Below are 57671 nucleotides of genomic sequence, written 5' to 3'. Positions count from 1 at the left end.
TTGGGTGCCACGGGCTCGTCGTTCAGGCGCACGGCCCCTCCGTCGATGAGGCGGCGCGCCTCGCCGGCCGACTTCGCCAGGCCGCAGGCCACGAGCACGGGCGGCAGGTACACGAGGCCCTCGTCGTTGAGGGCGATCTCGACGACCACCTCGGGGGCGTCGGGGCGCTTGTGCTCCTTGAAGAGGGCGTCGAAGGCCGCCGCGGCCCTCTCGCCCGCGCCCTCGCCGTGGTAGAGGTCCACGATGTTGGCGGCGAGCTCGCGCTTGAGGCGGTAGGGGTCCGCCGTGCCGTCGGCGAGGCCCCGCTCGATGGCGTCCACCTCGTCCACGGGGAGCGTGGAGGCGAGGCGGTAGTAGGTGGCGATGAGGTCGTCGGGGATGGACATGACCTTGCCGTACATGTCGTCCGCGTCGTCGGTGAGGCCCACGTAGTTGCCGTAGCTCTTGGACATCTTCTTCACGCCGTCGGTGCCGGTGAGAAGCGGCATGGTGAGGGCCACCTGGGGCTCCATGCCCATCTTCTCCATGAGGTCGCGGCCGGCCAGCAGGTTGAAGATCTGGTCGTTGCCGCCCATCTCCACGTCGGCCTCCACCACCACGGAGTCGTAGGCCTGGAGCACCGGGTAGAGGAACTCGTGGAGGGCGATGGGCTGCTGGTTCCTGTAGCGGTTGGAGAAGTCCTCGCGCTCCAGGATGCGGGCCACGGTGAACCTGCCCATGAGGCCCAGCAGCTGCGAGAGGTCCAGGGGCTTCAGCCACTCGCCGTTGAAGACCACCCGGGTCCTCTCGGGGTCGAGCACCTTCATGGCCTGCTCAACGTAGGTGGCGGCGTTGGCCTCCACCTGCTCCTCGGTGAGGGGCGGCCGGGTGGAGTCGCGGCCCGAGGGGTCGCCGATGAGGGCCGTGCCGCTGCCGATGAGCAGGACGACGTTGTGCCCCAGGTCCTGGAACTGGCGCATCTTGCGCAGGGGCACCGCATGGCCGAGGTGCAGGTCGGGGCTGGTGGGGTCCACGCCCAGCTTGATGGTGAGGGGGCGGCCGCTCTCGAGTTTCTTCTTGAGCCCGTCCAGGGGCACGATCTGCATCGTGCCGCTCTCGATGACCTTCAACTGCTCCTCGGCGCTGAGCATGGCGATCCTCTCGTTCGGGCCCGGGGACCCGGGCGTCGTGTGGTGCCTAGCCATGCTACCCCAAAGAGGGGGCCGCGCCCGGTGCACCCGGGCGCGGCCCCCTCACCAACACGGTCGTCCCGCAGGTCAGCCGGTGATCGACCTCATGGCCGACAGCAGGTCGCGGCCGTAGAGGCGGTTGCTGGCCCAGACGAGCCCGCCGTGGCCGTCCGCGCCGTAGTCCTCCAGGTAGGGGGCGATGCCGCGGGTCACAAGGGCGAACCTCGGGTCGACGCAGGGCTTGTTGAGCGCCGCCTTGGAGGAGTAGGCCTTGAGGTGCTGGGCCTGGGCGAGGAGGCCCTGCTGCACCGTGGCGAACGTGGCGGCGTTGCCGTTGGCGTTGCCGTCGAGCGCGCCGAGGCCGCCGAAGTTGCACTGGCTCGCGTTCACGATGCCGCCGAACTTGAGCCAGCCGGTCTCGTTGCCCACCTGCGCGGCGAGGACCTCGGGCCGCACGCCCTCGGACGTGGCGGCGTCCCACGCGGCCTGGGCGAAGGCCTCGGGCGTGGTGGCGCCGTACTTGGCGTCGGTGCGGTAGGCCTGCGGGTAGTTGGCCTGGATCTTGGCCGCGAACGCCTTGACGAAGGCGTCCTTGGACATGGATGACGAGCCCATGACCGGCGTGTTGGTCGTACGGGTGTAGACCTCCTTGCCGCTGCCGTCGAAGTAGTGGACCTTGGAGCCCGACGCCGTGGAGCTCGAGGGGCGCCAGGAGGCGTCGTACCAGGCATTCAGCGGGCCTTCGGAGACCAGGGCGCCGTCGGAGGCGAAGTTGCAGACCTTTCCGTCCACGGCGTGCACGCCGGTCACGGCCGCTCCGCTCGAGCGGTCGAGGAAGTAGCGCTTGCCGCCGTCGGTGAGCCAGCCCTTGCCCATGGAGCCCACGGGGCCGCTGGAGGCCGAGGTGCGCAGCCAGTAGCGCCTGCCGCCGTCGGTCACCCAGCCGGTGCGCATGGCGCCGGTGGAGCGGTCGAAGAAGTAGCGCTCCCCCTGGATGTCCTTCCAGCCCGTGACCCGCTTGCCGTTCTCGTAGTAGCAGCGCACGCCGCCCTCGGTCTGCCAGCCGGCCTTGACGCCCATGGAGAGGAGCGCGCCGTCGGAACCGAAGGTGCAGACCTTGCCGTCGACCGTGTGGGTGCCGGTGAGCGCCGCGCCGGTGGTGCCGTCGAGGTAGTAGCGCTTGCCGCCGTAGGTGAGCCAGCCACGGCCCATGGAGCCCACGGGGCCGTAGGTGGAGTCGGTGCGGAGCCAGTAGCGCTTGCCGCCGTAGGTGAGCCAGCCGGTGCCCTTGGAGCCCACGGGGCCGTAGGTCGACTCGGTGCGCAGCCAGTAGCGCTGGCCGCCGTCGTCGGCCCAGCCGGTGCGCATGGCGCCGGTGGAGCGGTCGAGGAGGTAGGACTGGCCGCCGTACGTGAGCCAGCCCTTGCCCATGGAGCCCACGGGGCCGTTGGCGGAGCTGGTGCGGAGCCAGTAGCGCTGGCCGCCGTCGTCGGCCCAGCCGGTGCGCATGGCGCCGGTGGAGCGGTCGAGGAGGTATCGCTGGCCGCCGCTGTCGAGCCACCCCTTGCCCATGGAGCCCACGGGGCCGTTGGCGGAGCTTGTGCGGAGCCAGTAGCGCTTGCCGCCGTCGTCGAGCCAGCCGGTGCGCATGGCGCCGCTCGAGCGGTCGAGGAAGTAGCGCTGGCCGCCGTCGTCGAGCCAGCCCCTGCCCATGGAGCCCACCGGACCGTTGGCGGAGCTTGTACGGAACCAGTAGCGCTGGGAGCCCACGGTCACCCAGCCGGTCCTGCGGGCGCCGGTGGACGGGTCGAGGTAGTAGCGCTGGCCGCCCTCGTCGAGCCAGCCGGTGACCTTCTTGCCCGACCTGTAGTAGTACCAGGAGCCGCCCTCGCTGTGCCAGCCGTTCTTGGTGGTCGAGGGGACCTTGCTGGCGGCCGGCTTGGAGTAGGTGTTGGGCCAGTGGCGCGCGATGGCCTCGGCGTCGGCGTAGCCCAGCTGCTTGAGGAAGGCCTCGCTCTTGAGCTTGGTGGCGTCCTCGAGGTTGTCGATGAAGGCGTGCTCGATGATGAGGCCCGTGGTGCCGTTGAGGCGCGGGTAGTAGTTGATGCCCATGGAGTCGGCCACGGAGCCGTCGGGGTAGGTCTTCCCCGCCCAGTTGTTGGTCTTGATCAGGCGGTTCTGGAGGTTGAACGGCGCGGCGCTCAGCTTGGACAGGAGGTCCCGGCCGAACGCGGAGCTCTCCGTGTTGGTGAAGCGGTTCCAGGTGGAGGTGTTGGTCACCAGCACCTCGGCGCCGCGGCCGCCGCCGCTGTTGAAGTGGAACGACACGAGCACGCGGGCGTTCTTGGCCTCGGCGCGCTGGTTGCGCTCCATGCGGCTCAGGGTCTCGTAGTTCTGCTTCGTCAGGAAGCTGGGGATGCCCAGCTGGGTCAGGCGCTCCTGGCAGTAGTTGGCCACCTTCCAGTTGAGCACCTCCTCGCGGAGGCCGAACCCGCTGGCACCGCTCTCGGTGCCGCCGTGGCCGGGGTCGAGCGCCACGGGGCCGCAGGCGGCATATGCGGGGGCCGCGAAGGCCAGCGAGACCGCAAGGGCGGCGCATGCCGCCAGCGGTACCCGGCGGTGGACGGCCCCCCGCCCCCTCTTAACCTCTCTCATCCAAACCCCTTCCGGTATGCATCGATTCATTCAGGTGGGAGTATAACTGTTTTCAGACCTACTGAAAATCAACTGATAGCGTAAGGGAACGTTTCTTACGCATCATGTCCGGGAACCCTTACCCTTCCTAAAATGCCGTGGAGACGCGCGCGGGCGGCCACGGCCCCGCCTCCCTTATCTGATAATGGCTACCGACCAAACCCCGAAGGAGGTCGCTTCATGGGAATCAGGACGCGACGTGCCCACCGGCACTCACGCACCCACATCGTGGGGTTCGGCGCAGCCGGACTCCTCGGCTTCATAGCCCTCGTCGTCATCGCCCTCGCCTTCTCCGTGGGCTCCATCGTCGATGGGTGGCTCCAGGACCTGCCCGACTTCGACTCACCGGACGCGTACCTCGTGTCGGAGCCCACCACCGTCTACGACGCCGACGGCAACGTCATCGCCGAGTTCATGGCCGAGAACCGCCGCAACGTCACCCTCGACGAGATCTCGCCCTACGTGCTCACGGGCACGGTGGACACGGAGGACATCCGCTTCTACCAGCACAACGGCGTGGACCCCCAGGGCATCGCCCGCGCCGCGCTCGTGACGCTCTTCGGCGGCTCCGAGGGCGCCTCCACCATCGACCAGCAGCTGGTGAGGAACACCGTCCTGTCGGACGAGCAGTTCGACCGCACCATCAAGCGAAAGGTGCGCGAGGCCTACATCGCCATCGAGATGGAGAAGAAGTACTCCAAGGACCAGATCCTCAACATGTACCTGAACACCATCTATTACGGGAACGGCGCATACGGCATCGAGGCGGCGGCCAAGACCTACTTCAACACCTCGGCCAAGGACCTCACCCTGGCCCAGGCGGCGCTCCTCGTGGGCATCCCCAACTCCCCCACCATGTACGACCCCACCCAGAACCCCGAGGCCTCCGTACAGCGTCGCAACCTCGTGCTCAACCGCATGCTCAGCGCCGGCGACATCTCCCAGGAGGAGTACGACGAGGCCCTCAACACGCCCCTCGAGCTCAACCCCGGGTCCAACACCATGTCGAACACCGGCGTCTACCCCTATTGGACGCAGTACATCAAGGAGGTGCTGTCGGAGGACTTCTCCAGCGACACCGTCATGAAGGGCGGCCTCAAGGTCTACACGACCCTCGACCCCGACGCCCAAGAGGAGGCCCAGAAGGCCGTCGCCGACCGCCTCGCCTCCATCGGCCAGGAGGGCCTCGAGAGCGCCCTCGTGGCCGTGGACCCCTCCACGGGCTACATCAAGGCCATGGTGGGCGGCAGCGACTTCTCCAAGAACCAGGTGAACCTGGCCACCCAGGGCATGCGCCAGCCCGGCTCGTCGTTCAAGGCCTTCACCCTCGTGGCGGCCATCCGCGACGGCATGGACCCCGACGTCTACCTCAATTGCAACTCGCCGCTCAAGGTGTCGTCCAACTGGACCGTCAAGAACTACGGCGGCATCTCCTACGGCACCATCACCCTGCGCAAGGCCACGGAGCTCTCGTCCAACACCGGCTACGTCCAGGTGGCCCAGGCCGTGGGCGGCGAGAGCATCGTCAAGACGGCCAAGGACATGGGCATCACCGAGGACCTCCCCGCCTACGACTCCATCACCCTGGGCACCATCCCCATCCCCGTCATCCAGATGGCCGAGGCCTACTCGACCCTGGCCTCCGGCGGCGTGCACCGCGACGCCGTGGCCATCACCAAGATCGAGGACCGCAACGGCAACCAGGTCTACGAGCACAAGGACACGCCCACCCAGGCCCTCGACCCCGCCGTGGCGGCGGCGGCCACCGACGTCCTCGAGGGCGTGGTCACCTCCGGGAACGGCACGGCCAAGGTGGTGTCGTCCTACGGCATCGACCAGCCCATCGCCGGCAAGACGGGCACCACCGAGTACGCCGACAACCTGTGGTTCTGCGGCTACACGCCCCAGATCGCCGTGGCGGTGTGGACGGGCTACCCCGACTCCTCCAAGACCGTCGTCATCGACGGCTCGGACGGCCACCCGTCCAACAGCTCGTGCCCCATCTTCGGCCAGTTCGTGAAGGCCTACCTGGGCGACACCCCCAGGGCCGAGTTCCCCGACGCCGACGCCAGGCCCACCTACAAGGCCAACAGCACCTGGTCGTTTGCCAAGAACACCGGGTCCTCCTCCAACGGCGGCTCCGGGTCGTCGTCCCGCACCGCCCAGGCGCCCCCTGAGGAGACCACGGTGACCGAGGAGACCACGACCACCACGACCGAGCAGCCCACGGCGCCCACCGACAACGGCCAGGGCCAGGGCGGCGCCACGACGCCCACGACGCCCTCCCCGGGCGGCACCACCGGCGGCGACGCGACGGGCGGCACCGGCACCGGCGGAACCGGCGGCACCGGCGGGACCGGCACCGGCGGGACCGGCACGGGCGGCGGCGACGCGGGCGGCGGTGCGGGCGGCACCGGCACCGGCGGCACGGGCGGCGGCGACGCGGGCGGCGGCACGGCCCCCACGGGCTGACGCCGCGACCGGCCCGGCGCGACCGGCCCGGCACCCCCCCACGAGGGACACAGAGGGAACCGAACGAGGGGCCCGGCGACCGGGAAGGTCGCCGGGCCCCTCTTCTTGGGGAACCTCTGAGAGGAGCGCCGCCCCCGTCAGGAGGGCGGTCCATCCGAAGGGCGATCGCCGCCGCACGGGGCGCGGTCCCCTAGCGCCCCTCCCCCGCCATGGCCTCCTTGAGGAGGGCGAGCTGCTCGGCCACCGCCTCGGGCGCGGTGCCCCCGAACGTGGTGCGCCGCGAGACCACGGCGTCGATGGCCACGGCGTCGGGGGCGTCGTCGCCAAAGAGCGGCGACCAGCTGCGGAGCTCCTCGGCCGTGAGGTCCTGGAGCGTCACGCCGGCCTTGACGCAGTCGGCCACCACGCGGCCCACCACGCCGTGGGCCTCCCGGAACGGCATGCCCTTGCCCACGAGGTAGTCGGCGAGGTCCGTGGCGGCCATGAAGCCCTCGTGGGCCGCCTCGGCCATGCGGTCGGACCTGACCACCATGGTGCGCACCATGCCCGTGACGGCGTGGAGCGAGCCCAGCACGGTGTCGAAGGCGTCGAACATCGGCTCCTTGTCCTCTTGGAGGTCCTTGTCGTAGGTGAGCGGGATGCCTTTGAGGACCGTGAGGATGGAGACCAGGTCGCCGTACACGCGGCCGGTCTTGCCGCGCACGAGCTCGCAGAAGTCGGGGTTCTTCTTCTGCGGCATGATGGACGACCCCGTGGAGTGGGCGTCGTCCATCTCCACGAAGCCGAACTCCGCCGTGGACCAGACGATGAGCTCCTCGCAGAGGCGCGAGAGGTGCATCTGGCACATGGAGCAAGCGTAGACGAGGTCGCACACGAAGTCGCGGTCGGCCACGGCGTCCATGGAGTTGGGGATGACCGAGGAGAAGCCCATGGCGTCCGCCGTCATGGCGCGGTCCAGCGGGTAGGTGGTGCCGGCCAGGGCCGCCGAGCCGAGCGGCGAGGCGTCCGCGGCGTCGAGGGCCGCGTCGAAGCGGCGGCAGTCGCGCAGGAGCATCCACGCGTAGGCCAGCAGGTGGTGGGAGAGGAGGACCGGCTGGGCGGGCTGGAGGTGCGTGTAGCCGGGCATCACGACGCCGGACTCCCCCTCCGCCCGCTCCGCGAGGGCGGCCACGAGGTCGAGGGCTGCGTCGTGCAGCGAGGCCGCGAAGCCCTTGGCCGCGAGGCGGCCGTCGGTGACGGTCTGGTCGTTGCGCGACCGCCCGGTGTGGAGCCGCCCGCCCGCCGGGCCGATGCGCTCGGTGAGCACGCGCTCGATGGCCATGTGCACGTCCTCGTCCACCGTGGGGTCGAAGACGAACGTTCCGGCCTCGATCTCGTCGGCGATCCGGGCGAGCCCGGCGCGGATGGCGTCCACGTCGGCCCCGTCGAGCACGCCCTGGCGGCCGAGCATCGTGGCGTGGGCGACGGACCCGGCGATGTCCTCCCGCCACAGGCGCCGGTCGAAGGGCAGCGACGCCCCGAAGAGCTCGAGCTCGCCCGAGGGCGTGGCGTCGAAGCGGCCTGACCAGAGGGGCTTCGGGGCTTGGTTCTGCTGGCTTTCCATGAATCGTCTACCTCGGTTTTTCGTCTACTTGTACAGGGTGACCTTGGCGGCGGCGCCGGAGGGCTCCACGCTCACCACGAGGGGCTTGGGGTCGCAGGCGGCCGCGGGGGCGTCGCAGGACGCGTCCTGGCCAAGGGTGCGCTGGGCCCACACCTTGTTGGGCAGGCCGTAGAGGTCCATGAAGCCCTTGGCGGCGGAGCGGTCGTAGGTGTCGCCCTCGTCGTAGGTGGCGAGGCCGAAGTCGTACATGGAGCTGTCGCTCTTGACACCGGTGACGGTGCAGGAGCCCTTGTAGAAGCGCAGGCGCACGTCGCCGGTGACGGTCTGCTGGGTGGACTCGAAGAAGGAGTCGAGGGCGTCCTTGAGGGGGCTGAACCAGAGGCCGCCGTAGACCTGCTTGGCCCACTCGTGCTCGAGCTGCAGCTTGACGGCCAGGACGTCGCCGGGCAGGCAGAGCGACTCGAGGTGCTTGTGGGCGGTGATGAGGGCGAGGGCGGCGGGCTGCTCGTAGCACTCGCGGCTCTTGATGCCGATGACGCGGTCCTCGATCATGTCGATGCGCCCGAATCCGTTGCCGCCGGCGATGTTGTTGAGCTTGCCGATGAGGGCGAGCATGGCCATGGGCTCGCCGTTGAGGGCCACGGGCCTGCCTGACTCGAAGGAGACCACGACGTCGCAGGGCTGGTCGGGGGCCTCGATGGGGTCGACGGTCATGACCCAGGCGTCGCAGGGCGGCTCGTTCCAGGGGTTCTCGAGCACGCCGCACTCGATGGCGCGGCCCCACACGTTCTCGTCGATGGAGTAGGGCGAGGACTTGGTCACCTCGATGAAGATGCCGTGGTCGGCGCAGTACTCGATCTCCTGGGAGCGGGTGAGGAGGTCCCAGTCGCGCACGGGCCCGAGGATCTCGAGGTCGGGGTCCAGGGCCTTGCACTCCAGCTCGAAGCGCACCTGGTCGTTGCCCTTACCGGTGCAGCCGTGGGCGATGGCCACGGCGCCCTCCTTGTGGGCGATGTCCACGAGATGCTTGCAGATGACGGGGCGGGACAGGGCGGAGAGGAGCGGGTAGCGGTTCTCGTACATGCCGTTGGCCTTGATGGCGCAGGCGCAGACGTCCTCGCAGAACTCCTCGCGCATGTCGATGGCGTAGGAGGCGGTGGCGCCGAGGGAGACGGCCTTCTGGGCGATGTCGTCGATGTCCGAGGAGCCCGGCTGGCCGAGGGCGGCGATGGCGGTGACGACCTCGTAGCCCTGGTCTTGGAGCCAGGGGATGAGGCAGGAGGTGTCGAGACCGCCGGAATAGGCGAGGACGACCTTGCCCTTGGGGGCGGCGGTGGCGGTGGTGGCGGCGGTGTTGGCGGTAGCGGTCATGGCTCTACTCCTTGACGATGGGTGCCGTCGACGGCGGTCCCCCGCGAGGAGGGGCCGTCCCAGGCTGTTCCGTTGTATGAGCTGGTCTTTGCTTGAAGACAGACGCACGCACCGCCTCGGCGGGGCATGCGCGGCCAGGCGGGCGCCGGACGGCGTCGCCTGGGGTCTGGGGCGCGGACACCCGGAGGCTCGAGGCCTACCGGATGGCCGCCATCATCGGAAGTTGCGGAGCTTGTTGATGTGGCCCTCGAACGCCTCCGCGCTCTCCGGCGAGGTGGCGACCACCAGGATGGTGTCGTTGCCGGCGAGGGTTCCCACGGCCTCCGGGAGGTCCGCGGCGTCGATGGCCGCGGCGATGCCCGACGCGGTGCCGGGCTGTGCCTTGACGAGCACGAGGTTGCCGGAGTGGTTGACGTCGGTCACGAGCTCGGAGACCATGCGCTGGAGGTGGAGGTCCTCGGCGAGGACGTACACGCCCTCGGGCAGCTTGCGCAGGCCCATGTCGGCGATGTCGCGGGAGACCGTGGCCTGGGTGCAGGCATAGCCGGCGTCCTCAAGCTCCTGGACAAGGACGCGCTGGGTGCGAATGCTCTTGCCGCGCACGATCTCGCGGATGGCATCCTGCCTGTTGTTGCGTCCCTTGACCAAAAAAAATCACCTTTGCCTTGGTTTCCTCGGTGCGCCATTCATCGTGGCGCATGAACCGGGGTCGCTCGGTCGAGCTCGTCGGCTTGCAGGCAGTTTGCCCCTGTCTGGACCTTTTGAGGGCAGTATTTCCCCTCAATTATTGTCTTCGTAACAAAACATGTCCGGTGGACGGTATCAAAGTGTCGGCAGACGGCCGGGTAGGCGCCATCGGGCTGTTTGCGGCATCCCCGAATAGGCGCCCTCACCGGCCGAGGGTCTATGATTGGTTACCCGAGGGACAAGATTCGTAAATGATACGGGAGGCCCCGTGAACGAGAGTCCGCAGATGGGAAACGGGCGTCCACCCCTGGGCAACGGGTCCGGGCGCCGCTCAGGCCACGGCAGCCGGTCCTCCTCCCGGAGACGGGCCCACGCCCAGCCGCCGCAGCTGCACGGCCGCGGCTACCAGACCCCGGCCCAGCGCCGCCGCAACGCGGGCGGCTACCAGCTCCAGCGCCACCCCATCAACTTCGCCGGACGCCGCGGGCGCCTGGGCGCGCTCGACCCGCGCCTCATCGTCGTCGTGGCCGTCGTCCTCGTGGCGGTGGTGCTCATCGTCTCCTCGGTGGTCTCGTGCGTGTCGTCGGCGCCCTCGCGGGACCAGGGCCCCGCGGTGTCCCAGGACCTGCCCGACGACCTCCAGAACTCGCTCAAGCAGGCCCTCTCCCGCGACTCCCAGCTGGCCGAGATCGCGGAGCGCGGCTCCGAGTACCCTGAGCCCCTTATCCGGCTCGCCCTGGCCGAGCCCGGCGCCGTGGGCTTCGTCTACGGCTGGACGTCCTCCGACCACGACACCGCCCAGCCCTACGACGACGCCGTGGCCCAGGGCGAGGTTCCCGCGCTCTACGGCTGGGACTCCCGCTGGGGCTACCTCGACTACGGCGGCTCCCCGCTCGCCGTGACCGGCTCGGGGCCCATCGCCTGTGCCATGGCCCGCATCGCGCTGCTCGGGAACGCCGACCAGACCCCCGCGACCATCGCCCAGGCGGCCGCAGACGCCGGCAAGGCCTCCGGCGACTCGGGCACCGACGCCTCGTTCTTCACCGAGAAGGGCGGCGACCTCGGGCTCGCCGTGGCGGCGCTCGACCTCGCCGGCACCGCGACCCCCGGGCAGAGCGCGGGCCAGGACTCCCCCGAGGGCGACGGCACCGCCGCGCCGGACGCCGCGGCCATGGGCGACGCCCTGGCGAAGGCCCTCGGCGACGGAACCTACGTGCTGGCCCAGACCGGCGGCGGCGCCCTCGGCACGACGCCGCACTGGGTGCTCGTGACCCCGGGGGACGGCGGCGCCGTCACGGTGCACGACCCCACGTCGAGCGGGAACTCCTCTCACCAGTGGGACCCCGCCACCGTGGCGTCCGACGTCGCGACGGCCCTGACGGTGCGGGCCGCCAAGGCATAGCACCTCGCCTCCCCCCAGCCCCCTCTGCGCCTGAAAACGACTGAGGGCGACCCGGCGTGTACCGGGTCGCCCTCAGTCGTTTTCAGGTGCGCTTGATGCGGGTGAAAGAGGGGGTCCTAGGCGAGGAGGCTCTCCTTGGCGGCGACGGCCAGCTTGTCCTGGACGGCCTCGGCGTCCTCGCGGGTGGCGCCGGTGGTGAACAGGTAGGCCTTGATCTTGGGCTCGGTGCCGGAGGGGCGCACGATGACCTTGTGGCCGCCGGCGAGGCGGTACTCGAGCACGTTGGCCGCAGGAAGGGTCTGGGCGGGGTCCTCGGGGTCCTTGTTGAGGATGGGCATCTCCACACACCCCGCGTAGTCGGTGCAGCCCTCGACGTCGTAGCCGGCGATGGTCAGCGGCTGCTGGGCGCGGAGGCCCTTCATGATCTGGGCCATCTTGTCGGCGCCGGCAGCGCCCTCGAAGGTGACGTTGACCACGCCGTTGAGGTAGAAGCCGAGCTCGCGGTAGAGCTCGTCCATGGCCTCGTAGAGGTCCTTGCCCTGCTTGGCGTACCAGCCGGCCATCTCGCAGATGAGCATGGAGGTGACCACGGCGTCCTTGTCGCGGGCGTGGGTCCCGGCGAGGTAGCCGTAGGACTCCTCGAAGCCCAGCAGGTAGCGGTCGCCCTCGCCCTTGGAGGTGAGCATGTCGATCTGGCCGCCGATGTACTTGAAGCCGGTGAGCACGCGGCGCATCTCGAAGCCGTACTTGCCGGCCAGGGCGTCGGGCATGGCGGAGGAGACGATGGTGGAGACGACGACCTTGCGGGAGACGTCCTCGCCGGCCTCCTGCTTCAGGCGGGCGAGCCAGTCGATGAGCAGGACGCCCACCTCGTTGCCGGAGAGCAGCTTGTAGTCGCCGTCGTGGGGCACGGCGATGCCCACGCGGTCGGCGTCGGGGTCGGTGGCCAGCAGGAGGTCGGGCTTGACCTCGTCGCAGAGCTCCAGGCCCTTCTGCAGCGCCTCGCGGATCTCGGGGTTGGGGTAGGGGCACGTGGGGAAGTCGCCGTCGGGCTCCCTCTGCTCGGGCACCACGACGACGTTGTCGATGCCCACGCGCGACAGGATCTTGGTGACGCACTCGAGGCCGCTGCCGTTGAGCGGGGTGTAGACCACCTTGAAGGAGCCGTCCTCGGCCACGCAGCCGGGCACGGAGACGGCCTGGATGGCGTCGAGGTAGGCGTCGATGACGTCGTCGCCGACCCACTCGACGAGGCCCTTCTCCTGCGCCTCGCCGAAGTCCATGGACCTGACGCCGGTGAAGATGTCGGTGCCGTCGATGGAGGCCTGGATCTCGTCGGCGGCCTCGTTGGCGATCTGGCAGCCGTCGGGGCCGTAGACCTTGTAGCCGTTGTAAGGCGCGGGGTTGTGGGAGGCGGTGATCACGATGCCGGCGTCGCAGCCCAGGTGGCGGGTGGTGAAGGAGAGCACGGGGACCGGCTCGATGCGCGGGGCCACGAAGCTCTTGATGCCGTTGGCCGCGAGCACGCCGGCGGCGGCCCTCACGAACTCGTCGCCCTTGTTGCGGGAGTCGCGCATGATGGCGACGGTGGGGTTCTCGCAGTGGGCGTTGAGGTAGTCGGCCAGGCCCTGGGTGGCCTGGGAGACGGTGTAGACGTTCATGCGGTTGGTGCCCACGCCCAGCACGCCGCGGAGGCCGGCGGTGCCGAACTCGAGGTCGCGGTAGAAGGCGTCGACGATGGAGTCGTCGTCGCCCTTGGCGAGCAGGTCGGCGAGCTCGGCGGCGAGCTCGGGCTCGTCGACGTTCTCCTTCCAGAGCTGCGCGCGCTCCTGGATCTTGGTGTCCATGGAAACCTCTTTCCGTTTGAGGGGTCACGAACGGGCGTTCAAACCCGGTTCACCCGTCTGGTTGGCCCCATTCTATGTTTATCAAGATGGATTGTTGCCGCTTTGGGCGCTCTTCAGGGCCGCGCACCTTTTTTACAGAAGAGTCCGGTATTTGCAGGGCCTTCGGGGCGGCGCACGCGCCGCCGGGGGCGGCCGAGCGGGTATCATGGCCCAAGGCGACGACCCGGGAGGACCCTTGGAAAAGATCGACTTCACCCATGCACGGTTCTGCGCGGCCTATGGCACCCCAGACCAGATCCCCGAGGCCAAGCGACCCGAGGTCTCCGTGGTGGGGCGCTCCAACGTGGGCAAGTCGTCGCTCATCAACCGCCTCGTAGGCCGCAAGGCCCTCGCCAAGGTGAGCTCCAAGCCGGGCAAGACGGCCACGGTGAACTTCTACGACGTCGACGGCATCTACCTCGTGGACCTGCCGGGCTACGGCTTCGCCAAGGTGAGCGCCGCCGAGAAACGTCGGTGGGCCGACCTCATCGGCGGCTACTTCGACCAGGAGCGCAGCTTCAACCTCGTGGTCTCGCTCGTGGACATCCGCCACGAGCCCCAGAAGCTCGACCACGAGATGGTGGGCTTCCTCAAGGAGGGCGGCTTCCCCTTCGTGGTGGTGCTCACCAAGGCCGACAAGCTCAGCCGCGCCCAGCAGCAGCGCCAGCGGGCCCTCATCGCCCGGGAGCTCGACATCGACCCCGAGACGATCCTGGTCACCTCGGCCGAGAAGGGGCAGGGCATCGACGAGCTCAAGGACGCCATCTCGGCGGCCTGCGTCTAGGCCCCCTCAGCCCCCTATCCTGAACCTCCGGCCCGCCACCGCCACCAGGCCCTCCCTGGCCATGCGCCCCAGCTCCCTGGAGAGGGCGCTGCGGTCGACCCCGAGGTAGTCGGCGAGCTGCTGGCGGCCCACGGGCACCTCGAACCACTCCCCCTCCCCGACCCCCCGCGCCTCGCGGGCGGCGGTCAGGTAGGCCATGACCTTCCCCCGGATGGTGCGGGGCGCCGTGTGTAGGGCCCGCCTCGACAGGCCCACGTTGCGCCGGGCCAGGATCTCCGAGAGGTTGCGGGCCACGGGGGCGCAGACCGGGTCGCCGGAGAGCTCGAGGAGGCGGGCGGCGTCGAACCACAGCACGCGGCCGTCGGTGTCGGCCACCACGTCGACCATGAGCGGCTCGTCCCCAAGGACCGCGTAGGCCTCGGCGAAGACCTCGCCCGGGGCGGCCCAGCCGATCACCGCGGTCTGGCCCAGCCCGTCCGCGGCCTCCATGCGCACGCGCCCCTCCACCACGAGGCCCGCCCACACCCCGACGTCCCCCCGCGACAGGAGGCGCTCCCCCTGCACGCACCCCCGGAGGGAGAAGCCCACCATCCCGGCCAGCTGGGCGAGGCCCTCCTCCCCCACCCCCGCCAGCAGCCGGCTCTCAACCATTTTGGGTCCCCCTCAGCCTTCTCGCGATGTTGCAATCGCAACATACCACGGCCGACCGACGGCCTAGGGTGTGGCCCATCCGGAACTCACCCCGAAAGGAGCCCCATGACCGCCCAGGAGACCGAGGAGATCCAGGCCGAGCTCGCCGCCGCCCTGCCCCACGAGATGTTCTGCTTCCAGTGCGAGCAGACCGCCGGGGGCACCGGCTGCCAATGGCACCAGGGGGTGTGCGGCAAGCACGCCACCACCTCCAACCTCGAGGACGAGCTCACCGGCGACCTCGTCGCCTACGCCCGCTGCGTCCACGACGCCGGGGTGGCCTCCCCCTGCGCCCACGCCTCCCTGCCCATGGTCGAGGGGCTGTTCTGCTGCATCACCAACGTGTGCTTCGACGACGACGCCGTGCGCGCCCTCATCGGCTCCATCCGCGAGCGCATCGACCACGTGAGCGGGCGCCACGGCCTGGACGCCGCCGACTACCCCGCTTACGACATGGGTCTCGTCTGGAACGCCGACGAGGACGTCCGCTCCCTCAAGAGCCTCCTGCTCTTCGGCCTGCGGGGCATGGCGGCCTACGCCTACCATGCCGCCATGCTCGGCGCCCGGTCCCAGACCGTGGACGACTTCTTCTTCCGCGCCCTCTACGGGCTCTCGGCCACCGACGACCCGCAGGCCCTCCTCGACCTCGTGCTGGAGTGCGGCCGCGTGAACCTGGAGTGTATGGCCATACTCGACGAGGCCAACACCTCCACCTACGGCGACCCCGTGCCCACCACCGTGGACCTCGCCGTCGAGCCCGGGCCCTTCATCGTGGTGACCGGCCACGACCTCCGCGACCTCGAGCAGATCCTCGAGCAGACCGACGGCCGCGGCATCAACGTCTACACCCACGGCGAGATGCTCCCCGCCCACGCCTACCCCAGGCTCAAGGAGCACCCGCAGCTCAAGGGCAACTTCGGCACCGCGTGGCAGAACCAGCAGCGCGAGTTCAGGGAAATCCCCGCGCCCATCGTCTGGACCACCAACTGCCTCATGCCCCCCAAGGACTCCTACGCCGACCGCGTCTTCACCACGGAGGTCGTGGCCTACCCCGGCTGCACCCACATCGACGCCGACGGGGACGGCCGCAAGGACTTCACCCCCGTCATCGAGCGCGCCATCGAGCTCGGGGGCTACCCCGAGCGCCACGGGATGACCGGCATCAACGGGGGCACCCAGGTCACCTGCGGCTTCGGCCGCAAGACCGTCCTCGACAACGCCGGCGCCATCGTGCAGGCCGTGAAGGACGGCGCCATCGGCCACTTCTTCCTCGTGGGCGGCTGCGACGGCGCCAAGCCGGGCCGCAACTACTACACCCGCTTCGTCGAGGAGACCCCCGCCGACAGCGTGGTGCTCACCCTCGCCTGCGGCAAGTACCGCTTCAACGACCTCGACCTCGGCGAGGTGGCCGGGCTGCCCCGCATCCTCGACATGGGCCAGTGCAACGACGCCTACGGCGCCATCCAGGTGGCCCTCGCCCTCGCGGACGCCTTCGGCTGCTCGGTCAACGAGCTCCCGCTGTCCTTCGTCCTCTCCTGGTACGAGCAGAAGGCCGTCTGCGTGCTGCTCACCCTGCTCGCCCTGGGCGTCGAGGACATCTACCTCGGCCCCGACCTGCCGGCCTTCGTGAGCCCCAACGTCCTCGGCATCCTGCAGGAGCGGTTCGGCATCCGCGGCATCACCACGCCCGAGCAGGACATGGCGGAGATGCTGGCCTAGCCTCAGACGCCCACGGGCCCTCCAGCCCCATCCGGGCCCCCGTCCGCGGGGGCCCTTTCTTTTGGCGGTCTACCATGGAGTCCGCTCCCCGCGGGATTGAATACCTGCAAAGGGGTAGGATTATGCCTGTGGCCGACCGGCCACCTTGCACCGGCTTTGGAGGAAAGCATGCGTATCGCAACCAGCGTCAGCGCCGCCATCGGCGACACCCCCCTGATCGACCTGTCGTTCCTCTGCGACGGCGACGTGACCCTGCTCGGCAAGTACGAGGCCGCCAACCCCGGCGGCTCCGTGAAGGACCGCGTGGCCCGGGCCATGGTGGACGCCGCCGAGAACGACGGCACCCTGGAGGAGGGCGGCACCATCGTGGAGCCCACCAGCGGCAACACCGGCGTGGGCCTGGCCATGGTGGCCGCCGAGCGCGGCTACGGCATGATCCTCGTCATGCCCGAGACCATGAGCGTGGAGCGCCGCAAGCTCGCCGCGGCCTACGGCGCCAGGATCGAGCTCACACCCGGCGCCACCGGCATGGCCGGGGCCGTGGAGCGCGCCGAGCAGATCGTGGCCGAGACCCCCGGGGCCGTGATGATGGGCCAGTTCTCCAACCCCGAGAACCCCCTGGCCCACTACCGCACCACCGGGCCCGAGATCTGGCGCGACACCGACGGCGCCGTGGACGCCCTGGTGGCCGGCGTGGGCACCGGCGGCACGGTGAGCGGCACCGGGCGCTTCCTCAAGGAGATGAAGCCCTCCGCCCAGGTCTTTGCCGTGGAGCCCGCCGAGTCCCCCATCCTCGAGGGCGGCCAGGCCGGCCCCCACAAGATTCAGGGCATCGGCGCCAACTTCGTGCCGGACAACTACGACGCCGAGGTGGTCGACGAGGTGCTCGCCGTGACCGGCGACGACGCCATCGCCATGAAGGACCGCCTGGCCGAGCAGCTCGGGCTGCTCGTGGGCATCTCCGCCGGCGCCGCGGTGTCCGCCGCCGTGGAGCTCGCCAACCGCGAGGACATGGAGGGCGCCGTCATCGTGGCCGTCCTGCCCGACACCGGCGAGCGCTACCTCTCCCTCATCGAGGCGTAGGGCCTGGAGCCGGCCGGACCCCCTGGCCCCTCGATGAGCGGCTTTGAGCCCCTCGGTGCGCGGATTCTCGCGCACCGAGGCTTCGTGCGCGCCCGAACCGCTCACCGAGGGGCCTCTCGGCACTCACCGAAAGACCGCAGCGATTCCAAGGGCACCGGGCGCGGGTACCGGACGCCCGGCCCGACCTTTCCGCTGCCTTTGGGTCCCGCCTTATTTCATGGGGTCGCGCCGCCCCGCCCCCACCCGGGACGCCGCAAGCGGTAGCATGGGTTGACTTTGCTTGACAACCCAAGAGAGGCGCACCATGAGATTCTACGCGACCTGCCCCACCGGTCTGGAACACCTCCTCGCCCAAGAGCTCGAGAGCCTGGGCGTGCCCTCCGTGCGCCCGCTCCAGGGTCAGGTGGGCTTCGAGGGTCCCCTCAAGTGGGCCTACGTCGCCTGCCTGTGGAGCCGCATCGCCAGCTCCGTCGTCGCCGTCGTGGAGTCCGGCCCCGTGACCGGTGCCGAGACCCTCTACGACCTCGCCGCCGCCATCCCGTGGGAGGACCACCTCCCCGTGGGCGCCACGTTCGCCGTGTACACCTCCGGCACCATGGAGGGCCTCGACAACACCCTCTTCACCAGCCAGAAGGTCAAGGACGCCGTCGTCGACCGCATGCTCGCGGCCAAGGGCACCCGTCCCAACGTCGACACCGACGACCCCGACCTCCGCATCCGCGTGCGCATCCGCGAGGGCCACGCCACCATGGGGATCGACATGAGCGGCGAGCCCCTGTTCCGCCGCGGCTACGAGAAGGCCGCCCGCCGCGCCGCCATCCCGCCCCAGCGCCCCGACTACGCCGCGGCCGTGCTCGAGCTCGCCGGCTGGTGGCGTACCGTGCGCCGCCCCATGCCCTCCGTCTGTGTGGCCTTCTCCGGCGGCGGCACCCTGGCCGTCGAGGCCGCGTCGGTGGCCCTCGACCGCGCCCCAGGCCTCCTCCGCGTGCGTTGGGGCTTCTCCCGGTGGCTCGGCCACTCGGAGCGCAGTTGGTCGCAGGTACGCAACGAGGCCGAGCGCCGCGCCGCCGCGGGCGCCAAGAACCCCCTCGTGCTCGTGGTGAGCGACACCCGCGAGGGCTTCGGCGCCGACTGCCGCGCCCTGCTCAACTCCGCCGGCATCGACCGCGACCCGGTGGTCGTGCCCGCCCGCGAGATCTCCCGCGCCGGGGCCGAGCTCACCGACGACCGTCTCGTGGCCGTGGACCTCGCCTGGCTGCACGCCGACGAGGCCGCCCGCGAGGCCGAGGCCCTCTCCTACCTCACCGGGCTCTGCTCCGGCCTGCCCGAGGGCACGGCCGCCTGCACCCTGGCCCGCGACGGCGCGCTGGACGCCCTCCTCGGCATCGAGCCCGAGGACGAGGTAGAGTCGCTCATGGGCAAGAACAACGTCTACCTGCGCGGCTACGCCGACATCGCCATGGATCCCCCGGCAGCGGTCACCCTTAAGGACGGCTCCGAGGTGCCGGTGCTCATCCCCGTGACCGACCAGTTCGCAGCCCGCCTGGAGAAGGACGCCAAGGAGCGCTCCAAGTGGGCCGAGGACGAGGACGTCACCTGCTACCGCGTCTACGACCAGGACCTTCCCGACTACAACGTGGCCATCGACCTCTTCCGCGGCGCGCCCCAGACGCCGGGCCGCTGGCTCGTGGTCTCCGAGTACGCCGCACCGTCCGAGATCGACCCCGAGAAGGCCCGCCGCCGCCTCATCGACGTGCTCACCGTGGCGCCCCGGGTGCTCGGTGTGCGCGGCCGCGACGTGGCCCTGCGCGTGCGCCACAAGGCCAAGGGCGGCTCGCAGTACGCGGCGCCCGAGGACATCACCCGCACCATCAAGGCCCGCGAGCTCGCCCGCAACGTCCCCGGCCGCCCGGCCCGCAAACCCAAGCCCCGCTACGTGGACGGCGTGGAGCTGCCCGAGGGCTGCAAGCTCGTGGAGGAGGGCGGCCTCACCTTCGAGATCAACCTCGTCGACCGCCTGGACTGCGGCCTGTTCCTCGACCACCGCGACGTGCGCGCCGAGATCCGCGAGATGGCCAAGCAGATGAGGGGGTCCAAGCGCTTCCTCAACCTGTTCGCCTACACCGGCACCGGCACCGTCTACGCAGCCGACGGCGGCGCGGGCTACACCACCACCGTGGACCTCTCCTACACCTACATCGACTGGGCCCGCCGCAACATGCAGCGCAACGGCTTCGACGGCGAGGAGCACGAGTACGTGAAGGCCGACGTCCTACGCTGGGTGGACGAGCAGCGCAAGACCCGCAACCGCTGGGACCTCGTCTACTGCGACCCGCCCACCTTCTCCAACTCCAGCTCCATGGGCGAGCGCAGCTTCGACGTCCAGCGCGACCACTCCGAGCTGCTCATCGGCATCTCCCGCCTGCTCACCCGCGACGGCGTGTGCCTGTTCAGCTGCAACCTGCGCGACTTCACGCCCGACGTCGAGAAGCTCGACCGCTGCGGCGTTACCGTCGAGGATGTCACCGAGCGCACCATCCCCCACGACTTCGAGCGCAACTCCAAGGTGCACCACGTCTACATCGTGCGCCGCAAGCCCATGAGCGAGGAGAAGCGTGCCGAAATCGAGGCCCGCAAGGCTCGCGGCGACCACGCCGGCAAGCGGGCCCCCGACAGCCGGTACCGCGGCGACCGCAGGCCCGGCGGCTTTGGCGGCGGCAGGGACGGTCACGGGCGCGGCGACCGGCGGGACGGCCGTCACGGCTCGGACGGCCGCACGGACCGCAGGCCCGGCGGCTTCCGCGGGCGCGACGGGCGCGACAACGACCGGCGGGGCGGCGGGTTCAAGGGCGGCAGGCCCGGATCGGACCGCGGCGGGTTCAAGGGCGGCGACCGCCGCGGCCCGCGCGGCGCAGGCCCCTCGGGCAACAACCGCCGCGGCCAGGGCCGCGAGGGCGGCAACCGCCACTGACATACCTGTCCCGGGAAGGGCGGTCGGCGCGCGTCGTCGGCCGTCCTTCCCCGTTTCTGCCGCGGGACGCGTAGCCCCGGCTCAGACGGGCCCCGACGCCCTGCCGCCCCCATGGCCCCACCGATGGGCACCCCCTGCCCGGAAACCGGTGCCACCCTGCAGAAAGGCCCCGTGCAAGAGGGGTAGACTGGGTGGGTTTCAACGATACCTGTCCCTCGATTGGAGTCACCATGGCATCAACCGTCCCGGCCGTCGCCAAGAAGGCGGGCCACGGCGCCATCCCCTTCTCCCTGGGCATGTCCCTCGTGACCTTGGGCGTCGTCTACGGCGACATCGGCACGAGCCCCCTCTACGTGATGAAGGCCATCGTCGCGGGCAACGGCGGCCTCGCAAGCGTCTCCCAGGACATGATCATCGGCGCGGTGTCGCTGATCCTGTGGACCGTGATGCTCATCACCACGGTCAAGTACGTGCTGGTAGCCATGCGTGCCGACAACCACAACGAGGGCGGCATCTTCGCCCTCTACTCCCTCGTGCGCCGGTGCGGCAAGTGGCTGATCCTGCCGGCCATGATCGGCGGCGCGGCGCTCCTCGCCGACGGCATCCTCACCCCCGCCGTCACGGTCACCACGGCCATCGAGGGCCTCCGCACCATCGAGGTGGGCCACTCCTTCCTCGGCGAGACCCCCACCATCGTGGTGATCATCACCATCGTCATCCTGTGCGGGCTCTTCCTCCTGCAGCGCGCCGGCACGAGCTCAATCGGCCGGATGTTCGGTCCGGTCATGTGCGTGTGGTTCCTCTTCCTGGCCGTCACCGGCGCGATCAACCTCGTCGGCAACCTCGACATGCTCCGCGCCCTCAACCCCCTGCGCGGCGTCATGTTCCTGTTCGGCCCCCTCAACAAGGCCGGCTTCGCCGTCCTGGGCTTCGTGTTCCTGGCCACCACCGGCGCGGAGGCCCTCTACTCCGACATGGGCCACGTAGGCCGCTCCAACATCTACGCGTCCTGGCCCTTCGTGGTGTTCTGCCTGTTCCTCAACTACCTCGGCCAGGGCGCCTGGATCGTGGCCAACGCCGGCAACGCCGAGCTGGCCGCCACGGCCGAGCTCAACCCCTTCTTCGAGATGATGCCCGTGGACATCCGCGCCTTCGCCGTGGTGCTGTCGGCCGTGGCCGGCCTCATCGCGTCCCAGGCCCTCATCACCGGGTCGTTCACCCTGGTCTCCGAGGCCACGCGCCTGAACCTCCTGCCCCACCTGCGCGTCACCTACCCCTCCCAGACCAAGGGCCAGCTCTACATCCCCATGGTCAACACCGTCATGTGGATCGGTTGCATCGGCGTGGTACTGCTGTTCAAGACCTCCTACAACATGGAGGCCGCCTACGGCCTGGCCATCACCCTCACCATGCTCATGACCACCCTGCTGCTCACCGTCTACCTGTCCAGGGTGCGCCGCCACACCGGCCTCGCCGTGATCTTCGCCTGCTTCTTCGTGGCCCTCGAGGGTGCCTTCTTCCTCTCGTCGCTCTCCAAGTTCTTCCACGGCGGCTACGTCACCATCCTCATGGCGGCCGTCATCTTCTTCATCATGTTCGTCTGGCGCCGCGGCAGCGCCATCGAGCGCTCGCAGTCGGTCTTCCTGCCCGTGGCCCGCTACATCCCGCAGCTCAGGCGCCTGTCCGACGACGACACCATCCCCATGCTCGCCGACAACCTGGTCTTCCTCACCAACGACGCCAGCTCCGACATGCTCGACCGCGACATCCTCTACTCGATCCTCGACAAGCGCCCCAAGCGTGCCCGCTGCTACTTCTTCGTGACCGTACGGGTGACCGACGAGCCCTTCACCCACGCCTACACCGTCAACGACTTCGGCACCGACTTCGTCTTCAAGTGCACCCTGCACCTGGGCTTCAAGGTCAACCAGCGCGTGAACGCGTACCTCCGCCAGGTGGTGGGCGACCTCGTCCGCAGCGAGGAGATGGCCCCCCAGCCCATCCGCTACTCCATCTACCGCGACCCGGGCTCCATCGGCGACTTCCGCTTCGTGATGCTGCGCAAGCTCCTCACCCCCGAGACCGAGCTGTCCGGCGAGGACCGCACCGTCATGAGCGTCAAGTACGCCATCCGGCGCATCTGCGGCAGCCCCGCCCAGTGGTACGGCCTGGCCACCTCCGGCGTGCTCTTCGAGTACGTGCCCCTGTTCAGTCGCATGGCGCCGGTGACCGTGCTCGAGCGGGTTCCCCTCTCCCTCTCCTCCGACCTTGCGGCCGAGGAGGGCGACGACGAGGACGACATCCTCTCCCTCGACCTTGCCGACGAGATGGCCGACGTCATCGCCGACACCGAGGCCAACGTCATCGGCGGCGAGGAGTCGGCCGACCGCACCGGCGTGCACCCCAAGGTGGTCTTCGACGAGGAGGGCCGCCCCGTGCGCATCGAGCGCCCGGGTCACCACGGCCACCACCACGGCCGCGGCAGGAACTAGACCGCGACCGCCCTGTGCGACCTTACGAGAACGGGGGCGCCGGCCTTGCAGTGGCCGGCGCCCCCGTTTTCTTGGGCAGGGATCGGGGAGGGGCTCATGCCCCGAGGAGCCGGAGCAGGTAGTCGCCCACCCCGCCGTCGTCGTTGGTGAGGCGCGTGGAGGCGTCGGCAAAGGGGGCGACGCCCGGCTGGGCGTTGGCCATGGCCACGCCGAGGCCGGCGGCCGCGAGCATGGAGGTGTCGTTCATGCCGTCCCCGAAGGCCACGGAGTCGGCCACGGGCACCCCCAGGTGGCGGCAGAGCCACTCCAGGGCGCTGCCCTTGGACGCCGCGGCGTCGCTGATCTCGAGGTTGCACGACTCCGAGGAGGTCCAGGAGAGGCTCGGGTCGGCCTCCACGGCGGCGATGCACTCGTCGCGCTCCTCGGGCGTGTGGTAGTACACCGAGAGGCGGTCCACCCGGCCGAGGCCGTCGACCACCTCGTCCAGGGGCTCGTCGACCACCGTCCTCGACCGGCGGATCTGGTCGAGGAACCCCGGCGTCAGGCCGTAGGTGTGCAGGCGGTCGAAGCGCTCCCGCTCGGCGAAGGCGCGGCCGTCGGCCATGACGTCTATCTCGATGTCCAGATGGCGCACGGCCCGGTAGACGGCGCGGGCCCTCCCGGGGCCCATGGGGGTGGCGTGGATGACGCCGTCGCCCCCGGCCCGCACGGCGGCGAGGTCCACCACCACGGCGCCGTTGACGCACACGGCATGGCGGGCGCCGGGCAGCGAGCGCAGGGACTCCGGGAGGCCTGAGAGCGGCCTGCCGGTGCAGACGACGAACTCGCCGCCGGACGCCGCGAGGGCCTCCAGGGCGCGCAGGTTGGTGGGGTGCACCTGCTTCTCGGGCGTGAGGAAGGTGCCGTCGAGGTCGGAGAAGACGATGGCCATGGGGCTCCTAGTGGGGCGACGACTGGGCGAGGGGTGCCGGCAGCGGGGGCTCGTCGCCCGCCCGGCCGGCGATGGGCACGTAGACCGGGCACGTGGACGCCCACGGCACCACATAGGCGGGGCGGATGATGCGGCTGGCGCCGTAGAGCTCCTCCATGCGGTGGGCCACCCAGCCCGAGAGGCGGGCGATGGCGAAGATGGGCGTGTGCATCTCTGCGGGGATGCCCAGCATGTCGTAGACGAACCCCGCATAGAGGTCCACGTTGGCGCAGAGCGGCTTGGAGGTGCCGCGGACCCGCGAGACCACGGCGGGCGCCAGGTCCTCGATGGCCTCGATGGTGTGGAACCTCCTCGAGAGGCCCTTGTGCTCGGCCAGGGCCCCGGCGTAGCGCCGGATGATGGCGGCGCGGGGGTCGCTCAGGGTGTAGACGGCGTGACCAATGCCGTAGAGCAGCCCCGTGCCGTCGAAGGCCTCCCCCGCCGCGATCTTTGCGATGTAGGCCTCCATGGCCTCGGTGTCCGACGGGTCCGCCACGTGGTCGCAGACGTCGTCGATCATCTGCCCCACCTTGAAGTTGGCGCCGCCGTGCTTGGGCCCCTTGAGCGACCCCATGGCGGCCGCGTAGGCCGAGTACGGGTCGGTCCCCGACGAGGAGAGCACGCGGCAGGTGAAGGTGGAGTTGTTGCCGCCGCCGTGCTCTGCGTGGAGCATGAGCATGGTGTCGAGGACCTGGGCCTCCTCGCGGGTGTAGCCCTCGGCCCCCCTGAGGACCCGGAGGATCGTCTCGGCCATGGAGAGGCCGGGCTCGATGGGCGGGATGGAGAGCTCGGACTGGTTGGCCTCGGCCGAGTACGCGGCGCTCGCGATGGCGGCGATGCGCGGCAGGCGGGCGAGCAGCGAGATGGCGACGTCGACCTCGTGCTGGGGGTCCGTGGCGTCGGGGTCGTCGTCGAAGGCGTAGAGCAGCAGCGTGGCGCGCTGGAGCACGTTCATGATGGACGTCGAGGCCGTGGTGCGCGGGAAGAGCGAGAGGTAGCCCACGGGGAGCGCCCGGCGGGAGTCGATGCGGTCGTTGAAGTCCGCGAGCTGGGCGTAGGTGGGCAGCTGGCCGCTGATGAGCAGGAAGGCGAGCTCCTCGTAGCCGAACCGCCCCTCGGAGGCGGCGGCCCCCACGAGGTCGCCGATGGAGTAGCCGCGCAGCAGGAGGTCGCCCTCGTCGGGCTCGATGCCGTCGGGGCCCTTGCGGTAGCCGTGGACGTCGCACACGGTGGTGAGGCCGGCCACGACGCCGGAGCCGTCGGGGTTGCGCAGGCCGCGCTTGACCCCGTAGTGCTCGTAGAGCGCCGGGTCCGCGGCGTCGATGTTGCGGAAGCCCTCGTAGAGGGCGTCGCTCACCGGCTCGCGGCCGCAGGAGACCGACGGCATGGGACGCACGTCGGTGACGTGGAGCATGGCGCTCGTGCTGGCCGACGGGATAACGGGGCGGTAGTGGGCGGTGAGGCTCTCTTTGTTAACGGTCATGGCTCTCCTCGGGGCCGATGGCCGCCTCCCTCGGGCGGGACGCCTAGAGGCGGTACATGAAGCGGAAGACCTCTTCGCGCTGGAAGGTGATCTGGACGCCGAGCTCGCCCTGGAGGGCCGCGAGCTCGCCCTGGAGGGTGTCGAAGTCCACGTCGACGGCGCCGAGGTCCACCAGCATGGTCATGGTGAAGACGCCTTGGAGGATGGTCTGGGATATGTCGAGGATGTTCGCGTCATGACGGGCGAGCACGGCGGTGACCGCGGCCACGATGCCGGCGCGGTCCGAGCCGAGGACGGTGAGGATCGCGCGGCCGCTGGTATCCTGGCGTTCCTGAGCCATGGTGCCTCCATACAACGAGGGCCCCGGGGCATGCCCGGGGTCCGGGAAGGGTCGGGTATGAATTCTAACGGACGCCGCCGGCGAGGCCCCTAGGAGACGCAGGATTGAAAGCGGGCCGTAATCTGGTCCTCCGACTCGTGGAGCGCGCAGCAAAGCTCCTCCACGGAGCGGTCGTGGGCCTCCTTGTAGATGCGCTCGTAGATGACGGGGGCCTTCTTGTGGTTGGCCTCGACGTCGGCGATGCGGGAGCGGAAGGTCTTGGCGATGCGCACGACGTCCGAGCAGGAGCCGTGGCGGATGACCTTCTTGAAGTGCTTCTCCTCGAGGACGGCGGAGCGGTCGGTGAAAGGGTCGAGCTCCATGTCGGGGTAGCTCTCGATGAGGGACTCGGCCTCGTCGGCGGACAGGACCGGCCGGAGGTTGGCCTCGGAGGCCACGGGGTACTTGATGAGCATGGGGTTGCGCCCGTGGGTGGGCATGAGGTGGTAGACCGGGGAGTCACCGCCCTCCACAGCCTCGACGCAGCAGACGCCTTGACCCGGATGGACGATGTAGTCACCGATTTGGTACATGTTTTCCTCCGTTTCACTTGCATCTATGCTAGCACAAGATATACTGGTTTGTTTTTGTCGTTACTGCGGGACACCCCTCGGGGGCGGCGGCGCTCTGTGGCCTTTTGGGAGGAACCCGTCGGGTACCTGCCGGGATGCTAGGATTGGTGCGTTGTCCCGCGAACGGAGCGCCATGAGGGTCTTGGCCATAGTGCCTGCATACAACGAGGAGGAGAGCCTCCAGTCGACGGTCGAGGAGCTCATGGCGAGCTGCCCGGACGTGGACGTCCTCGTCATCAACGACGGCTCGCGGGACGCCACGGGCGCCATCTGCGACCGCGAGGGCTACAACCACCTGGACATGCCCATCAACTGCGGCCTCACGTCCGGCTTCCAGGCCGGCATGAAGTACGCGCTGCGCCACGGCTACGACGCCGCCGTGCAGTTCGACGCCGACGGCCAGCACCGCCCCGAGTACATCGCCGAGATGGCCCGGGCCATGGAGGCGCAGGGGGCCGACATCGTGATCGCGAGCCGCTTCCTCGAGGGCGAGCGCGGCCACTCCCTGCGCCACATCGGCAACTCGCTCATCTCGCACCTCATCCGCGCCACCACGGGGGCCTCCATCACCGACCCCACGAGCGGCATGCGCATGTTCAGGCGCAGCACCTTCAAGGCCTTCGCCGCCGGCATGGACATGGGCCCCGAGCCCGACGCCGTTGCGCTGCTCGTGCGCAAGGGCGGCGCCAAGGTGGTCGAGGTCCCGGCGTCCATGCGCGAGCGCCAGGCGGGCGAGAGCTACCTCTCCCCCGCCAAGGCCGTCACATACATGGGGCGCACCTGCCTCAACATCCTGTTCTTCCAATGGTTCCGATAGGAGCTCCCATGGACCGCTCCCTGCGCATACTCCTGATCGTGGGCGCCGCCGCGACCCTGCTGCTCATCTGCAGCGCCGTCAAGCGCCAGAAGATCCAGATCGAGGACTCCCTCTTCTGGATCTGCTTCTCCGGCCTCCTCGTGGTCCTGGCGGTGTTCCCCCAGATCGCGTTCTGGCTGTCCGCGCTCCTGGGCTTTCAGTCGCCCGCGAACTTCGTCTACGTGGTGATCATCGCGCTCATGCTCGTGAGGGAGTTCCGCAACTCGTCCAAGATCTCCACGCTCAAGTACCGGGTGGACCAGCTGGCCCAGGAGGTGGCGCTCGACGAGAACGACCGCGGCGCCGACAAGGACGAGGGCCGCTGAGAGACGGCCCTCGGGGACGCGGGGCCGCTGGGCCGCGGGAAAATGGAGAACGACCGTCAGGGGCCGCCGGGGGCGGCCCTTTTTACGTGGCGGGCCGCCTAGGGCCTAAAGACCGCGCGGTTGTTGGGGGTCTCGTCGACCTCCACGGCCGTGACCGGCAGCCCCATGGCGCGGAGCTCGCCGAAGACGTGGCGGGCCAGGTTCTCCGCCGTGGTGCGGAACGGCAGCACGGTCAGGGAGAAGGTCTCGGCCTCGAGGGCCGCCACGGTGGCGGGGGCGAGGGTGCCCTCCTCCACGAGGAGGGTGTGGTCGAGCGAGTCGCAGACCTCGGCCACGGCACGCTTGACCACGGAGAAGTCCACCACCATGTCGCGCATGTCGCCGTCCTCGACGAGGCTGTCGGCGCCGAACGTCGCCACGACGCGCCAGCGGTGGCCGTGGAGGTTCTCGCACTTGCCGTCGTAGCCGTGGAGGAAGTGGGCGGAGTCGAAGTGCCCCTCGGCGATGAGCTCGTACATGGCGGCCTCCCCGCGTTCGCGCGGCACCCGTGGGAAGCCGCTGTGGACGCGGTGCATCATACCCCACGGCCCCGGAAAGAGCGTGTATGCTTGACCCGTTTTCCTCCCCTTCAAAAAGGAGCAAGCCTTGGCGAGCCGCGCCCCCGTGTCCGTCCTGTTCGTCTGTCACGGCAACATCTGCAGGTCCACCATGGCGCAGTCCGTCATGGAACACCTCGTGCGGGAGGCCGGCGAGGAGGGGCTCTGGACCGTGGACTCGGCCGCCACGAGCACCGAGGAGCTCGGCAACCCGCCGCACCCCGGAACCGTGGCGGAGCTCGCACGCCACGGCATCCCCTGCGTCCCCCACCGGGCGCGGCGGATGCGCACCGACGAGCTCGACGACTGGGACCTCGTGGTCTACATGGACGGGGAGAACCTCCGCGGCCTGCGGCGCATCCTCGGCCCCGCCGCCCTGGACGGCGGGCGCGTGAGGCCGCTCCTCTCGTTCGCGGACCCCGCCTACGCCCGCGGCCGCACCGACGTGGCCGACCCGTGGTACACCGGCGACTTCGAGGCCACCTTCCGCGACGTCTACGAGGGCTGCAAGGGGATGCTCTCCCGTGGCTGAGGCCTCGCGGCGCCGGGTGGCGCCCTGGGCGCTCGCGGCCGGCCTCGCGGCCCTCGCCGCCCTGCTCTGGCTCGCGTGCTCCACCCTGGGCGGCATGGCCTGGAGGGACGCCCTCTTCCCCGCCGTCCTCGTGCCCTCGGCCCTCCTCGTCGCCCTGAGGCGGCGCGCCCTGGCCGCGCGCCCGGGGGCCGCCGTCCTGGCCGCGGTGCTCCCGGTGGGGCTGCTCCTCTGCGCCTACATGCCGGCCATCGTGTCCGTGAGCTGGGACGGCTACGCGCATTACCGGGCCGCCAACCGCATCGCCCAGGGGCGGGTGACCGTGAGCTCGCTCGCCGACGACGTCCTCTACGACATGGACGGCATCTACGACGTGGGCCTCTACCCGCTCGGGACGAGCGACGACGACTGGCACCCCAACTGGGAGTCCATCCTCTCGGAGGAGGGCATGGACCACGCCAACGCGCGGTTCGAGGAGCTCGACGAGGTGGTGTCCACCCGCAAGACCAACGTCACCCCGTGGGAGCCCACCACCGTGGGGCGGCTCCCCAACGCGCTGGGGCTGGCCGTCGGCGACCTCCTCGACGCGCCGGTGCTGGTGCGGCTCTTCCTGGGGCGCGTGTGCAACCTGCTCGTGTACGCGGCGGTCATGGCGCTGGCCGCGTCGTGGCTCAGGCGCGGGGGATGGGTGGTCTTCGCCGTGGCCGTGACGCCCACGCTCGTGTTCATGGCCTGCAACTACTCGTACGACCCCTTCGCGATCTCCCTGGTCACACTGGCCGCAAGCCGCTTCGTGGGCGAGCTCCAGCGCCCCGACGAGCGCCTCACCGCGGGCAGGGCGGCCTGGATCCTCGTGCCGTTCCTCGTGGGGACGGTCACCAAGGCGGTGTTCGTCGCCTCGGCCCTCATGCTGCTCTTCATGCCGAGGACGAAGTTCGCCGACGCCCGCGGGCACCGCGCCTGGGTCTGCGCCTGCTGCGCGACGGCGGCGGCGGTGCTCGCCACGTTCGCCGTGCCGTTCCTGCTCGCCGGAGGCAGCGTGGGGGCCGACACCCGCGGGGGTGCCACGGACATCGACTCGCGGCGGCAGCTCGCCTTCCTCCTCGCGCACCCGGTCACCTACCTCGCCACCCTCGTGGGGAGCTTCCTCTGGGCCTTCAACCCCGTGGCCGTGTTCCAGCAGCTCCCCGTGAACCTCTGCTACCTGCCCATGCCCGGGGGCTGGCCCCTCATGGCCGCGGGGTGGCTCTGCCTCGTGCTGCTGGCCGCCCTGCTCGACCGCGGGCCCGTGGACGACCGATGGCGCGGCCCCGCCGTCGGCTGGGGGACCTTCGCGGGCATCGCGCTGTCGCTCGTGCTGATGGCCACGGCCCTCTACCTCGGCTACACCGACGTGGGGGCGCCGCTGGTGAGCGGCATCCAGGTGCGCTACCTGCTCTTTGAGATCTCGCCGTTCCTGCTGGTGTGCCTCAACTTCGGCACGGGTCCCAGGCGCCGGCTCGAGGCTCGGCTGGAGGCCGTGGGGGGCACGGGGCCGGCCCGCCGGGTGATGGGGGCGCTCCCCCAGGCGGCCCTGTGGGCGGGCTTCTGCCTGCTGTGGGCCGTGGCGGCGTTCGGGTTCCTCGTGCGCTTCTAGGCCCGCGGGGGCGGCGCACGGAGTCCCGGATTGGGACAGAAGTGCCCGACCGTTGGGACAAAAGTGTCCGACTGACGGGACAGGGTCGGCGGGCTCAGGCGGTGTGGGCCGCCACCCAGGCCAGGGCGTTGGCCACGGGGTCGCCGGACTCCTCGCAGAGGCCGAAGCCGCCCTCCCAGACCGCCGTGAGGTCGGCAGTGGAGACGCCGTCGTAGGAGCGGAGCGCCCACGCCAGGTCCATGGCGGCGGTGAAGGGCGCCTCCGACTGCGCGAGGCCCACGTTGACGCGCCACGCGGGCGCCACGGTGCCGGCCGAGAAGGCCTCCCCTCCCGGGGCCAGGTAGGCCAGGGGGTCGCAGAGCGAGCAGCGCTCCGGCGGCGTGAGGCCCTGGGCGTCGCGCACCGTGAGGTTCTGACCCCAGGCGCCCACGTACATGGGGTCCCAGCCCGCGAGGGAGCGGTACTCCCACTGCCGGTGGTTCAGCAGGTCGTAGACCATCTCGGAGTAGTGCAGCGTCTGGGTGTCCGGGATGCCCAGGAGCTGGTTCTCGGCCGTGTCGCAGCCCACGCCGTCGAAGGCCGTGCAGGCGAGCGTCGGCACGGCGAGGGCGCGCACGTAGGCGCCGAGGGACCCCACCCGGACGGTGCCGCGGGAGGGGCTGTAGGAGAGCCAGGGGTCGCCGTCGCCGTTGAGGGAGGCCACATAGGCCTTCGCGGTCTCGAAGGGCAGGCTCTTGATCTGCGCATGGGCGCCCTCGACCGTCGAGGCCGCGCCGAGGTCCACGTCGAGGCCCGCGGACGCCACGGCCTCCGCGTTCTGCTGCGCACCCGCGGCGAGCTCCTCGGCCGTCCCCGTGGACGACGGCTGCACCCCGGGAAACGACGCCTGCTCGGCCGCGCCGCGCACCACGGTGGCCGGGAACGCCGTGGCGTCGAAGAACCGCTTGGCCGAGCCCTCGAGCTCGGAGAGCACCGCCTGGAGGTAGGAGCCGTCGCTGGCCTCGCCGTCGAGGGTCTCGTCGAGCGCCAGGGGCGCGTTGTCCTGGTCGGTGAGGCCCAAGCCGGAGACCCAGCGGCCGAAGGACCCGGACAGGTCCCGGGAGAGGGCCGACGTCCAGCGGTCGGGCGAGCGCGTGCCGTCGTCCACGTGGCGGCCGTAGAGCCACTCGTAGGCGCCGTCGGCGGAGGCGAGGGGGCCCACCGGGTTCCAGATCGCGCAGCCGGAGGGAGCGTCGGAGAGGGTCGCGCCCCCGCCGTCCCAGCGCGCGGCGCCCTCGGCGTCGAGGAAGGGGTCGAACCCGGGGGCGTCGCCCGACGCGCCGAGGCACGCGACGAGGGAGGCGCCGGCACCCACGCCCAGACAGAACACGCCCGAGGCGCCGCCGGGCAGGAGGCCCGCGTTGAGCCGCAGGAACCGGATGGCGCTCTTGAGGTCGCAGACGTTCCACGGCAGGCCGCCGGGCACGGTGCCGTCGCCGGAGGCCTGGCCCCGCGACTCGAAGCCCGTGGTGCGGCCGCGGCACCCGGCGAGCACGTAGACGCACCCGGCGTCCATGTAGGGCTTGAGCCCCTCGTAGGAGTAGGTGCCCGCCGGCGTCTGGCCCCTCCACGAGGCGGAGTCCACCGGCATGACCACCGGGGCGTTGGAGGAGTCGAACGACCCCACCTTCGCCCCCTCGGCCACGGTGCAGGAGAAGGTGTCGCCCTTGGCCTCGGCGTCGAAGTAGGCGCCGGGGACGAATATCGAGAGCCGCTGCACGGTGGTGGAGGCCGGCGTCAGGCAGTAGGGCACGCAGAGCCGGTAGTAGACGTCGTGCTCCTCGTCATGGCTCCAGGCGGAGGCATCGAGGGCGAGGTCGTCGTAGGCGTGGACGTTCACGGAGGGCCCGTCGTCGGGGGCCGCCGGGGCGGGCGCGGGGGCGGGCCTGCCGCACGCGGAGAGGACCGCGCCCAGGGAGGCGGCGGCCGAGGCCGCAAGAAAGCTCCGTCGCGTGCATGCCATGGGACCCTCCCCTACTCGCCTGCCCTACGGCCCTTAGTATCCCGCGCCGCGCGCCGGGCCACGACATCTCCAGACCGCTGCCCGAATCCCCTCCGCCCGCGGCCGTCCCGGAGGGACGCCTTGGTCCATGATGGATGAAACGGTTCCGGAGGAAGGGGCAGCCATGGCCAGGGACGAGAGCCGCGCATACAGTATGGTCCTCGAGTGGTGGGGGCTCCTCCCCCACCCGGTGCGGCGACGGGAGCTCGGCGACTTCGCCATGGAGTTCGCGTACCACTCCGCCAAGGTCGAGGGGGCCGAGCTCACCTACGAGGAGTCCCGGGAGGTCTTCGAGCAGGGCAGCGTCACGGCCTACACCGGCGACGTGCGCTCCCTCGTCTCTGTCACCAACCAGAAGGCCGCCTTCGGCTGGATGATGGGCCGGCTCGAGGAGCGCGCGCCCCTGGACGAGGCCTTCGTGCTCACGCTGCACCGCACCCTCACCTACGGCACCTACAGCCCCACCCAGCTGGCCGACGGCGAGCGGCCGGGCACCTACAAGCTCTCCGACCACATCGTCCGCGAGACCCACGAGGTGGGCGCCGCCCCCGACGAGTGCCCGCGCCTCACGCGCGAGCTCCTGCGCGACGTCGACGAGACGCTCCCCGGCCTCACCCCCGGGCGCGCCGTCACCTGCGCGGCCTTCCTCCACAACGAGCTCGTCACCATCCACCCGTTCAGCGAGGGGACGGGGCGCGTGGCCCGCGAGCTGGCCAACTACGTGCTCCTCTTCGGCGGGCACCCGCCGGTGAGCGTCTTCGAGGACGAGGTGGACGCCTACTACGCCGCCCTCGAGGCCTTCGACGACACCGGCGACCTCGAGCCCTTCAAGCGGTTCCTGCGCCACGAGACCGTGCGCTCCTGGGAGGACCGGGTGCGCTAGGCGCCGCGGCGCACGGGCGGGACAGGCAAAAAAGGAGGGGGCGCCACCGGACCGGTCCGGTGGCGCCCCCTCCCACGTCGCCGCGGACGCCCTACCCCTCGGAGCGGACCTCGCTGGCGATCTGGTCGGGCACGCTCATGCCATCCCTGCGGTCGGCGCCCCAGAAGCAGCAGGACAGGAAGCCCGGGCCCACGTGGCAGCCGATGGTGGGGCCGGCCTCGGCCTCGATGAACAGCACGTCGCCGTCGGCGCCGCGCCCGATGATCTCCTCCAGCCGCCGCATGTCGGCGGGGCAGTCGGCGTTGGCGGTGGCGCACACGAAGGTGGTGTCGGAGTGGTTCTTGAGATAGTTGTCGGCCAGGCGTCGGATGGCCTTCTTGCGGCCGCGGGCGATGCCGGCGAGCTCGAGGGTGCCGTCGAGGGCCACGGTCAGCAGCGGCTTGATGTCGAGCTTGGAGCCCACGAAGGCGATGCCCGAGGGGATGCGGCCGCCGCGGGCGAGGGCCGTGAGGTCGTCCACCATGAACAGGGTGTGGATGTGGTTGTGGGCCTCGGCCGCCCAGTCGGCGAGCTCGCGGGCCGTGAGCCCCTTGTCGCGCTGGCGCACGGCCTCCCACACGAGGAGCGTGAGCGGGGTCGAGGGCAGCTTGGTGTCCACCACGTAGAGCTCGATGTCGGGGCCGAACTCCCCCTTCATGCGCTCCAGAGCCATGCAGGCGCCCTCGTAGCAGCCGGAGATGCCGGAGTCGAAGGCGAGGTAGACGGTGGGGACGCCCGAGGCGATGGCGGCGCGGAAGGCCTCCTCGAACTCCATCTGGGAGGGCTGGCTCGTCTTGGGCTCGGCGCCGTGGCGCATCCGCTCGTAGAACTCGTGGGCGCTCATGGTGCCGAACATGTCGTCGACGCCGCAGAGCGGCTCGCGCCCGTCGTCGCGGTCGGGCTCGGTGTAGGTGAAGTGCAGGACGGTGAGGCCGTTCTCCTCGCAGAACTCGCGGCTGAGCTCGCACGGGGAGTCGACGATGAGGTTGCAGACGGCGGCCATGGGACCTCCAGTTTGAGACGGGAACAAACGCGTTCATGATAGGGCACGACCCGGGAGCCCACGGATAACCCACAGGCAGCCTGAAGGCCCGGGAGGGCCGGGCGCGGCTACTCGGCGGACTTCAGGCTCTCCACCATGTCGATGGACGCGAGCCTGGGCACCATGGCCGCCAGCACGAACGCGCAGAACAGCACCGTGAGCCCGAACGCGTAGAGATAGCTCGCGGCGTGGATCTCGCGGCCGAACATGGCGGCGTCCACCTCGGCCGTCACCACCACGTAGCCCTCGAACCACGTGCCGAGCACGAGCCCGACGAGGGCGCCCACCACCACGATGATCACGATCTCGCGGAAGACGTAGGAGCAGACCTCCTTGGGCAGGAACCCGAGCACCTTGAGGCTCGCGATCTCGCGGGAACGCTCGGCGATGTTGATGTTTGCCAGGTTGTAGAGCACCACGAAGGCGAGGAGGGCCGCGGCGGCGATGAGCACCACCATGACGAGGTCCACCGACGAGAGCATCTCGCGGTAGGTGTCGATGGTCTCGTCGTTGAGCATGAGCGTCTCCACGCCGTCCATGGCCTGGAGCCGGTCGGCGTCGTCGGCGCGCTCCGCGGCGTCCGTGGGAAGGAACGCGAAGGCGGTGTTCGCCTCGCCCGGCTCGCCGAAGGCCCGGGCATAGGCGTCCGCGCCGAGGTAGACGTAGGACCCGAGGTAGTTCTCGCACACGGCGGTGACCTCGAGGCGGCGCTCCTGCCCCGTGGCGTTGCCGGTAGCGTCCTGGGCCCAGAGGCGCACCTCGTCGCCGGGGCCGACGCCGAGCGTGGTGGCCAGCTTCTCGGTGAGCACCACGGAGTCGGGGCCGAGGTCCACCGGGGTGCCGCCCCGGCGCTCGCGCAGGGTGACGGCGCGCCCCAGGGAGCCGGCGTCCTCCGGGACCACAAGCACGACGGCGAGGTCCTTGGAGCCGTCCTCGGGCCTCGCCACGACGTTCTCCTCGAACGCCGCCACGGGGTCGCCGCGGCCCATGGAACCGAGGGCGTCCAGGACCTCGGCCCGCTGCCGCTTCGTGGCGTCGGCCGAGAGGCCCACCGTGGCGTTGTAGTGCACGATCTCGCCGAACTGCCTGTCGATGATGTCGTTCACGGCGTCGCGCACGCCGAAGCCCGTGAGCAGCAGGGCGCAGCAGCCGGCGACGCCCACCACGGTCATGAGGAAGCGGCGGCGGTAGCGGAAGATGTTGCGGAACGTGACCTTCCACGAGAAGGAGAGGCGGCGCCAGACGGGCCCCACGCGCTCCAGGAGGATGCGCCGCCCGGCCTTGGGGGCCTTGGGCTGCATGAGGCCGGCCGGGCTCTCGCGGAGCGACGACAGACAGGCCGCGAGGGCCGCCCCCACGGTGACGGCCACGCCGATGACGGCGGCCGCGACGGCGGGCGCCGCCTCCACGGGGAGCGGCATGGGCCGCGCCGGGACGCCGTAGATGATGCCGTAGGCGGTGAAGATCACCCACGGGAGCAGCTGCGACATGGAGAGCACGCCCACGAGCGCGCCGAGGAGCGAGGCGGACCCGGCGTAGGCCACGTACTTGGAGCAGATGGCCGCGCGGCCGTAGCCGAGGGCCTTGAGCGTGCCCATGAGCCCGCGGTCGTCGTCCACCATGCGGGTCATGGTGGTGAGCGAGACGAGGGCCGCCACGAGGAAGAAGAAGAACGGGAAGGCCGTGGCGATGGCGTCGATACGTTTGGAGTCGGCCAGGTAGGAGGCCGCACCGTAGTTCTGGCCGCGGTCGAGCAGGTAGACGTCGCCGGGCTCGATGGCGTCGACCTCGCGCTGCGCGTCGTCCAGCCGGGCCTCGGCCTCGGCGAGCCCGTCCAGGGCCTCCCGCCTCCCCCGCTCGTAGGCGGCGAGACCCTCCTCGTACTCGGCGCGGCCGTCGGCCAGCCGCGCCTCGGCGTCGGCGAGGGACGCCTCCCCCGACTCCACCTCCCCGCGGGCCTCGTCCAGCTGCGCGCGGGAGGCGTCGAGGGCGTCCCTCCCCTCCTGGAGGCGGGCCGCGCCGGAGTCGAGGGCGGCACGGTTGTCGGCGAGCTCGCCCTCGGCCTCGTCGAGGCGGCGGGCCTCCTCGACGAGGCGCGCGCGACCCCCCTCGAAGGCCTGGACCGCCCCGCGGGCGGCCTCCACCTGGGGCGCCTGGGACACGAGGGCCTGGGCGGCCTCCAGGAGGCCCTCCAGGGCGGCGACCTGGCCCTCCAGCCCCTCGGCGCCGGCGGCCTGGGCCTCCTTGAGCCGGTCCAGGGCCGCCCGGGCGGCATCGGCCACGGCCTGGGCGTCGTCGCCGGAAAGACCCGCGGCCGCGGCCTGGGCCACGAGCCGCTCCAGCCCCCCGTCGTAGGCGGCCACGGCGGCGCGGGCCTGCTCCACGGCGGGGGCCTGGGCCTCGAGCTCCGCCTCGGCCCGGGCGAGCTCCCGCCTCCCGGCGTCGACCTGCGCGGCGGCGGCCCCGAGCTGCCGGCGGCCCTCCTCGAGCTCCGCCGCGCTCCGCTCCACCTCGGCCTCGCCGTCTGCGAGGCGGCGCTCCCCGTCGGCCACCCGGGCGCGGCCGTCGGCGAGCTCCCGCCGGCCGTCCTCCAGCTCGGCGGCGCCGGAGTCCAGCCGGGCCTCGGCCTCCTCGAGCCCCGCGGCGCCGTCCGCGAGGGACGCCTCCGCCTCGGCACGGCGGTCCGCCAGCTCGGCGCGGCCCTCGTCCACCTTCTCCTGGGCCTCGGCGCGCAGCTCGTCGGCCCGCCCCTGGGCGAGCCCGGGGATGAGGGCGTCGATGCGCCCCGCCACGGCGTCCACCGCGGCGTCGTAGGAGGCCGAGCCCCACAGCTCGTCGGCCGCGCCGGCCGCGCGCACGTAGAGCTCGGTGTAGGGGGCGTCGGCGTCGAAGGCCGACGGCAGCGTGAAGAGCACCTGGTTGACCGTGCCGCTTCCGAGGGACGTGGTGGAGAGGATCGCCTCCTGCACGTGGGCCGACGACGCCACGGTGCCCACGACCCTGAAGTCGCGCGTGGCGAGGAGCCCGTCGAGGTCCTGGGGGCCGTAGAGCACCTCCACATCCTCCGGCACGGCGCCCTTGTCGGCGGCCTTGTCCACGACCACGCACTCGTCGGCGGACTCAGGCCACCTGCCGCTCCTGAGCTCCAGGCCGTTCATGGGGCCTCCCGAGAAGCCGTCGGAGCCCCAGGAGTCCAGCGACACGACCCGGCAGGCGTGGTTGACGCCGCCCATGCGGGCCATGACGTCCACGGAGCGGCCCGGCTCGCAGGCTGCCACGCCCTCCACCGAGGAGACGTCGCCCACCTGGGACGACGAGAACCCGAGCGTAGAGACCAGCTCGAGGTCGTAGAGGTTAGTGCGGTCGAAGAAGGCGTCGGCGGACCGCCGCATGCCGACGCCGGTCATGCGCAGGCCGGCGAAGAAGCCGCAGCCCAGGGCCACGATGACGACGATGGCCACGTAGCGGCCGGCGGTCTGCCTGACCGTGCGCAACAGGTGTCTGCGGAAGACGGGGGGCACGCTCACCACTCCACGGAGCTCGCGGGGGCGGGCGACGGGTTGGTGGAGACGGAGGTGGCGCGGCCCTCGCGCACGTGGATGACGCGGTCGGCCACCTGGGTGAAGGCGCTGTTGTGGGTGACGATGGCGACGGTGCGGCCGGTGGCGCGGCACGTGTCCTGGAGCAGGGCGAGGATCTGCTTGCCGGTGCGGTAGTCCAGCGCGCCCGTGGGCTCGTCGCAGAGCAGGAGCTTGGGGTTCTTGGCGATGGCGCGGGCGATGGCCACGCGCTGCTGCTCCCCGCCGGAGAGCTGCGCCGGGAAGTTGTCGAGGCGCCCCTCGAGGCCGACGGCCGCGAGCGCCTCGGCCGAGGGCAGCGGGTCGGGGCAGATCTGGGAGGCCAGCTCCACGTTCTCCAGGGCCGTGAGGTTCTGCACGAGGTTGTAGAACTGGAAGACGAAGCCGATGTCGTTGCGGCGGTAAAGGGTGAGGCCGCGGTCGTCGAGGTCCGACACCCGCTCTCCCCCGAGCTCGATGACGCCGGAGGTGGGGCGGTCCATGCCGCCGAGCATGTTGAGCAGGGTGGTCTTGCCGGCGCCGGACGGGCCCACGATGACGCAGAGCTCGCCCCGCTCGATGTCGAAGGTCATGCCGTCCAAGGCGCAGACGTCGATGTCGCCCATGTGGTAGACCTTGCGGACGTCCTCGAAATGCACGAAAGCCACGGCCACCCCCGTCTGACGCGACACCGGCGGCCGCGACGGCAGCCGCTATGCTTACCTTACCTATGATAGGCGATGGGAGAAGGGGGCGGCCATGGACGGGACGGGCGACGGCGGGAACAGGTTGGAGCGCTACCGGATGTCGTTCGGCGGCCGGTGCCAGGGCGTGGGGTTCCGCTACACGAGCGCGGACATCGCCGGGCGCGTGGGCCTCTCCGGCTGGGTGCGCAACGAGGACGACGGCACCGTCTCCATGGAGCTCCAGGGCACCCCGTCGCAGGTGGTGCGGTTCATGAGGCTGCTCGAGCACGCCTACGAGCGGTTCCCGTGGCGCTACACCGTGGAGGCCATGGACTCGATGGAGCCCGACCCCGAGGACCGCAGCTTCCGCATCGTCTACCACTGAGGCCGGGCACCGTCAGGCGTCAGGCGATGCGCTCCGCCAGAGAGCGGTTGCGGTCGCACACGACGATCCAGGCCACGGCCGCCGCTCCCACGACGTCCACCACGGCGGGGACGAACCCCACCTGCACGTAGACGGCCATGGGCACGAAGTAGCTCCATCCCTCGAACACGAGGATGAACAGGGGCACCCACGCGAACACCCAGTAGAGCGGCGACGAGGCGAACCGCCGCATGCCCCAGGCCACGAGGGCGGCCAGCCCCGCGAGGGCGAGACCCAGCCCCAGGGAGACGAGCTTCTCGGGGCCCCAGAACGGCGCGTGCTGCATGGCCGTGAAGCGCCCGTCCATGACCTCGCTCATGGACCGCAGCAGGCGCTCCTGCCCGCCGAGGTAGTTCACGTAGCGCACGGCGAAGTACGTGAGCACCACCGCGGCCATGAACGACAGGGTGCGCAGGGCCGCCTGGCGCGGCGACACGCTACGGTCGGCAAGCACCACCGAGACGATGGCCCACACGCCCAGGGAGCCGGTGGCGAAGCTCATGTAGAGCCAGGTGTTGTAGTTGTAGCCAGGGTTGAGCTCGAGGGCCGCCACGACGGAGCCCACGACGATGCCCGCGAGGGCCGCCAGCGACACGGCGCGCCCGGTGTCGAGGAACGTGCGGCACGAGCGCGGGAACGCGCCGGGCGAGTGCGCGGCGAAGAGCTCGTAGCCGGGCTCGCCGGGCTCGTCGCCCATGCGTCTGCCGTCCTCATCCCCTGCCCAGCGCATCGTCCACCGTCCTCTTCCGTCGTTTTAGGGACTCATCCCGCCAAACGGGCGGCCGCAACGCCGGGAGCCGGCCGGGCCGGGTATTCCACGCGTTCGCGACCACCCTGCTTTCAGCCTGCAGCTTACCCACGGAAAAGGCCGGCGTCCCGAGGGGCGCCGGCCTTCACGAGCGGGTTCGGGAGCCGTCGGCTAGAGGATCATCTTGCCGCGGTTGATGACGTGCTTGATGTGGTACGAGGAGTCCACGAGCACGATGTCCGCGTAGCGGCCGTCCTCGAGGGAGCCCACCTTGTCGCCCATCTTGAGGGCGCGGGCGGGGCCGGAGGTGGCGGCGTCGACGGCCACGTTGGCCGGCACGCCCATCTCGATGGCGCGCCTCATGGCGTCGAAGAGGTTGCCGTCCTCGGCCACGAGGACGATGCGGCCCTGGAGCAGGGCGAAGTTGGCGACGATGTCCTCCTTGGAGCCGTTGTCCTCACGGGCGACGAGCTCCACGAGCACCTGGTCGTTCTTGAGGGCGGCGTCCATCATGCCGGGCTTCTTCTCGTCGAGGACGATGCGCTCGTCCCAGCGGCGGCTCACGACGGTGGCACCGGCCTTGACGGCCTTCTCGGTCTGGGCGAAGGTGGCGCCGTTGTCCACCACGCCCACCGTGGCCTTCTTGGAGACGAGCCCCACGTAGGTGTCCATGCCCTCCCGCGTGGCGTCGACGTCCACGACCTTGAACACGCCGTCGCCCACGGACTGGAGGTCGTCGAAGGTGTCGGCGTCGTCGTAGGCGAGGTCCTTCCAGGACTCGGGCGATGGCTTGGCGTCCTCGATGTGCTCGAGCGGGCGCTCGAGGGAGAGGCCGAGCACGGCGGCGCAGTCGTCGTGGCGGGCGGCCTCGTTCGCGTTCCAGTCGGCGACGGTCTTGGCGACCTTCTTGGCGTGGGCCGCGGGGAGCTCGACGGTGCCCACGAAGGAGGTGACGCCGTTGCCGGCCTCGAAGCGGGCGACCTTGTCGACGGCGTAGTTGCCGGCATCGTCGTAGACCGTGTCCGCGACCTGGCGCACGCGGATGTCCACGAGGCCCGGCAGGGCGATCAGGTCGTAGGCGTCCACGATCTCGCCGTCGGCGGCGGCGTCGGACTTGATGAACTCGCCCTCGGTGACGATATCGGTCTCGGCGAAGGTACCGTCGGCTTGGTATACCTTGGCGTTCTTGATGCGCATGCAATGCTCCTTTGGTCCTTGCTAAGTCCGGCCGGCGCCCCTCGCCGGGGCCTGGCCGACGTATCCAAAGGGCCTAGTACCCGAAAGGACGGGCGCATTGCAACGGGTCCGCCGCGCCATCGAATGGGCACCTTGCGGGAAGGGGGCGCGGGCCCGTGCGGCGCCCGCGCCCCCTCCCTGGGACGGCTCCTCGGATGGCGCGGCCGTCAGACGGCGCGGGAGAGCTCGGGGTCCTCGGCGGCGGCGAGATGGGCGAGCTGGGCGCCGAGGGCCTGGCAGCGCTCGTCCTGGACGCCCTCGGGGGCGCCGGCGACCTTGAGGTTGCCCACGACCTTGGCGCCGCAGCGGCCGAGGTGGGCCTCCCACTGGTCGAGCCACTCGCCCACGCCCCAGTCGTAGGAGCCGAAGACAGCCACGGCGCGGCCGTCGACCTCGCCGTCGATGCCCTTGGTGAGGACCTCGAAGTCGGACTCCTTGAGCGTGTCGACGTCGAGGGCCGGGCAGCCGAGGGCGATGGCGCCGTACTTGGCGGCCATGGAGGGCTTGAACTCCTCGGAGGAGAAGACGCTCACGGAGGCGCCGGCGTTCGCGGCGCCGCGGGCGATCAGGCGGGCCATCTTCTCGGTGTTGGACTTGGCATTCCAGTAGACGACAGCAACGGAACTCATTGAGGCATCCTTTCCCAGGGGGTCCGCCGGCGGCGCGTGCCGCGGGCGGCCTTCTGTATCTCCCGCCGGGCCTCCGGCCGCAGACGGGACTGGAGGAGTATGCACCAAAACCCGTCGCGGTCAAACATTGACAAGCGTGGAGCACACAGTCCCTTGATATTCCTCTTTCCAAAGCAAAAAACTATCTTACAGAAGAAGTGCCTTTATGTTTCTTTATGTAAATTCTGGAACTGATATTCCGGTTTCCCACAGGAAAACCTCAGGAGAATGACCATTACTCCAAAGCCCACTGAAACATCGTGCTCACGGCACCGGTGGTTGCCGCGCGGTTTCCATGGGATGGCGCGCCCGTAAGCGTCTGGGGACCCGTTGCGTTTCCGAAACCCCCCGGCAACGGTCCGGGGAGAGAGTCCGGGTCAGGGGACGGGCCGCGGGGGCCCGCCACGACACAAGGGAGGCACCATGATAGACACCGGCGACACCGCCTTCATCCTGGTGAGCGCCTTTCTCGTCTTCATCATGACCCTGGGCATCGCGTTCTTCTACGGGGGCATGGTCAGACGGAAGAACGCCGGGGACACGATGCTCCTCTGCACGTCCGTAGCCGGGCTCGTCTCCGTCATCTGGGTGGTCCTCGGGTACACCCTGGTGTTCGGCGACGGCTTCGCGGCCGCGACCGAGACGGGCGCCGCGGCCAACCCGCTCCTGGGCGGCCTCGAGCACGTGTTCCTCGCCGGCGTCTCGCCCGAGGACGCCTGGGGCACGGTCCCCGAGCTCGTCTGGGCACTCTACCAGGGCATGTTCGCCCTCATCACCGTGGCCATCATCGTCGGCGCCGTCGTGGAGCGCGTGCGGTTCTCGCGCTTCCTCGTCTTCGTGGGCGTCTGGGTGCTCGTGGTGTACTGCCCCCTCGCCCACATGGTCTGGGGCGGCGGCTGGATCGCCGACGCCCTGGGGGCCCACGACTTCGCCGGCGGCGACGTCGTGCACATCAGCTCGGGCGTGAGCGCCCTGGTGCTGGCCCTCGCCGTGGGTGCGCGCTTCGGCAACGGCAGGCTCTCGTACCAGCCCCACAACATCCCGTTCATCCTGCTGGGCACCCTGTTCCTCTGGCTCGGCTGGTTCGGCTTCAACGCCGGCTCCGCCGGGGCCGCCAACGGGCAGGCCGGCCTGGCCTTCGCCACCACCAACACCGCCGCCGGCGCCGCCATGCTCGCCTGGATGGCCTGCGAGAGGCTGACGGGCGGCAGGGCCACGCTCTTCGGCGCGTGCTCGGGCGCCGTGGCGGGCCTCGTGGCCGTCACCCCCGGCGCCGGCTACGTCGACGTCTGGGCGGCCGCCCTCATGGGCGTCGTCGTCTCCGTCGTCTGCTTCCTCGCCGTCAGCCGCCTCAAGCCGCGGTTCGGGTACGACGACGCCCTCGACGCCTTCGGCGTCCACGGCGTCGGGGGCATGGTGGGCACCGTCCTCACCGGAGTGTTCGCCAACCCCGCCTACGGCCCCTTCGCCGGCCTGCTCTTCGGCGACCCCCTGCAGGTGGTGCGCCAGCTGCTCTCGGTCCTGTTCGTCATCGCCTGGGCCGGCGGCCTCACCTTCGTCGTCACCCGCGTCATGACCCGACTCGGCGGCCCCCTGCACGTGGACCACGCGTCCGAGGAGATGGGTCTCGACCTGGCCGAGCACACCGAGCCGGCCTACCCCGCCTACTCCGGCATGGACCTGCACTGACGGCGACGACACCCCCGACGAGAGGAGCACGACATGCAGAGGATCGAGGCGTTCATCAGGCCCGAGGCCGTGGCCCCGGTGCGCGACGCCCTGGCGGCGGCCGGCGCGGGCGGCATGACCTTCGTCCAGGCCCAGGGCATGGGCTCGCAGCACGGGTTCACCGAGTACGTGCGCGGCACCGAGGTGCTCGTGCAGACCCAGCCCAAGGTGGTGGTCATCGTCGTCTGCGAGGACGACGAGGTGCCCGGCTACGTGGACGCCGTCTGCGACGCGGCCCGCACGGGCGAGGTGGGCGACGGCAAGGTGTTCGTGAGCCCCGTCTCCCAGGCCCTGCGCATCCGCACCGGCGACACCGGCGGGGACGCGCTCGGCGGCGCCGGGGCCGCGGGCTGACGGCCGCACCGGCCCGCGGCCGTACGCGAGGGCGCCCACCGGGAGACTCGGTGGGCGCCCTGGACGATGCCGTGCCTATGGGGCGTCACGCCTCGAACGGCGGCTCCTGGGACGAGGCCCGGCGCCGGGGGCCCGGCCTGCCGGCCGGGTCGCTCACCCAGACGACCTTGACGACGATGGGGTCGGACTCGTCTTCGACGACCCCCGCGCGCATGCGCTCGAGCTCCTCGGCCAGCTCCCGGCTCCGGGCCTCGGCGGCCTCGGCGCGCGCCAGGGCCTCCTCGAGCTCGGCGGCCCGGCGCTCCCCGACCCGCCGCGCGGCCGCCCCGGGGATGTCGTGCACCTTCACGGGGCCCGTCTCGTCGGGGCCGCCGAGGCGGGACGCCCGGCGGCGCATGGCGCCGGGGAAGAGCTCGCGGTACGCCTCGAGGACGTCCGGGTGGGCGGCCAGGGCGCGCCACATGGTCTTCCGCGACGGGGTGCCGGGGAGCTCGCAGAACGAGGAGACCGGCATACCCGAGTCGAGCAGCTGCTCGAACAGCCGCTCCCAATCGCGCTCTGTGTACATGCCGAACCTCCTCTGCCGGCGGGCGCCGTGCGCCCGGACGAGCCGCTAGTTTCTATCGAGTCTTCGCTGGAGCAGGCGCAACTGCCGGTCGCGGTCCTCCAGGAGGGCCTGGTACCTGTCGTCCTGCTCGCGGAGCAGGCTCCGGTACATGGCGTCGAGGCCGTGGATCTTGGCCATGACGTCGCTCTCGTCGGCGCCCCAGGGGGACCGGCGGAACCTCAGGGAGCCGATGCGCCGCGAGATGCTGTCCAACACCGCGTCGACGTCCCTCGACCGCGGCGGCACGCGCCCGGACCCGCCGGACGTGGCGAACGGCGGGGACGCGGGCAGCCGCCTCTCCGGGGCGCTCACAGCGACCTCCCCACCGGGCAGCCGGAAAGGGAGGCGCAGACTGCATGATCTTGAGGGAGGGAACGGAAAGGGCAGCAGGTTTCCCAACGGGGCCCTCTGCCTTCAAAGGTCGAAAGTCTAAAAAAATAGCCCCGATAGCCGACCGTGGCAGCAAGGCGACTGCAGTGGGCCATAGGAGCTTCCCTCTCTTTGCATGTGACGGTACATCGACCCCTCCCACCAGACTCCATGGGACCGGGAAGATGATTTCTATAGCACCAATGATTATGCCCCCCCCCCCCCGGACAAGTCAATATCCTATACACTTAAATTCTCTCATATTTATGGACGTCGGTATAATCTACTACCTTTTAGAATATCTACCTTGAGTTTTATAGCACTCTTCCAACTAGAGAAATTCTTTGCTTCTATTTAGCTTAAGTAAATTTTCGTGTTAGAGGGTAATAATTATTCCCACTACAGCTGTTTCAACATATCGATTCACTCAGTTTGAACATAGTTTCAGCGTATTCCGACCCTGTGCGGAGGGCACGGCCCTCGGAGCGCGAACGGCCTGCGGGATGCGCCGCCGCCGGGTCCCCGCGGGCGCCCGCGGCGAGGGCTGCCGCGACCGTGCACGGGACGGGGCCCCGGGGCCGCGCACCTTCCGTCCCAGGTGCCCCCGGGCACGGCAAAGGGGCCCGCCCCAATACCGGGACGGGCCCCTGGGCCGCCGTACGATGCGGGCGCGCCTACGGCACCGGTTTACGGGCGCCGGTTTACGGGCGCTGGCCCATGCCACCCTCGAGCACGAGGGTCTCGCCGGTCATGAACTTGAAGTCGGGGCCGGCGATCTGCACCACCACACGGCCGATCTCGGTCTCCACGTCGCCGTAGTGGCCCATGGGGGGCATGTGGACGTTGGCCTCGAAGGCATCCGGGTAGGCGGTCTGGAAGTCCTCGAGGGCCTTGGTCCAGGCCAGCGGGCACACCACGTTGACGTTGATGCCGTCGGGGCCCCACTCGGTGGCCGCCACACGACTCATGCCACGGATGCCCTCCTTGGCGGCGGCGTAAGCCACCTGGCCGTAGTTGCCGAAGAGCCCGGCGCCGGAGGCGAAGTTGACCACGGAGCCCTTGGACTCCTTGAGGTAGGGGTAGCACGCCTGCATGTAGTAGAAGGTGGCGTAGAGGCCGGAGTAGACGGCGAGGTCGAACTGGTCGGTGGTGTGGTCCGCCACGGTGACGCCGGAGGCGGAGGCCTGGGCGTTGTTCACGAGCACGTCGATGGAGCCGAACTCGGCCACCGTCGCATCGACCACCTTCTGGACCGTGGCCTTGTTGTCCTGCCCCGCGGCGACGTCGGCCTGCACCCACAGGCACCTGACGCCGTAGTCGGCCTCCAGGCGCGCCTTGGCCTCCTCGAGCTTGGCCGTGTTGCGGCCGGTGACCACGATGTTGGCGCCCTCCTTGGCGAAGGCGGTGGCGATGCCGTAGCCGATGGAGCCCGCCGAGCCGTCCTTGAGCGCGGTGAAGCCGCCGCCGGTGATGATGACGGTCTTGTTGTCGAACTGTCCCATAGCTGTCTCCCTCTCCTCTCTCCCATACCTTCCCTGAACGGTCGCTGACCATTATGGGCGAACTCCGCCGGGCCCGCCTGCGGGAACCGCTCGCTCCCCGCAGGCGACCGCAGGCGTATATAAAGTTCTTCTGAAACAACTTTCGTACCAAAATGTGCTCCAGGGCCCTGTACCGGGCCCGTCCCGGCCCCAAGGAGGCATCCCATGGCACGCAAGGTTCTGCTCGACCTCGACACCGGCATCGACGACTCCATGGCGATCTGCGAGGCGCTCGCCAACCCCGCCTTCGACCTCGTGGGCGTCACGGGGGTGTTCGGCAACGTCTCGGTGGACCAGGGCGTGCGAAACGCCCTCGCCGTGCTGCACCTCCTCGGCCGCGACGACGTCCCGGTGTGGGCCGGCGCGCGCCACCCGCTCGTGTGGGACGGCGACGGAGACTTCCTCCCGCCGCGCAGCATCATGGACATCCACGGCGACAACGGCGTGGGCAACGTGGAGCTCCCCGACTCCCCGCGTCCCGCGGAGGAGGAGGGGGCCGTCGACGCCATCCTGCGGCTCTGCCACGAGTACGGCGGCGACCTGGACATCGTGGCCACGGGCCCACTCACCAACCTCGCCCTCGCCCTCGAGCGTGACCCGGGGGCGCTCGGGCTCGCCGGGTCCGTCACCGTCATGGGCGGGGCCGTGGCCACCGAGGGCAACGTCTCCCCGTGCGCCGAGGCCAACGTCTTCAACGACCCCGAGGCGGCCTCCGCCGTCCTCACCTCCGGCATCCCCATCACGCTGGTGGGGCTCGACGTGACGATGAAGGAGGTGCTCACCAAGGAGATGGTGGACCGCTGGCGGGAGGCGGGGCCGGCCGGCGAGACGATGGCCGATATCGTGGGGTTCTATGTGGACGCCCACAACGACTGGCTCGCCCCCACCCTGGGCGGCTGCGCCCTGCACGACCCTCTCTCGGTGGCCGTGGCGGCCGACCCCGGGCTTTGCGGTTACCTCCCGAGCGTCATGAAGGTGGACCTCGAGGGGGAGCTCCGCGGGCGCACCATCGGCGACCAGGCGCAGATCCGCAACCCGGTCCGCCCGGTCAAGGTGGCGCTCACGGTGGACGGGGCGCGCCTCTCGCAGCAGCTCATGGCCGACATCGAGCGCGTGTGCTCCGAGGCGCCGCGGTCCTGACCGGGGCGGGACGACACACGGGAGGACCCCACGGGCCCTGCGGGAGACCGACCCCCGCAGGGCCCGTTCCCGTGGGCCGCCTCGGCACCGCCTCGCGACGGTGCCGAGGCACAGGAAGGACCCGGCCGCAACCCGTGCGGCCGGGCCCCGGGAGAGGGCGTGTGACGCGGTGCCTACCAGACGAACAGGCCCACGAGCGCCGCGGAGAGCAGCGACACGAGGATGCCGGAGAGCAGGAGGCGGCCCACCTGGTGGGAGATGGCGTCGTTCTTCTCCTTGCTCACCATGCCCTTGAAGCAGCCGATGACCATGCCGAGGGTGGAGAAGTTGGCGAACGAGGTGATGAAGGTGGTCAGGACGGCCTGGTAGTGGGGCGCGAAGGAGGCCACGGAGCCGGTGACCTCACCCATGACCACGAACTCGTTGGTCACGAGCTTGAGGCCCATGAGCTGGGCGAAGTCCCAGGCGGTGCCGGGGTCGAGGCCCATGAGCCAGGCGGGGATGAACATGAAAACGCCGAGGATGGACTCGAGGGACAGGTTGGGGTTGATGAGGCCGAGCAGCGCGTTGATGACGGCGGCGAGGGCCACGAAGGCGACGACGTTGGCGGTGATGATGAGGATCAGCTGGCCGCCGGTGAGGATGGAGTCGCCGAGGAACGAGAAGTAGGGCTCCTTCTCGGGCTTGGCCGGGTCGTGGGTGAAGAACCGCTTGACGGGGGGCAGGGCCTCGTAGGCCTCGACGGCCTTGGCGAGCTCGATCTTCTCGGCGTCGGTGGAGTCCTCGACCGGGGTCTCGTCGGGGGTGTCGGCGAGGCCGTAGATCTTGTCCTCCTCGGGGGTGACCTCCACCGGGTAGAGCATGTGGGAGAAGATCAGGGCGTTGATGCAGTTGAGGGGGATGGCGGTGATGACGAACTCCGCCGGCACCATCTGGATGTACGAGCCGATGATGGCGGCGGTGACGCACGACATCGACATCATGGCCAGGGTGACGTTGCGGCCGGCCCTCATGTGCTGCAGCTGGACCTTGGAGACGGCCAGGGCCTCGGTGTTGCCGAGGAACATCATCTCGACGGCGTAGAAGGTCTCGAACTTGGGCCGGCGGGTGATGAAGGACAGGCCGCGGCCCACCCACTTGATGACCCAGGGAAGGAAGCCGATGTAGGTGAGGGTGTCGAACAGCGGCACAATCATCAGGATGGGCAGGAGGGCGCTCGTGACGAAGTTGACGGGCGCGGGGTCGAGGCCGTCGGGGCCGACCCAGTTGGCGAAGGCGAAGTTGATGCCCCGGTAGGACAGCGTGACGAGCTCGGCGAAGCCCGCGGCGGCGCCGGAGACGATGGCGCGGCCCACCTCGAAGCTCGTCAGGAACCAGGCGAGGAAGAGGTTGATGGCGCACATCAGCCCCACCGACACCCAGTCGATGTTCTTGCGGTCTGCCGAGAAGGCCCAGCCCAAGGCTATGAAGGCCAGGACCCCCAGGATGTTGACGATCAGTTCCATGGCGCGTTTCCTCTCCCTTTCCGGGCCCCGGCGCCCCAGCCGCGGGGCACCGGGAGGATTACAGGACCATCCGGTGCACGAGCTCGACGGGCTCGGCCGCGTCGGCGATGCGGATGTTGTCGAGCACGAGGTCGACGACGTCGGCCACATCCTCGCGGTTGCTGTGGATGGTGAGCAGGCTCTCGCCCTCCTCGACGGGGTCGCCCACCTTCTTGTTGAGCACGAGGCCCACGGCGTAGTCGAGCTCGTCGTCCTTGGTGGCGCGGCCGCCGCCGAGCATCATGGAGGCGATGCCGAGCTCGTCGGCGGCCATGGAGGCCACGACGCCGGACCTCGGGGCGGGGAGGTCGAACTGATATGCCGCTTGCGGCATGACCGTGAAGTCGTCGACCACCGAGCCGTCGCCGCCCTGGGCCTCCACCATGGCGCGGAACCGCTCGAGGGCCGAGCCGTCGGCGATCCTGGCCTCCAGGAGCGGGCGGGCCTCCTCGGGGGTGTCGGCCATGCCGGCCATGACCACCATCTGGGAGCCGATGGCGAGCACCAGCTCCAGCAGGTCTGCCGGGCCCTCGCCCCGGAGCAGCTCGACGGACTCCTCGATCTCGAGGGCGTTGCCGATCTTCCGGCCGAGGGGCTGGTTCATGTCGGAGATGACCGCCACTGCCTCCATGCCCGACCCGTGGGCGATGTCCACGAGGGCCCGGGCCAGCGCGACGGCGTCCTCCTCCTCGCGCATGAAGGCGCCGGCGCCGGTCTTGACGTCCATGACGAGGGCGTCGGTGCCCGAGGCGATCTTCTTGGACATGATGGAGCCGGCGATCAGCGGGATGGAGTCCACGGTGTCCGTGACGTCGCGTAGGGCGTAGATGCGCCTGTCGGCCGGGGCGATGTTGCCCGTGGCGCCGGCGATGACGCACCCCACCTCGCGGAGCTGCTCCTTGAAGCGGCCCTCGTCGAGCTCCACGGTGTAGCCGGGGATGGCCTCGAGCTTGTCGAGGGTGCCCCCGGTGTGGCCGAGGCCGCGGCCCGAGATCATGGGCACGGGGATGCCGAGCGAGGCCACGAGCGGCGCGAGGGGGATAGAGACCTTGTCGCCCACGCCGCCGGTGGAGTGCTTGTCGACCTTGACGCCCGGGATGTCGGAGAGGTCCAGGCAGTCGCCCGACTCGAGCATGGCCTGGGTGAGCAGGCGGGTCTCCTCGGGCGCCATGCCGTTGAACCAGATGGCCATGAGCAGGGCGCTGGCCTGGTAGTCGGGGATGTCCCCGGCGGTGTAGCCGTCCACGAAGAAGCGGATCTGCTCCTCGGTGAGCTCGCCGCCGTTGCGCTTGGCGTCGATGACGTCGACCATCCTCATGGTTGCCTCCCCTACTCCGCGATCGCGGTCTCGAGCGACAGGGCGATCATGTCGTCGAGGGAGGAGGCGCGCTCCTCGGCGGTGAGCGCCTCGCCCTCGCCGACGATCATGTCGGAGACCGAGAGGATGGACAGGGCCTCGAAGCCGAGCCTGGCCCCGAGGAGGTAGAGGCCGGCCGACTCCATCTCCACGGCCAGGACGCCGTAGTCGGCGAGCAGGCCGTTGTCGATGTCGTCGTTGTAGAAGCGGTCGGCGGCGAAGACGTCGCCCACCTTGACCGGGAGCCCCCGGTCGCAGGCGATGTGGTAGGCGCGGTCGAGCAGGCCGAAGTCGGCGAGGGGCGCGTAGTGGATCTGGGGCCCGAGGGCGCCGGCGGCGACGTTGCTGTCGGTGGAGGAGCCCTGGGCGAGGACGATGTCGCGGATGTGGACGTCGCGGCCCACGCCGCCCGCGGACCCGGGCCGGATGATGCGCTTGACGCCGTAGAAGCGGACGAGCTCGTTCACGTAGATGGAGAGGCTGGGGATACCCATGCCGGAGGCCTGGACCGAGACGGGGACGCCCTTGTAGGTGCCCGTGTAGCCGAGGCAGTTGCGGACCGCGTTGACCTGGCGGGCGCCGTCGAGGTAGTTCTCGGCGATGTAGCGGGCCCGGAGGGGGTCGCCGGGGAGCAGGCAGACGGGGGCGTAGTCGCCGCGCTCGGCCGTGTTGTGCGGGGTTGCCATCGTGGTTCCTTTCGACGTTGCGGCTTGTGGGTCCGGCGCCGGTCAGGAGACGAGGGCGAGGAAGCTCGTGCCCTCGCCCGTCCCCTCGACGCCGAAGTTGTCGAGCACCGTGGCCCCGAGGTCGGCGGCCGTGGGCCGCGTGCCCAGGTCCTGGCCGGGATGGGCCATGGAGGACGAGAAGGCCAGGAGCGGCACGAGCTCGCGCGTGTGGTCGGTGCCCTTGTAGCAGGGGTCGTTGCCGTGGTCGGCGCAGATCATGAGCAGGTCGTCCGGACCCATGGCGGCCATGACGCGGCCGAGGCGGGCGTCGAAGTCCATGAGGGCCCGCCCCTCCCCCACGGGGTCGCGGCGGTGCCCGTAGACGGTGTCGAAGTCCACGAGGTTCACGAAGCACAGGCCGCAAAAGTCCGTGGCGACGGCCTCGTCGACGTGGTCCATGCCGTCCATGTTCGACTCGTTGTGCCAGCTGCGGGTGATGCCCTGGCCGGAGAAGAGGTCGCCGATCTTGCCGATGGCGAGGACGTCGTAGCCCGCCTCCACGAGCCGGTCCATGTCGGTGGGACCGGTGGGGGCCAGCCCGTAGTCGTGGCGCTCCGACGTGCGCGAGAAGGAGCCGGCGTCCTCGCCCACGAACGGGCGGGCGATGACGCGCCCCATGACCACCTCGGGGCCGTTCACGAGCCCGCGGGCGTGCTCGCACAGGCGGTAGAGCTCGCCGAGCGGCACGACGCCCGTGTGGGCGGCCAGCTGGAGCACGGAGTCCCCGGAGGTGTAGAGGATGACGGCGCCCTCCCCGACGGCCTGCTCGCCGTGGTCGCGGATGACCTCCGTGCCGGAGTAGGCGCGGTTGACGAGCATCCTCCTGCCCGAGAACCCCTCGAGGTCGTCCACGAGCCACTGGGGGAACCCGTCGGGGTAGTGCCCCATGTCGAATCGCACGGGCAGGCCCATCATCTCCCAGTGGCCGTCGATGGAGTCGTTGCCGTTGGACGTGACGGTCATCCTGCCGTAGCAGCCCCGCGGGTGCCCGGCGGGGGGCACCCCGGGGAGGGGGTCGTCGGCGCGGATGTTCCCGAGGCCCAGCGACTCGAGGTTGGGCACCGCGAGCGAGCCGTCGTAGGTGCGGGCTATCGACCCGAGGGTGTCGGCCCCGGCGTTGTCGAAGGCCGCCGAGTCGGGGGCCTCCCCCACCCCCATGGCGTCGAGCACGATGACGAAGATGCGCCGGTAACGAGGGTCCATGTCTTCCTCCGTTCGTTGCATTGGGACAGAGGGGCCCCGACCCTCCCTGCATAAGGGGGCTCGAACGGTCCCGAAGGACCCCTCTCGGTTGTGCGGTGATGGGACGGGCGCCTCTTAGGCCACGTCGTCCGGGGCGCCGGCGAGGATCGCGAGCGAGGCCGAGACGCCCAGGCGGTCGGCACCGGCCTCGAGCATCTCCACGGCCTCCTCGTAGCTGTGGATGCCGCCGGACGCCTTGACGCCGAGGTCCGGGCCCACGGCCTCGCGCATGATCGCCACGTCGTGGGCCTTGGCCCCGCCGGTGGAGAATCCCGTGGAGGTCTTCACGAAGTCGGTCCCGGCCGCGGCCGCGAGCTCGCTCGCGCGGCGGATCTCGTCGTCCGTGAGCAGGCAGGTCTCGAGGATCACCTTGAGCAGCTTGCCGGCCTCGTGGACGGTCCCGGCCACGGCCTCTATGTCGGCCTGGACGGCCGCGTCGTTGCCCGCCTTGAGCTCCCCGACGTTGATGACCATGTCGACCTCGTCGGCCCCGTTCGCCAGGGCCTCGGCGGTCTCGGCGACCTTGGACGCGGTGGTGGTGGCGCCCAGGGGGAACCCGACGACCGTGCAGGTTCTCACACCGGAGCCGGCGAGCCCCTCGCTCACGCGGGAGACCCAGTAGGGGTTGACGCAGACCGAGGCAGCGCCGATCTCGCGGGCCTCCCCGACGACGCGGTCGACGGCCTCCACCGTGGCGTCCTGCTTGAGGAGGGTGTGGTCGAGGTAGGAGGCGAGCTCCGATTTGGTGGGTTCCATGGGCGGTGTGCTCCTTACGAGACGGACGGCGGTTACTGGCAGGAGGAGACGAGGCGGGTGATGCGGCCCATGAACTCGTCGAGGAAGCGGGGCACGTCCACGCGCACGGCCACCTCCATGGTCTTGTTCGGGTCGTTGAGCAGCTCGGGGTTGCCGATGGTGCGCCCGCGGGTGGGGCCCTCGACGTCGACCATCATGTTGATGGGGAGGCACTCCACGAGGCTCGGGTCCACGGCGACGGCGCAGGCCAGGGGGTCGTGGAGACCGCATCCATGCAGGTGCGGAGCGGTGGTCTCGTAGGCCTTGATGTAGTAGTCGGTGATGTCGGCCAGACGCTTGCCGGCCTCGGTGCCCGTCTCGCGCCAGAGGGCCGTCTCACGGTAGGTGAGGAGCGTCTGGAGGGTCACGTCGAGGCCGATCATGGTCGCGGGGATGCCCGAGCGGAAGACGCGGTCCGCGGCGTCGGGGTCCTGGCTGATGTTGGCCTCGGACCACGGGGTCACGTTGCCCGGCACGGTGAGGGCGCCGCCCATGAGGACCACGGTCCCCACCTCGTCCACGATGGACGGGTCCTGGGCGATGGCCGCGTCGAGGTTGGTCAGGGGGCCGGTGGGGACGTAGATCAGGTCCTTGCCCCACCGGTGCACGGCCTCGACGATGAAGTCCACGGCCCCCTGCCCCTGGGGCGCCCGGTCGCTGGCGGGAACCTCCACCTCGCCGACGCCGTTCTTACCGTGGATGAAGGCGGAGACGGGCTGCACCGTGAAGTCCTCGGCGAAGCTGGCGCAGGGAAGCCCGGGATACACCGGGACGTCGGGGGCGCCGAAGAGCGCGCACACCGCGAGGGCGTTGGCGGTGCTCTGCTCCGTGGTCACGTTGCCATAGGTGGTGGTGATGCCCACGAGCTCCACCTCCGGGCTCGCGAGGGCGTAGGCCACGGCGAGGGTGTCGTCGATTCCCACATCGAGGTCGAGGACGAGTTTCTTCATGCGAACCTCCTCATACGGCCCGGAACCCCGCCGAGGGGGCGCCGGAGACGTCCTGTGAACTACCTAGAACGAGGCGTTGACCTCGGCAAGGGAGGGGATGGACTGCTGGGCGCCCACGCGCTGCACCGTGAGGGCGCTCGCGCGGGTCGCGAGCTCCATGGACTCCCTGAACCCCATGCCCATGAGGTGCCCGGAGACCATGGCGCCGATGAAGGTGTCGCCGGCGGCGGTGGTGTCCACCGCATCGACGCGCTGCGCGGGGACGAAGCACTCCTCGCCGCGGTCGTAGCCGTAGGACCCCTTGGAACCCAGGGTGATGACCACCTGGGAGACGCCCTTCCCGGCGATCTTCCGCGCCGCCATGGAGGCGTCCTCCGGGCCGAACGGGAAGTCGCCGGTGATGGACTCGCACTCGGTCTCGTTCATGCAGAGGTAGTCGACGGAGCGCCAGAAGCCGTCGGGGATGGCCCTTGCCGGGGCGGGGTTCACCATGGTGAAGAGGCCCCGGTCGTGGGCGTGGGCCAACGCGGCGGTCGTGGCGTCGGGCTCGCACTCGAACTGCGTGAGGAAGACGTCCCCCGGCTCGCCGAAGCGGTCGACGGCGTCGCAGACATCGGCGGAGGAGAGGCAGTAGTTGGCGCCGTGGTCGAGGATGATGCGGTTGTCGCCGTCGACGCGGATGATCGTGGCGGTACCCGTGGGGACCTCGGTGACGGTCCTCACGGCCGACACGTCGATGCCGGCGCCGTCGAGGCACCCGAGGAGCACGGAGCCGAAGGTGTCGTCCCCCACGGCCGCGACCATCGTCACCGGGGCGCCCATGCGCGACGCGGCGACCGCCTGGTTGGCACCCTTGCCACCGGGGTTGGTGATGAAGGAGTCGCCGTCGATGGTCTCCCCCGCGGCGGGGATACGCGCGCAGCAGATGGAGAGATCCATGTTCATGCTTCCGAATACCAGGGCCTTGGGCACGGCAACCACCTTTTGTTCTCGAGGGAAAAGCCACCTAAGGGCGACGGGCGCCCGCAACAACTAGATTCTGCACAGATTAGGGCCTAATTATGAGGACAATCGGACGAACGCCCGATGGGGTCCGCGAACGGTAGTGCCGTACTTTAGATATACGGACAGTTATCTGAGCGCACGATAACAGCGCTTACCAGCTAAAAGCACAGAGACAAAAAGAAAGGGCCATCCAAAGGACGGCCCGCAAAAACTGAAGGGAGGTAGACCTCGGGGCGGTGGTGGAACCCCTGATCTCGCCGGCGCCCCCGAAAAGCGAAAGGGGCCCCGGAGGGCCCCTCGGTGCTCGCGCTGTCCCGCGCCCGTCGCTGGTCGGCGGCGTCCTGCTCTCCCACCGGCTGGACCGGCAGTACCATCGGCGCTCGGGGGCTTAACTTCCGGGTTCGGCATGGGACCGGGTGTTCCCCCCCTGCCATGGCCGCCGACCGGCGACGGGCGCGGGGAGGGCGGGTCTCCCCCGCCCCCTCAGGGCCGCACAGCGACGCGAAGCTCATGTGTCTCGCACCGTCCCAGGTTAAGAATGGGAGGCAAGAGCTCGGCCTATTAGTACCGCTCGGCTGAGGCGCTCGCGCGCCTTGCACCTGCGGCCTATCGACCTCGTGGTCTTCGAGGGGCCTTACCGAAGGGAGAACTCATCTCAGGACCGGCTTCCCGCTTAGATGCTTTCAGCGGTTATCCGAACCGGACTCAGCTACCGGGCCGTGCCGTTGGTCGACAACCCGTTCACCGGAGGTCCGTCCACCCCGGTCCTCTCGTACTGGGGGCAGCCTCCTTCAATTCTCCTACGCCCACGGAGGATAGGGACCGAACTGTCTCACGACGTTCTGAACCCAGCTCGCGTACCGCTTTGAATGGCGAACAGCCATACCCTTGGGACCTGCTCCAGCCCCAGGATGCGATGAGCCGACATCGAGGTGCCAAACCTTCCCGTCGATGTGGACTCTTGGGGAAGATCAGCCTGTTATCCCCGGAGTACCTTTTATCCGTTGAGCGACGGCCGTTCCACGCCGGGCCGCCGGATCACTAGAGCCTGGTTTCCCACCTGCTCGGCCTGTGGGCCTCGCAGTCGAGCCTGCTTATGCTCTTGCACTCAAGAGGACGGTTGCCGACCGTCCCGAGCAGACCTTTGCGCGCCTCCGTTACTCTTTAGGAGGCGACCGCCCCAGTCAAACTACCCACCAGGCACGGTCCCCGGGCCGGTTCACGGTCCCGGGTTAGGATGCCAGAGCGACGAGGGTGGTATTCCAAGGGCGACTCCCCGCAGGCTGGCGCCTGCGGTTCTCGGTCTCCCACCTATCCTCTACACGTCGGACCGGCAGCCAATGCCTAGCTGCAGTAAAGGTTCACGGGGTCTTTCCGTCCTTCCGCGGGTAAGTCGCATCTTCACGACTAGTGCAATTTCACCGGGTCCATGGTCGAGACAGCGCCCAAATCGTTGCGCCTTTCGTGCAGGTCGGAACTTACCCGACAAGGAATTTCGCTACCTTAGGACCGTTATAGTTACGGCCGCCGTTTACCGGGGCTTGGGTTCGCCGCTTCGCGCCCGGAGGCGCTGACGGCTCCCCGTGACCTTCCGGCACCGGGCAGGCGTCAGACCCTATACGTCGTCTTACGACTTCAGCAGAGTCCTGTGTTTTTGGTAAACAGTCGTTTGGGCCTCTCCACTGCGGCTCCCCGGGGCTCCGGACGCGAGGTCCTTCACCTGGGGGAGCGCCCCTTCTCCCGAAGTTACGGGGCCATTTTGCCGAGTTCCTTGACCATGGTTCTCCCGATCGCCTTGGTATGTTCTACCCACCCACCTGTGTCGGTTTGCGGTACGGGCCCCCAGGGGCTCGCTAGAGGTTTTTCTAGGAAGCACGGGCTCACTCGCTTCGCTCAATCGCTTCGTCGGCCGCCTCACCCTCGTGTGGGGCGCGCGTTTCACAGCGCCCCGGGCTACGCGGCTTCGCGGGGACGTCCAGAACCCCGTCGAGCCACCCCTCTCCGTCACCCCGTCGCTGATAGCGCCCCTCGGGGGGTGCAGGAATGTCTGCCTGCTGTGCATCGGCTACGCCTTCCGGCCTCGCCTTAGCCCCCGACTGACCCTGGGAGGATTAGCCTCGCCCAGGAAACCTTGGGTTCACGGCGGCGGCGTTTCCCACGCCGCTCTCGTTACTCATGCCAGCATTCTCACTTCCGCGCGCTCCACCGGTCGGTCGCCCGCCGGCTTCGCCGCTGCGCGGAAAGCTCCCCTACCACCGGACTGGGTCCGGTCCGCCGCTTCGGCGCCGTGCTTAGCCCCGTGTATTGTCGGCGCATGTCCACTCGACCAGTGAGCTGTTACGCACTCTTTGAATGGATGGCTGCTTCTAAGCCAACATCCTGGTTGTCTGGGCAGACGCACATCCTTTGCCACTCGGCACGGACTTGGGGGCCTTGGCGGGCGGTCTGGGCTGTTTCCCTCTCGAACGCGCGGCTTAGCCCACGCGTTCTGACTCCCGGCCTCTCGACCGTCGCCATTCGGAGTTCGGTTGGGGTTGGTAGGCGGTGAGGCCCCCGCGCCCATCCGGTGCTCTACCTGCGACGGTAAACGGCCGAGGCTAGCCCTAAAGCTATTTCGGGG

At 70.0% G+C, this 57671-nt stretch carries 45 protein-coding genes and 2 rRNA genes (2 of these 47 running past the window's edge); 16 read left to right on the top strand and 31 right to left on the bottom strand.

The features are described 5' to 3' along the window. Positions 1-1130: the 5' portion of a tyrosine--tRNA ligase gene (gene tyrS / locus NFR49_RS00240; RefSeq protein ID WP_251158900.1), read on the bottom strand. 79 nt of this gene lie to the left of the window's left edge; 1130 of the gene's 1209 nt are visible here — the first part of the coding sequence; its start codon is at positions 1128-1130; the stop codon falls past the left edge of the window. Positions 1131-1256: 126 nt separating this feature from the next. Next, the gene (locus NFR49_RS00235; RefSeq protein ID WP_251157714.1) at positions 1257-3824 is read right to left on the bottom strand and encodes an N-acetylmuramoyl-L-alanine amidase; all 2568 of its coding nucleotides are present in this window, start codon (positions 3822-3824) and stop codon (positions 1257-1259) included. 219 nt (positions 3825-4043) lie between these two features. Between NFR49_RS00235 and NFR49_RS00230 the strand changes: the two genes are divergently transcribed. Next, positions 4044-6335: a transglycosylase domain-containing protein gene (locus NFR49_RS00230; RefSeq protein ID WP_251157713.1), complete on the top strand. Its 2292-nt coding sequence runs from the start codon at positions 4044-4046 to the stop codon at positions 6333-6335. Positions 6336-6525: 190 nt separating this feature from the next. Here NFR49_RS00230 and argH read toward each other — a convergent pair whose 3' ends face one another. The 3 genes from argH to NFR49_RS00215 all read right to left on the bottom strand — a co-directional run bounded on the left by argH (position 6526) and on the right by NFR49_RS00215 (position 9957). Next, positions 6526-7938, bottom strand: a complete 1413-nt coding sequence (gene argH / locus NFR49_RS00225) for an argininosuccinate lyase (protein WP_251157712.1) — start codon at positions 7936-7938, stop codon at positions 6526-6528. Positions 7939-7962: 24 nt separating this feature from the next. Further along, positions 7963-9309, bottom strand: coding sequence for an argininosuccinate synthase (locus NFR49_RS00220; protein ID WP_251157711.1), 1347 nt, complete (start codon positions 9307-9309; stop codon positions 7963-7965). Between the two features lie 213 nt (positions 9310-9522). Then, complete coding sequence (locus NFR49_RS00215) at positions 9523-9957, bottom strand: arginine repressor (protein WP_251157710.1); 435 nt, start codon at positions 9955-9957, stop codon at positions 9523-9525. A 307-nt stretch (positions 9958-10264) separates the two neighbouring features. On the opposite strand from NFR49_RS00215, the gene NFR49_RS00210 reads away from it, so the two are divergent. Next, the gene (locus NFR49_RS00210; protein ID WP_251157709.1) at positions 10265-11398 is read left to right on the top strand and encodes a hypothetical protein; all 1134 of its coding nucleotides are present in this window, start codon (positions 10265-10267) and stop codon (positions 11396-11398) included. A gap of 116 nt (positions 11399-11514) precedes the next feature. Here the strand turns inward: NFR49_RS00210 and NFR49_RS00205 are convergent, their stop codons facing one another. Next, positions 11515-13245 (bottom strand): phospho-sugar mutase, encoded by a 1731-nt coding sequence (locus NFR49_RS00205; RefSeq protein ID WP_251157708.1) that lies wholly within the window; start codon positions 13243-13245, stop codon positions 11515-11517. A 205-nt stretch (positions 13246-13450) separates the two neighbouring features. Between NFR49_RS00205 and yihA the strand changes: the two genes are divergently transcribed. Next, positions 13451-14068 carry a ribosome biogenesis GTP-binding protein YihA/YsxC gene (yihA, locus tag NFR49_RS00200; RefSeq protein ID WP_251157707.1) on the top strand — a complete coding sequence of 206 codons (618 nt, stop codon included), beginning with the start codon at positions 13451-13453 and terminating at the stop codon, positions 14066-14068. Positions 14069-14074: 6 nt separating this feature from the next. On the opposite strand, the gene NFR49_RS00195 is transcribed toward yihA, so the two are convergent. Then, positions 14075-14719: a Crp/Fnr family transcriptional regulator gene (locus NFR49_RS00195; RefSeq protein ID WP_251157706.1), complete on the bottom strand. Its 645-nt coding sequence runs from the start codon at positions 14717-14719 to the stop codon at positions 14075-14077. 105 nt (positions 14720-14824) lie between these two features. Between NFR49_RS00195 and hcp the strand changes: the two genes are divergently transcribed. The 4 genes from hcp (at position 14825) to NFR49_RS00175 (ending at position 23023) form a co-directional block, all read left to right on the top strand. Then, entirely contained in the window at positions 14825-16477 is a 1653-nt protein-coding gene (gene hcp, locus NFR49_RS00190; protein WP_251157705.1) for a hydroxylamine reductase, read from the top strand. Positions 16478-16645: 168 nt separating this feature from the next. Beyond that, on the top strand, positions 16646-17560 hold the full coding sequence (cysK, locus tag NFR49_RS00185) for a cysteine synthase A (protein WP_251157704.1): 915 nt from the start codon (positions 16646-16648) through the stop codon (positions 17558-17560). Between the two features lie 304 nt (positions 17561-17864). Continuing rightward, positions 17865-20531 carry a bifunctional 23S rRNA (guanine(2069)-N(7))-methyltransferase RlmK/23S rRNA (guanine(2445)-N(2))-methyltransferase RlmL gene (rlmKL, locus tag NFR49_RS00180; RefSeq protein ID WP_251157703.1) on the top strand — a complete coding sequence of 889 codons (2667 nt, stop codon included), beginning with the start codon at positions 17865-17867 and terminating at the stop codon, positions 20529-20531. A 230-nt stretch (positions 20532-20761) separates the two neighbouring features. Continuing rightward, complete coding sequence (locus NFR49_RS00175) at positions 20762-23023, top strand: KUP/HAK/KT family potassium transporter (RefSeq protein ID WP_251157702.1); 2262 nt, start codon at positions 20762-20764, stop codon at positions 23021-23023. Positions 23024-23117: 94 nt separating this feature from the next. Here NFR49_RS00175 and NFR49_RS00170 read toward each other — a convergent pair whose 3' ends face one another. From NFR49_RS00170 to NFR49_RS00155, 4 genes are all read right to left on the bottom strand, one after another. After that, the gene (locus tag NFR49_RS00170; RefSeq protein ID WP_251157701.1) at positions 23118-23954 is read right to left on the bottom strand and encodes an HAD family hydrolase; all 837 of its coding nucleotides are present in this window, start codon (positions 23952-23954) and stop codon (positions 23118-23120) included. Between the two features lie 7 nt (positions 23955-23961). Further along, positions 23962-25476: a citrate synthase gene (locus NFR49_RS00165; RefSeq protein ID WP_251157700.1), complete on the bottom strand. Its 1515-nt coding sequence runs from the start codon at positions 25474-25476 to the stop codon at positions 23962-23964. 43 nt (positions 25477-25519) lie between these two features. Then, entirely contained in the window at positions 25520-25816 is a 297-nt protein-coding gene (locus tag NFR49_RS00160) for an ACT domain-containing protein (RefSeq protein ID WP_251157699.1), read from the bottom strand. 89 nt (positions 25817-25905) lie between these two features. Continuing rightward, the gene (locus tag NFR49_RS00155; RefSeq protein ID WP_251157698.1) at positions 25906-26388 is read right to left on the bottom strand and encodes a CarD family transcriptional regulator; all 483 of its coding nucleotides are present in this window, start codon (positions 26386-26388) and stop codon (positions 25906-25908) included. 172 nt (positions 26389-26560) lie between these two features. Between NFR49_RS00155 and NFR49_RS00150 the strand changes: the two genes are divergently transcribed. Further along, positions 26561-27244 (top strand): glycosyltransferase family 2 protein, encoded by a 684-nt coding sequence (locus tag NFR49_RS00150; protein ID WP_251157697.1) that lies wholly within the window; start codon positions 26561-26563, stop codon positions 27242-27244. Between the two features lie 8 nt (positions 27245-27252). Continuing rightward, positions 27253-27609, top strand: coding sequence for a DUF2304 domain-containing protein (locus tag NFR49_RS00145; protein ID WP_251157696.1), 357 nt, complete (start codon positions 27253-27255; stop codon positions 27607-27609). A gap of 98 nt (positions 27610-27707) precedes the next feature. Here NFR49_RS00145 and NFR49_RS00140 read toward each other — a convergent pair whose 3' ends face one another. Next, a complete protein-coding gene (locus NFR49_RS00140; protein WP_251157695.1) occupies positions 27708-28127 on the bottom strand; it encodes a 6-pyruvoyl trahydropterin synthase family protein in 420 nt (139 codons plus the stop codon). A 127-nt stretch (positions 28128-28254) separates the two neighbouring features. On the opposite strand from NFR49_RS00140, the gene NFR49_RS00135 reads away from it, so the two are divergent. Both NFR49_RS00135 and NFR49_RS00130 read left to right on the top strand, forming a co-directional pair. After that, entirely contained in the window at positions 28255-28737 is a 483-nt protein-coding gene (locus NFR49_RS00135; protein WP_251157694.1) for a low molecular weight protein-tyrosine-phosphatase, read from the top strand. Continuing rightward, positions 28730-30370: a DUF2142 domain-containing protein gene (locus NFR49_RS00130; protein WP_251157693.1), complete on the top strand. Its 1641-nt coding sequence runs from the start codon at positions 28730-28732 to the stop codon at positions 30368-30370. The genes NFR49_RS00135 and NFR49_RS00130 overlap by 8 nt, the downstream gene beginning before the upstream one ends. 94 nt (positions 30371-30464) lie before the next feature. Here the strand turns inward: NFR49_RS00130 and NFR49_RS00125 are convergent, their stop codons facing one another. Next, on the bottom strand, positions 30465-32372 hold the full coding sequence (locus NFR49_RS00125; RefSeq protein ID WP_251157692.1) for a hypothetical protein: 1908 nt from the start codon (positions 32370-32372) through the stop codon (positions 30465-30467). A 163-nt stretch (positions 32373-32535) separates the two neighbouring features. On the opposite strand from NFR49_RS00125, the gene NFR49_RS00120 reads away from it, so the two are divergent. Further along, positions 32536-33294, top strand: a complete 759-nt coding sequence (locus tag NFR49_RS00120) for a Fic family protein (protein ID WP_251157691.1) — start codon at positions 32536-32538, stop codon at positions 33292-33294. A 91-nt stretch (positions 33295-33385) separates the two neighbouring features. On the opposite strand, the gene NFR49_RS00115 is transcribed toward NFR49_RS00120, so the two are convergent. The 3 genes from NFR49_RS00115 to NFR49_RS00105 form a co-directional block, all read right to left on the bottom strand. Then, positions 33386-34336 (bottom strand): DegV family protein, encoded by a 951-nt coding sequence (locus NFR49_RS00115; RefSeq protein ID WP_251157690.1) that lies wholly within the window; start codon positions 34334-34336, stop codon positions 33386-33388. A 107-nt stretch (positions 34337-34443) separates the two neighbouring features. Further along, positions 34444-37896, bottom strand: a complete 3453-nt coding sequence (locus NFR49_RS00110) for an FtsX-like permease family protein (protein WP_251157689.1) — start codon at positions 37894-37896, stop codon at positions 34444-34446. Between the two features lie 2 nt (positions 37897-37898). After that, positions 37899-38600 carry an ABC transporter ATP-binding protein gene (locus tag NFR49_RS00105; protein WP_251157688.1) on the bottom strand — a complete coding sequence of 234 codons (702 nt, stop codon included), beginning with the start codon at positions 38598-38600 and terminating at the stop codon, positions 37899-37901. Between the two features lie 91 nt (positions 38601-38691). Here NFR49_RS00105 and NFR49_RS00100 point away from each other — a divergent pair, with 91 nt between their 5' ends. After that, positions 38692-39003 (top strand): acylphosphatase, encoded by a 312-nt coding sequence (locus tag NFR49_RS00100; RefSeq protein ID WP_251157687.1) that lies wholly within the window; start codon positions 38692-38694, stop codon positions 39001-39003. A 19-nt stretch (positions 39004-39022) separates the two neighbouring features. Here the strand turns inward: NFR49_RS00100 and NFR49_RS00095 are convergent, their stop codons facing one another. From NFR49_RS00095 to NFR49_RS00085, 3 genes are all read right to left on the bottom strand, one after another. Further along, the gene (locus NFR49_RS00095; protein WP_251157686.1) at positions 39023-39739 is read right to left on the bottom strand and encodes a hypothetical protein; all 717 of its coding nucleotides are present in this window, start codon (positions 39737-39739) and stop codon (positions 39023-39025) included. 222 nt (positions 39740-39961) lie between these two features. Then, positions 39962-40987 (bottom strand): amidohydrolase family protein, encoded by a 1026-nt coding sequence (locus tag NFR49_RS00090; RefSeq protein ID WP_251157685.1) that lies wholly within the window; start codon positions 40985-40987, stop codon positions 39962-39964. Between the two features lie 206 nt (positions 40988-41193). Further along, positions 41194-41655 (bottom strand): flavodoxin domain-containing protein, encoded by a 462-nt coding sequence (locus NFR49_RS00085; protein WP_135977770.1) that lies wholly within the window; start codon positions 41653-41655, stop codon positions 41194-41196. A gap of 462 nt (positions 41656-42117) precedes the next feature. Between NFR49_RS00085 and NFR49_RS00080 the strand changes: the two genes are divergently transcribed. Together NFR49_RS00080 and NFR49_RS00075 are read left to right on the top strand one after the other, a co-directional pair. Further along, entirely contained in the window at positions 42118-43383 is a 1266-nt protein-coding gene (locus tag NFR49_RS00080) for an ammonium transporter (RefSeq protein ID WP_251157684.1), read from the top strand. A 33-nt stretch (positions 43384-43416) separates the two neighbouring features. Beyond that, positions 43417-43776, top strand: a complete 360-nt coding sequence (locus tag NFR49_RS00075; protein ID WP_251157683.1) for a P-II family nitrogen regulator — start codon at positions 43417-43419, stop codon at positions 43774-43776. 85 nt (positions 43777-43861) lie between these two features. Here NFR49_RS00075 and NFR49_RS00070 read toward each other — a convergent pair whose 3' ends face one another. The 3 genes from NFR49_RS00070 to NFR49_RS00060 all read right to left on the bottom strand — a co-directional run bounded on the left by NFR49_RS00070 (position 43862) and on the right by NFR49_RS00060 (position 46254). Beyond that, positions 43862-44344, bottom strand: a complete 483-nt coding sequence (locus tag NFR49_RS00070; protein ID WP_251157682.1) for a hypothetical protein — start codon at positions 44342-44344, stop codon at positions 43862-43864. A 45-nt stretch (positions 44345-44389) separates the two neighbouring features. Continuing rightward, entirely contained in the window at positions 44390-44695 is a 306-nt protein-coding gene (locus NFR49_RS00065) for a hypothetical protein (RefSeq protein WP_251157681.1), read from the bottom strand. A 758-nt stretch (positions 44696-45453) separates the two neighbouring features. Continuing rightward, positions 45454-46254, bottom strand: coding sequence for an SDR family NAD(P)-dependent oxidoreductase (locus NFR49_RS00060; RefSeq protein ID WP_251157680.1), 801 nt, complete (start codon positions 46252-46254; stop codon positions 45454-45456). Positions 46255-46458: 204 nt separating this feature from the next. On the opposite strand from NFR49_RS00060, the gene NFR49_RS00055 reads away from it, so the two are divergent. Then, positions 46459-47433, top strand: coding sequence for a nucleoside hydrolase (locus NFR49_RS00055; protein ID WP_251157679.1), 975 nt, complete (start codon positions 46459-46461; stop codon positions 47431-47433). Positions 47434-47606: 173 nt separating this feature from the next. Here the strand turns inward: NFR49_RS00055 and NFR49_RS00050 are convergent, their stop codons facing one another. The 9 genes from NFR49_RS00050 to NFR49_RS00010 form a co-directional block, all read right to left on the bottom strand. After that, a complete protein-coding gene (locus NFR49_RS00050) occupies positions 47607-48938 on the bottom strand; it encodes a NupC/NupG family nucleoside CNT transporter (protein ID WP_251157678.1) in 1332 nt (443 codons plus the stop codon). Positions 48939-48996: 58 nt separating this feature from the next. Then, the gene (locus tag NFR49_RS00045) at positions 48997-50295 is read right to left on the bottom strand and encodes a pyrimidine-nucleoside phosphorylase (RefSeq protein WP_251157677.1); all 1299 of its coding nucleotides are present in this window, start codon (positions 50293-50295) and stop codon (positions 48997-48999) included. Positions 50296-50306: 11 nt separating this feature from the next. Then, positions 50307-51020 (bottom strand): purine-nucleoside phosphorylase, encoded by a 714-nt coding sequence (gene deoD / locus NFR49_RS00040; RefSeq protein ID WP_204407173.1) that lies wholly within the window; start codon positions 51018-51020, stop codon positions 50307-50309. Between the two features lie 42 nt (positions 51021-51062). Then, the gene (locus tag NFR49_RS00035) at positions 51063-52262 is read right to left on the bottom strand and encodes a phosphopentomutase (protein ID WP_251157676.1); all 1200 of its coding nucleotides are present in this window, start codon (positions 52260-52262) and stop codon (positions 51063-51065) included. Positions 52263-52376: 114 nt separating this feature from the next. Beyond that, positions 52377-53057: a deoxyribose-phosphate aldolase gene (gene deoC / locus NFR49_RS00030; protein WP_251157675.1), complete on the bottom strand. Its 681-nt coding sequence runs from the start codon at positions 53055-53057 to the stop codon at positions 52377-52379. Between the two features lie 32 nt (positions 53058-53089). Then, positions 53090-54046, bottom strand: coding sequence for a nucleoside hydrolase (locus tag NFR49_RS00025; protein ID WP_251157674.1), 957 nt, complete (start codon positions 54044-54046; stop codon positions 53090-53092). A gap of 63 nt (positions 54047-54109) precedes the next feature. Continuing rightward, positions 54110-55018: a ribokinase gene (gene rbsK / locus NFR49_RS00020; protein ID WP_275557121.1), complete on the bottom strand. Its 909-nt coding sequence runs from the start codon at positions 55016-55018 to the stop codon at positions 54110-54112. Positions 55019-55379: 361 nt separating this feature from the next. Further along, positions 55380-55495, bottom strand: a 5S ribosomal RNA gene (gene rrf / locus NFR49_RS00015). 97 nt (positions 55496-55592) lie between these two features. Beyond that, positions 55593-57671 (bottom strand): 23S ribosomal RNA (locus tag NFR49_RS00010) (it continues 901 nt past the right edge of the window).

The organism is Caniella muris (assembly GCF_943193035.1).
Lineage (GTDB): Bacteria > Actinomycetota > Coriobacteriia > Coriobacteriales > Atopobiaceae > Granulimonas > Granulimonas faecalis.
The sequence above is the reverse complement of the archived record's forward strand: the minus strand, read 5'-3'. Positions and strand labels throughout refer to the sequence as shown.

Excerpts from the sequence above, each read along its gene's own strand:
- cysK (WP_251157704.1), top strand. The coding sequence starts at position 16,646 with ATGCGTATCGCAACCAGCGTCAGCGCCGCCATCGGCGACACCCCCCTG.
- NFR49_RS00075 (WP_251157683.1), top strand. The coding sequence starts at position 43,417 with ATGCAGAGGATCGAGGCGTTCATCAGGCCCGAGGCCGTGGCCCCGGTG.
- NFR49_RS00220 (WP_251157711.1), bottom strand. The coding sequence starts at position 9,309 with ATGACCGCTACCGCCAACACCGCCGCCACCACCGCCACCGCCGCCCCC.
- rlmKL (WP_251157703.1), top strand. The coding sequence starts at position 17,865 with ATGAGATTCTACGCGACCTGCCCCACCGGTCTGGAACACCTCCTCGCC.
- NFR49_RS00235 (WP_251157714.1), bottom strand. The coding sequence starts at position 3,824 with ATGAGAGAGGTTAAGAGGGGGCGGGGGGCCGTCCACCGCCGGGTACCG.
- NFR49_RS00025 (WP_251157674.1), bottom strand. The coding sequence starts at position 54,046 with ATGAAGAAACTCGTCCTCGACCTCGATGTGGGAATCGACGACACCCTC.
- NFR49_RS00145 (WP_251157696.1), top strand. The coding sequence starts at position 27,253 with ATGGACCGCTCCCTGCGCATACTCCTGATCGTGGGCGCCGCCGCGACC.
- NFR49_RS00140 (WP_251157695.1), bottom strand. The coding sequence starts at position 28,127 with ATGTACGAGCTCATCGCCGAGGGGCACTTCGACTCCGCCCACTTCCTC.
- NFR49_RS00085 (WP_135977770.1), bottom strand. The coding sequence starts at position 41,655 with ATGAGTTCCGTTGCTGTCGTCTACTGGAATGCCAAGTCCAACACCGAG.
- NFR49_RS00125 (WP_251157692.1), bottom strand. The coding sequence starts at position 32,372 with ATGGCATGCACGCGACGGAGCTTTCTTGCGGCCTCGGCCGCCGCCTCC.
- NFR49_RS00155 (WP_251157698.1), bottom strand. The coding sequence starts at position 26,388 with ATGTACCAAATCGGTGACTACATCGTCCATCCGGGTCAAGGCGTCTGC.
- NFR49_RS00170 (WP_251157701.1), bottom strand. The coding sequence starts at position 23,954 with ATGGCCATCGTCTTCTCCGACCTCGACGGCACCTTCCTCACGCCCGAG.
- NFR49_RS00100 (WP_251157687.1), top strand. The coding sequence starts at position 38,692 with ATGGACGGGACGGGCGACGGCGGGAACAGGTTGGAGCGCTACCGGATG.
- NFR49_RS00230 (WP_251157713.1), top strand. The coding sequence starts at position 4,044 with ATGGGAATCAGGACGCGACGTGCCCACCGGCACTCACGCACCCACATC.
- NFR49_RS00160 (WP_251157699.1), bottom strand. The coding sequence starts at position 25,816 with ATGGCTCAGGAACGCCAGGATACCAGCGGCCGCGCGATCCTCACCGTC.
- NFR49_RS00095 (WP_251157686.1), bottom strand. The coding sequence starts at position 39,739 with ATGGGCGACGAGCCCGGCGAGCCCGGCTACGAGCTCTTCGCCGCGCAC.
- NFR49_RS00205 (WP_251157708.1), bottom strand. The coding sequence starts at position 13,245 with ATGGACACCAAGATCCAGGAGCGCGCGCAGCTCTGGAAGGAGAACGTC.
- NFR49_RS00120 (WP_251157691.1), top strand. The coding sequence starts at position 32,536 with ATGGCCAGGGACGAGAGCCGCGCATACAGTATGGTCCTCGAGTGGTGG.
- NFR49_RS00195 (WP_251157706.1), bottom strand. The coding sequence starts at position 14,719 with ATGGTTGAGAGCCGGCTGCTGGCGGGGGTGGGGGAGGAGGGCCTCGCC.
- deoD (WP_204407173.1), bottom strand. The coding sequence starts at position 51,020 with ATGGCAACCCCGCACAACACGGCCGAGCGCGGCGACTACGCCCCCGTC.
- NFR49_RS00060 (WP_251157680.1), bottom strand. The coding sequence starts at position 46,254 with ATGGGACAGTTCGACAACAAGACCGTCATCATCACCGGCGGCGGCTTC.
- NFR49_RS00080 (WP_251157684.1), top strand. The coding sequence starts at position 42,118 with ATGATAGACACCGGCGACACCGCCTTCATCCTGGTGAGCGCCTTTCTC.
- NFR49_RS00115 (WP_251157690.1), bottom strand. The coding sequence starts at position 34,336 with ATGGCCGCCGTCTGCAACCTCATCGTCGACTCCCCGTGCGAGCTCAGC.
- yihA (WP_251157707.1), top strand. The coding sequence starts at position 13,451 with ATGGCCCAAGGCGACGACCCGGGAGGACCCTTGGAAAAGATCGACTTC.
- NFR49_RS00050 (WP_251157678.1), bottom strand. The coding sequence starts at position 48,938 with ATGGAACTGATCGTCAACATCCTGGGGGTCCTGGCCTTCATAGCCTTG.
- NFR49_RS00045 (WP_251157677.1), bottom strand. The coding sequence starts at position 50,295 with ATGAGGATGGTCGACGTCATCGACGCCAAGCGCAACGGCGGCGAGCTC.
- NFR49_RS00090 (WP_251157685.1), bottom strand. The coding sequence starts at position 40,987 with ATGCGCATCAAGAACGCCAAGGTATACCAAGCCGACGGTACCTTCGCC.
- deoC (WP_251157675.1), bottom strand. The coding sequence starts at position 53,057 with ATGGAACCCACCAAATCGGAGCTCGCCTCCTACCTCGACCACACCCTC.
- NFR49_RS00150 (WP_251157697.1), top strand. The coding sequence starts at position 26,561 with ATGAGGGTCTTGGCCATAGTGCCTGCATACAACGAGGAGGAGAGCCTC.
- NFR49_RS00070 (WP_251157682.1), bottom strand. The coding sequence starts at position 44,344 with ATGTACACAGAGCGCGATTGGGAGCGGCTGTTCGAGCAGCTGCTCGAC.
- NFR49_RS00035 (WP_251157676.1), bottom strand. The coding sequence starts at position 52,262 with ATGGACCCTCGTTACCGGCGCATCTTCGTCATCGTGCTCGACGCCATG.
- NFR49_RS00165 (WP_251157700.1), bottom strand. The coding sequence starts at position 25,476 with ATGACCGTTAACAAAGAGAGCCTCACCGCCCACTACCGCCCCGTTATC.
- NFR49_RS00175 (WP_251157702.1), top strand. The coding sequence starts at position 20,762 with ATGGCATCAACCGTCCCGGCCGTCGCCAAGAAGGCGGGCCACGGCGCC.
- NFR49_RS00055 (WP_251157679.1), top strand. The coding sequence starts at position 46,459 with ATGGCACGCAAGGTTCTGCTCGACCTCGACACCGGCATCGACGACTCC.
- hcp (WP_251157705.1), top strand. The coding sequence starts at position 14,825 with ATGACCGCCCAGGAGACCGAGGAGATCCAGGCCGAGCTCGCCGCCGCC.
- argH (WP_251157712.1), bottom strand. The coding sequence starts at position 7,938 with ATGGAAAGCCAGCAGAACCAAGCCCCGAAGCCCCTCTGGTCAGGCCGC.